52 protein-coding genes, 1 tRNA gene and 3 pseudogenes (2 of these 56 running past the window's edge) are annotated in these 56,429 nt (G+C 62.5%); 30 read left to right on the top strand and 26 right to left on the bottom strand.

Features of this window, described 5'->3' with window-relative positions:
- From J0O65_RS00745 to J0O65_RS00735, 3 genes are all read left to right on the top strand, one after another.
- Positions 1 to 1,136, top strand: partial view of an MFS transporter gene (locus J0O65_RS00745; protein WP_215403153.1) — the 3' portion only. 58 nt of this gene lie to the left of the window's left edge; the window shows 1,136 of its 1,194 coding nt (coding positions 59-1,194); the start codon falls outside the window, past its left edge; it ends in the stop codon at positions 1,134 to 1,136.
- A gap of 40 nt (positions 1,137 to 1,176) precedes the next feature.
- Entirely contained in the window at positions 1,177 to 1,770 is a 594-nt protein-coding gene (locus J0O65_RS00740; RefSeq protein WP_215403151.1) for an SMI1/KNR4 family protein, read from the top strand.
- A gap of 230 nt (positions 1,771 to 2,000) precedes the next feature.
- A complete protein-coding gene (locus tag J0O65_RS00735; RefSeq protein ID WP_251373207.1) occupies positions 2,001 to 4,319 on the top strand; it encodes an NADP-dependent malic enzyme in 2,319 nt (772 codons plus the stop codon).
- Positions 4,320 to 4,375: 56 nt separating this feature from the next.
- Here the strand turns inward: J0O65_RS00735 and J0O65_RS00730 are convergent.
- Positions 4,376 to 4,513, bottom strand: a pseudogene (locus tag J0O65_RS00730) (universal stress protein); the annotation flags it as partial.
- Positions 4,471 to 4,623, bottom strand: a complete 153-nt coding sequence (locus J0O65_RS00725; RefSeq protein ID WP_215403149.1) for a hypothetical protein — start codon at positions 4,621 to 4,623, stop codon at positions 4,471 to 4,473. The gene J0O65_RS00725 and the pseudogene J0O65_RS00730, both read right to left, overlap by 43 nt.
- A gap of 372 nt (positions 4,624 to 4,995) precedes the next feature.
- On the opposite strand from J0O65_RS00725, the gene J0O65_RS00720 reads away from it, so the two are divergent.
- Positions 4,996 to 5,301, top strand: a complete 306-nt coding sequence (locus J0O65_RS00720) for a class I SAM-dependent methyltransferase (protein WP_353056137.1) — start codon at positions 4,996 to 4,998, stop codon at positions 5,299 to 5,301.
- Here J0O65_RS00720 and J0O65_RS00715 read toward each other — a convergent pair.
- The 3 genes from J0O65_RS00715 to J0O65_RS00705 form a co-directional block, all read right to left on the bottom strand.
- Entirely contained in the window at positions 5,298 to 5,798 is a 501-nt protein-coding gene (locus J0O65_RS00715) for a hypothetical protein (protein ID WP_215403145.1), read from the bottom strand. The two genes, J0O65_RS00720 and J0O65_RS00715, sit on opposite strands and share 4 nt — an antisense overlap.
- Before the next feature lie 63 nt (positions 5,799 to 5,861).
- Positions 5,862 to 6,608 (bottom strand): M56 family metallopeptidase, encoded by a 747-nt coding sequence (locus J0O65_RS27780; RefSeq protein ID WP_215403137.1) that lies wholly within the window; start codon positions 6,606 to 6,608, stop codon positions 5,862 to 5,864.
- On the bottom strand, positions 6,608 to 7,024 hold the full coding sequence (locus tag J0O65_RS00705) for a GNAT family N-acetyltransferase (protein WP_251373206.1): 417 nt from the start codon (positions 7,022 to 7,024) through the stop codon (positions 6,608 to 6,610). The genes J0O65_RS27780 and J0O65_RS00705 overlap by 1 nt, the downstream gene beginning before the upstream one ends.
- 147 nt (positions 7,025 to 7,171) lie before the next feature.
- On the opposite strand from J0O65_RS00705, the gene J0O65_RS00700 reads away from it, so the two are divergent.
- Together J0O65_RS00700 and J0O65_RS00695 are read left to right on the top strand one after the other, a co-directional pair.
- Positions 7,172 to 7,564, top strand: coding sequence for an Imm10 family immunity protein (locus J0O65_RS00700; protein ID WP_215403135.1), 393 nt, complete (start codon positions 7,172 to 7,174; stop codon positions 7,562 to 7,564).
- 69 nt (positions 7,565 to 7,633) lie between these two features.
- On the top strand, positions 7,634 to 8,212 hold the full coding sequence (locus tag J0O65_RS00695; protein ID WP_215403133.1) for an NnrU family protein: 579 nt from the start codon (positions 7,634 to 7,636) through the stop codon (positions 8,210 to 8,212).
- Positions 8,213 to 8,372: 160 nt separating this feature from the next.
- On the opposite strand, the gene J0O65_RS00690 is transcribed toward J0O65_RS00695, so the two are convergent.
- Positions 8,373 to 8,459: transfer RNA gene (locus tag J0O65_RS00690), tRNA-Leu, on the bottom strand.
- 174 nt (positions 8,460 to 8,633) lie between these two features.
- On the opposite strand from J0O65_RS00690, the gene J0O65_RS00685 reads away from it, so the two are divergent.
- Positions 8,634 to 9,398, top strand: coding sequence for an SDR family oxidoreductase (locus J0O65_RS00685; RefSeq protein WP_215403131.1), 765 nt, complete (start codon positions 8,634 to 8,636; stop codon positions 9,396 to 9,398).
- A gap of 90 nt (positions 9,399 to 9,488) precedes the next feature.
- Here J0O65_RS00685 and J0O65_RS00680 read toward each other — a convergent pair whose 3' ends face one another.
- Together J0O65_RS00680 and J0O65_RS00675 are read right to left on the bottom strand one after the other, a co-directional pair.
- Entirely contained in the window at positions 9,489 to 10,805 is a 1,317-nt protein-coding gene (locus J0O65_RS00680) for an enoyl ACP reductase FabMG family protein (protein ID WP_215403129.1), read from the bottom strand.
- 263 nt (positions 10,806 to 11,068) lie between these two features.
- A complete protein-coding gene (locus J0O65_RS00675) occupies positions 11,069 to 13,432 on the bottom strand; it encodes a DNA polymerase II (RefSeq protein ID WP_215403127.1) in 2,364 nt (787 codons plus the stop codon).
- Between the two features lie 132 nt (positions 13,433 to 13,564).
- Between J0O65_RS00675 and J0O65_RS00670 the strand changes: the two genes are divergently transcribed.
- A complete protein-coding gene (locus J0O65_RS00670; RefSeq protein ID WP_215403125.1) occupies positions 13,565 to 15,244 on the top strand; it encodes an AMP-binding protein in 1,680 nt (559 codons plus the stop codon).
- Positions 15,245 to 15,319: 75 nt separating this feature from the next.
- On the opposite strand, the gene J0O65_RS00665 is transcribed toward J0O65_RS00670, so the two are convergent.
- The 8 genes from J0O65_RS00665 to hutC all read right to left on the bottom strand — a co-directional run bounded on the left by J0O65_RS00665 (position 15,320) and on the right by hutC (position 25,886).
- The gene (locus tag J0O65_RS00665) at positions 15,320 to 16,300 is read right to left on the bottom strand and encodes a choice-of-anchor A family protein (protein ID WP_251373205.1); all 981 of its coding nucleotides are present in this window, start codon (positions 16,298 to 16,300) and stop codon (positions 15,320 to 15,322) included.
- 198 nt (positions 16,301 to 16,498) lie between these two features.
- Positions 16,499 to 18,223 (bottom strand): ArnT family glycosyltransferase, encoded by a 1,725-nt coding sequence (locus J0O65_RS00660; RefSeq protein ID WP_215403121.1) that lies wholly within the window; start codon positions 18,221 to 18,223, stop codon positions 16,499 to 16,501.
- A gap of 152 nt (positions 18,224 to 18,375) precedes the next feature.
- Positions 18,376 to 18,645: a type B 50S ribosomal protein L31 gene (locus J0O65_RS00655; RefSeq protein WP_034746247.1), complete on the bottom strand. Its 270-nt coding sequence runs from the start codon at positions 18,643 to 18,645 to the stop codon at positions 18,376 to 18,378.
- A gap of 282 nt (positions 18,646 to 18,927) precedes the next feature.
- Entirely contained in the window at positions 18,928 to 20,190 is a 1,263-nt protein-coding gene (gene rho / locus J0O65_RS00650) for a transcription termination factor Rho (RefSeq protein WP_034746249.1), read from the bottom strand.
- A 155-nt stretch (positions 20,191 to 20,345) separates the two neighbouring features.
- Entirely contained in the window at positions 20,346 to 20,672 is a 327-nt protein-coding gene (trxA, locus tag J0O65_RS00645; RefSeq protein WP_034780502.1) for a thioredoxin TrxA, read from the bottom strand.
- A gap of 313 nt (positions 20,673 to 20,985) precedes the next feature.
- A complete protein-coding gene (locus J0O65_RS00640) occupies positions 20,986 to 21,444 on the bottom strand; it encodes a response regulator (protein ID WP_215403119.1) in 459 nt (152 codons plus the stop codon).
- A gap of 68 nt (positions 21,445 to 21,512) precedes the next feature.
- Positions 21,513 to 24,851, bottom strand: a complete 3,339-nt coding sequence (locus J0O65_RS00635; protein ID WP_251373204.1) for a PAS domain-containing hybrid sensor histidine kinase/response regulator — start codon at positions 24,849 to 24,851, stop codon at positions 21,513 to 21,515.
- Between the two features lie 315 nt (positions 24,852 to 25,166).
- On the bottom strand, positions 25,167 to 25,886 hold the full coding sequence (gene hutC, locus J0O65_RS00630; protein WP_215403117.1) for a histidine utilization transcriptional repressor HutC: 720 nt from the start codon (positions 25,884 to 25,886) through the stop codon (positions 25,167 to 25,169).
- 180 nt (positions 25,887 to 26,066) lie between these two features.
- Between hutC and ada the strand changes: the two genes are divergently transcribed.
- From ada to J0O65_RS00595, 7 genes and pseudogenes are all read left to right on the top strand, one after another.
- The gene (ada, locus tag J0O65_RS00625; protein ID WP_215403116.1) at positions 26,067 to 27,122 is read left to right on the top strand and encodes a bifunctional DNA-binding transcriptional regulator/O6-methylguanine-DNA methyltransferase Ada; all 1,056 of its coding nucleotides are present in this window, start codon (positions 26,067 to 26,069) and stop codon (positions 27,120 to 27,122) included.
- Entirely contained in the window at positions 27,119 to 27,808 is a 690-nt protein-coding gene (locus J0O65_RS00620) for a 2OG-Fe(II) oxygenase (protein WP_215403114.1), read from the top strand. Before ada ends, J0O65_RS00620 begins: the two co-directional genes overlap by 4 nt.
- A 75-nt stretch (positions 27,809 to 27,883) precedes the next feature.
- On the top strand, positions 27,884 to 29,560 hold the full coding sequence (locus J0O65_RS00615; protein WP_215403112.1) for a mechanosensitive ion channel family protein: 1,677 nt from the start codon (positions 27,884 to 27,886) through the stop codon (positions 29,558 to 29,560).
- Positions 29,561 to 29,961: 401 nt separating this feature from the next.
- Positions 29,962 to 30,129 (top strand): annotated as a pseudogene (locus J0O65_RS00610) (IS256 family transposase); the annotation flags it as partial.
- 427 nt (positions 30,130 to 30,556) lie between these two features.
- Positions 30,557 to 30,925 (top strand): SxtJ family membrane protein, encoded by a 369-nt coding sequence (locus J0O65_RS00605; RefSeq protein WP_215403110.1) that lies wholly within the window; start codon positions 30,557 to 30,559, stop codon positions 30,923 to 30,925.
- An 11-nt stretch (positions 30,926 to 30,936) separates the two neighbouring features.
- Positions 30,937 to 32,766, top strand: coding sequence for a carbamoyltransferase family protein (locus J0O65_RS00600; protein ID WP_215403107.1), 1,830 nt, complete (start codon positions 30,937 to 30,939; stop codon positions 32,764 to 32,766).
- 1 nt (position 32,767) lies between these two features.
- Entirely contained in the window at positions 32,768 to 33,862 is a 1,095-nt protein-coding gene (locus tag J0O65_RS00595) for an SGNH/GDSL hydrolase family protein (RefSeq protein ID WP_215403105.1), read from the top strand.
- Positions 33,863 to 33,909: 47 nt separating this feature from the next.
- Here J0O65_RS00595 and J0O65_RS27775 read toward each other — a convergent pair.
- Positions 33,910 to 34,494, bottom strand: a pseudogene (locus J0O65_RS27775) (transposase); the annotation flags it as partial.
- Positions 34,495 to 35,219: 725 nt separating this feature from the next.
- Here J0O65_RS27775 and J0O65_RS28225 point away from each other — a divergent pair.
- From J0O65_RS28225 to J0O65_RS00575, 3 genes are read left to right on the top strand one after another with little or no spacing between them, the layout of a single operon-like run.
- The gene (locus J0O65_RS28225) at positions 35,220 to 35,384 is read left to right on the top strand and encodes a DUF5989 family protein (RefSeq protein WP_353056143.1); all 165 of its coding nucleotides are present in this window, start codon (positions 35,220 to 35,222) and stop codon (positions 35,382 to 35,384) included.
- A 23-nt stretch (positions 35,385 to 35,407) separates the two neighbouring features.
- Positions 35,408 to 36,364: an SGNH/GDSL hydrolase family protein gene (locus J0O65_RS00580; RefSeq protein ID WP_215403100.1), complete on the top strand. Its 957-nt coding sequence runs from the start codon at positions 35,408 to 35,410 to the stop codon at positions 36,362 to 36,364.
- A gap of 6 nt (positions 36,365 to 36,370) precedes the next feature.
- On the top strand, positions 36,371 to 37,735 hold the full coding sequence (locus J0O65_RS00575; RefSeq protein ID WP_215403098.1) for an MBOAT family O-acyltransferase: 1,365 nt from the start codon (positions 36,371 to 36,373) through the stop codon (positions 37,733 to 37,735).
- Here the strand turns inward: J0O65_RS00575 and J0O65_RS00570 are convergent.
- Positions 37,665 to 37,997, bottom strand: a complete 333-nt coding sequence (locus tag J0O65_RS00570) for a hypothetical protein (protein WP_215403096.1) — start codon at positions 37,995 to 37,997, stop codon at positions 37,665 to 37,667. The genes J0O65_RS00575 and J0O65_RS00570 overlap by 71 nt on opposite strands.
- Here J0O65_RS00570 and J0O65_RS00565 point away from each other — a divergent pair.
- The 9 genes from J0O65_RS00565 to J0O65_RS00525 all read left to right on the top strand — a co-directional run bounded on the left by J0O65_RS00565 (position 37,987) and on the right by J0O65_RS00525 (position 48,922).
- On the top strand, positions 37,987 to 38,274 hold the full coding sequence (locus J0O65_RS00565; RefSeq protein ID WP_215403094.1) for a GNAT family N-acetyltransferase: 288 nt from the start codon (positions 37,987 to 37,989) through the stop codon (positions 38,272 to 38,274). The genes J0O65_RS00570 and J0O65_RS00565 overlap by 11 nt on opposite strands.
- A 66-nt stretch (positions 38,275 to 38,340) precedes the next feature.
- Positions 38,341 to 40,014 (top strand): amidohydrolase, encoded by a 1,674-nt coding sequence (locus tag J0O65_RS00560; RefSeq protein ID WP_215403092.1) that lies wholly within the window; start codon positions 38,341 to 38,343, stop codon positions 40,012 to 40,014.
- 118 nt (positions 40,015 to 40,132) lie between these two features.
- On the top strand, positions 40,133 to 41,836 hold the full coding sequence (gene hutU / locus J0O65_RS00555) for a urocanate hydratase (protein ID WP_215403090.1): 1,704 nt from the start codon (positions 40,133 to 40,135) through the stop codon (positions 41,834 to 41,836).
- Positions 41,837 to 41,855: 19 nt separating this feature from the next.
- Positions 41,856 to 43,424, top strand: coding sequence for a histidine ammonia-lyase (hutH, locus tag J0O65_RS00550; RefSeq protein ID WP_215403088.1), 1,569 nt, complete (start codon positions 41,856 to 41,858; stop codon positions 43,422 to 43,424).
- A 20-nt stretch (positions 43,425 to 43,444) separates the two neighbouring features.
- A complete protein-coding gene (gene hutG / locus J0O65_RS00545; protein WP_215403087.1) occupies positions 43,445 to 44,233 on the top strand; it encodes an N-formylglutamate deformylase in 789 nt (262 codons plus the stop codon).
- A complete protein-coding gene (locus tag J0O65_RS00540; protein ID WP_215403086.1) occupies positions 44,218 to 45,594 on the top strand; it encodes a formimidoylglutamate deiminase in 1,377 nt (458 codons plus the stop codon). Before hutG ends, J0O65_RS00540 begins: the two co-directional genes overlap by 16 nt.
- The gene (locus tag J0O65_RS00535; protein ID WP_215403085.1) at positions 45,594 to 46,169 is read left to right on the top strand and encodes a HutD/Ves family protein; all 576 of its coding nucleotides are present in this window, start codon (positions 45,594 to 45,596) and stop codon (positions 46,167 to 46,169) included. Before J0O65_RS00540 ends, J0O65_RS00535 begins: the two co-directional genes overlap by 1 nt.
- 11 nt (positions 46,170 to 46,180) lie before the next feature.
- Positions 46,181 to 47,407 (top strand): imidazolonepropionase, encoded by a 1,227-nt coding sequence (gene hutI / locus J0O65_RS00530; RefSeq protein WP_215403084.1) that lies wholly within the window; start codon positions 46,181 to 46,183, stop codon positions 47,405 to 47,407.
- Positions 47,408 to 47,428: 21 nt separating this feature from the next.
- Positions 47,429 to 48,922: a glycine betaine ABC transporter substrate-binding protein gene (locus tag J0O65_RS00525; RefSeq protein ID WP_502793526.1), complete on the top strand. Its 1,494-nt coding sequence runs from the start codon at positions 47,429 to 47,431 to the stop codon at positions 48,920 to 48,922.
- 11 nt (positions 48,923 to 48,933) lie between these two features.
- Here the strand turns inward: J0O65_RS00525 and J0O65_RS00520 are convergent, their stop codons facing one another.
- From J0O65_RS00520 to J0O65_RS00510, 3 genes are all read right to left on the bottom strand, one after another.
- The gene (locus J0O65_RS00520) at positions 48,934 to 49,113 is read right to left on the bottom strand and encodes a hypothetical protein (RefSeq protein ID WP_034746290.1); all 180 of its coding nucleotides are present in this window, start codon (positions 49,111 to 49,113) and stop codon (positions 48,934 to 48,936) included.
- A 580-nt stretch (positions 49,114 to 49,693) separates the two neighbouring features.
- A complete protein-coding gene (locus J0O65_RS00515; protein WP_215403083.1) occupies positions 49,694 to 50,200 on the bottom strand; it encodes a GNAT family N-acetyltransferase in 507 nt (168 codons plus the stop codon).
- Complete coding sequence (locus J0O65_RS00510) at positions 50,197 to 51,150, bottom strand: DMT family transporter (protein ID WP_215403082.1); 954 nt, start codon at positions 51,148 to 51,150, stop codon at positions 50,197 to 50,199. The genes J0O65_RS00515 and J0O65_RS00510 overlap by 4 nt, the downstream gene beginning before the upstream one ends.
- A 183-nt stretch (positions 51,151 to 51,333) precedes the next feature.
- Here J0O65_RS00510 and J0O65_RS28090 point away from each other — a divergent pair, with 183 nt between their 5' ends.
- Entirely contained in the window at positions 51,334 to 51,465 is a 132-nt protein-coding gene (locus J0O65_RS28090; protein WP_285896768.1) for a hypothetical protein, read from the top strand.
- Positions 51,466 to 51,486: 21 nt separating this feature from the next.
- Here J0O65_RS28090 and J0O65_RS00505 read toward each other — a convergent pair whose 3' ends face one another.
- Both J0O65_RS00505 and J0O65_RS00500 read right to left on the bottom strand, forming a co-directional pair.
- Positions 51,487 to 51,936, bottom strand: coding sequence for an outer membrane lipoprotein (locus J0O65_RS00505; protein ID WP_152250834.1), 450 nt, complete (start codon positions 51,934 to 51,936; stop codon positions 51,487 to 51,489).
- A gap of 145 nt (positions 51,937 to 52,081) precedes the next feature.
- Positions 52,082 to 52,510 (bottom strand): Mpo1 family 2-hydroxy fatty acid dioxygenase, encoded by a 429-nt coding sequence (locus tag J0O65_RS00500; RefSeq protein WP_215403080.1) that lies wholly within the window; start codon positions 52,508 to 52,510, stop codon positions 52,082 to 52,084.
- Positions 52,511 to 52,603: 93 nt separating this feature from the next.
- Here J0O65_RS00500 and J0O65_RS00495 point away from each other — a divergent pair, with 93 nt between their 5' ends.
- Positions 52,604 to 53,128 (top strand): DNA-deoxyinosine glycosylase, encoded by a 525-nt coding sequence (locus J0O65_RS00495; RefSeq protein WP_215403078.1) that lies wholly within the window; start codon positions 52,604 to 52,606, stop codon positions 53,126 to 53,128.
- 25 nt (positions 53,129 to 53,153) lie between these two features.
- Here the strand turns inward: J0O65_RS00495 and J0O65_RS00490 are convergent, their stop codons facing one another.
- Positions 53,154 to 54,362, bottom strand: coding sequence for a hypothetical protein (locus J0O65_RS00490; protein ID WP_251373203.1), 1,209 nt, complete (start codon positions 54,360 to 54,362; stop codon positions 53,154 to 53,156).
- Between the two features lie 107 nt (positions 54,363 to 54,469).
- Entirely contained in the window at positions 54,470 to 55,336 is an 867-nt protein-coding gene (locus J0O65_RS00485; RefSeq protein WP_215403076.1) for an HDOD domain-containing protein, read from the bottom strand.
- 290 nt (positions 55,337 to 55,626) lie between these two features.
- Here J0O65_RS00485 and J0O65_RS00480 point away from each other — a divergent pair, with 290 nt between their 5' ends.
- Positions 55,627 to 56,205: a DNA-3-methyladenine glycosylase gene (locus J0O65_RS00480; protein ID WP_215403074.1), complete on the top strand. Its 579-nt coding sequence runs from the start codon at positions 55,627 to 55,629 to the stop codon at positions 56,203 to 56,205.
- Here the strand turns inward: J0O65_RS00480 and J0O65_RS00475 are convergent.
- A protein-coding gene (locus tag J0O65_RS00475) for a methyl-accepting chemotaxis protein (protein WP_215403072.1) crosses the window boundary here: on the bottom strand, positions 56,202 to 56,429 show its 3' end. The gene runs 1,479 nt beyond the window's last position; the window shows 228 of its 1,707 coding nt (coding positions 1,480-1,707); its start codon lies beyond the right edge, outside the window; the stop codon is at positions 56,202 to 56,204. The two genes, J0O65_RS00480 and J0O65_RS00475, sit on opposite strands and share 4 nt — an antisense overlap.

Here is a 56,429-nt window from a genome sequence, read left to right as displayed (position 1 = left end):
TGGCTGCCATCATCCTGCTGGGCCTGAACCTGCGCCCCATCCTGGCCGCCATCGGCCCCTTGCTCGACAGCATCCAGGCCAGCACGGGCCTCGGCAACGCCGATGCGGGCTTGCTGACCACCGTGCCCGTGTTCGCCATGGGCGTGTGCGCCTTGCTGGGCGCGCAGCTGCAGCGCCGCCTGGGCGTGGCGCGCGGCATCGCTATCGGCATCGCCATCATCGCTGCCGCCTGCGCGCTGCGCTGGCCCTGGCATGGCAGCGGCGGCCTGATCGCCACGGCGGCCCTGGGCGGCCTGGGCATTGCGCTGGTGCAGGCGCTGCTGCCGGCCTTCATCAAGCGCCATTTCCCCGCACGGGCAGGCCAGCTGATGGGCTTTTATACGACCGGCATCATGGGCGGCGCGGCCATCGCCGCCGCGTCCGCCTCGCCGCTGGCGCAAAGCTGGGGTTGGCAAGCGCTGCTGGCCCTGTGGGCGCTGCCTGCCGTGGCCGCGGCCCTGCTGTGGCGCCGCGCGGCCGCCTCGCGCGCGGACGTGGCCAGCGGCGTTGGCGCCAGCCTGCCCGTGGGCAGTGGCCGCGCCTGGCTGCTGATGGTGTTTTTCGGCATCGGCACGGGCGCCTACACCCTGGTGCTGGCCTGGCTGCCGCCGTTTTATACGGAGTTGGGCTGGAGCGCGGCCGACAGCGGCTTGCTGCTGGGCGGCCTGACCCTGGTGGAAGTGCTGGCGGGACTGGTGATTTCCACCGTCATCCACCGCTTTCCCGACCGCCGCATCCTGCTGCTGTCCGTCCTGCTGGCCGTGCTGGCCGGCCTGGCTTGCCTGATCGTCGCGCCCGCGCAACTGGCGCTGCCCGCCGTGATCCTGCTGGGCTGCGGCATCGGCGCCCTGTTTCCCCTGTCGCTGATCGTCAGCATGGACCACGCGGTGGAGCCTGCCGGCGCCGGCGCGCTGCTGGGCTTCGTGCAGGGCGGCGGCTACATCATCGCCAGCAGCATGCCCTTGATTGCCGGCCTGATCCGCCAGCATTCATCCAGCCTGGCCCAGGCGTGGATGGTGATGGCCGGCGGCGTGGTGGTGCTGCTGCTGATCGCCGTGCGCTTCGCGCCCGACGCGCGCCTGGCCCGTTCGCACTAGGGTGCGCATGCCGCGTGCCGGCAACTGATATATTGCGGCCATGAACATCGTCGACCACTATTTGGCAGGATTGCGCCAGGCCATGCCGCCGGAAGCGCTGGCGGAACTGGCGCTGGCCAGCGGCGCCAGCGCGGTGCAACTGGCCAGCCTGCGCCAAACGTATCCGCTGTGCCCGGACAGCCTGCTGCGCCTGCTGGGCCAGTACAACGGCACCTATCACCAGCGTTATGCGGGCGGCACGGTGCTGGTGTACATGCTGGGCTCGGACGTGTTCGAGTATCCGTATTACCTGAGCTCCGTCGAGCAAATCCTCAAGGATGGACAGGCGAACCAGCGCAGCATCGCCGATATCTACGGCCATTACCTGGATGACGATCCCGCCATCGTCGACGCCCGCATCGACGCCGGGGTCCGGCAGGGCCGGCGCCTGTGTTTTTCGCATTGCATGAACAATGGCGGCTCGTCGCGGCTGTATATCGATTTCACGCCCACGGCGTCCGGCAAGGTGGGGCAGGTGGTGCGCTTCCTGCATGATCCCGATAGCTACCTGGTCATCGCCGACAGCTTCGACGCCTATCTGCGCATGCTGATCGATGACGAGTATGCCTTCTTGACCGATGAAAATTTCGACTAGCTGCACCATCGCCGCGCGCTGGCGGATGTTCATCATGAAAACTAATTGAAATCTAAAATTTGATAGTTTTTCCTGTTCAGGACGTTTGTGCCGCCGGACGGCCTTACAATGCTAGGTTATGCGTTTTCGTGATATCAGACTGTGGCTAGCGGAAAATACCTAGCTAATTGAAAGAATCGGTCTGATAAAATCCGGAACACCCGATCGACCAAACAGGAAGGCAGCACAGCATGGATTCGTCATCTGATAAAAAAGAAGAATTGCGTCAACAATTGCGCTTGGCCGCACTCGAGTATCACGAGTGCCCGCGCCCCGGCAAAATCAGCGTGACGCCGACCAAACAACTGACCAACCAGCGCGACCTGGCGCTGGCCTACTCGCCAGGCGTGGCCGCTCCCTGCGAAGAAATCGTCATCGATCCGGCGAATGCCTATAAATATACGGCGCGCGGCAACCTGGTGGCCGTCATCACCAATGGCACGGCCGTGCTGGGACTGGGCAATATCGGCCCGCTGGCCGCCAAGCCGGTGATGGAAGGCAAGGGCGTGCTGTTCAAGAAGTTCGCCGGCATCGACGTCTTCGACATCGAAATCAACGAATCGGACCCGGACAAGCTGGTCGACATCATCGCCTCGCTGGAACCGACCTTCGGCGGCGTGAACCTGGAAGACATCAAGGCGCCCGAGTGCTTCTACATCGAGCGCCAGCTGCGCGACCGCATGAAGATTCCCGTCTTCCATGACGACCAGCACGGCACCGCCATCATCGTCGGCGCGGCCATCCTGAACGGCTTGAAAGCCGTCGGCAAGAAAATCGAGGATTGCAAGCTGGTCGTGTCGGGCGCGGGCGCGGCGGCATTGGCCTGCCTGGACCTGATCGTCGACCTGGGCTTCCCCCTGAAAAACATCTACGTCACCGACCTGGCCGGCGTCGTCTACAAGGGCCGCACGGAACTGATGGACCCGGACAAGGAACGCTTCGCGCAAGACACGCCGCTGCGCACCCTGGCCGAGATCATCCCGGACGCCGACATCTTCCTCGGCGTCTCCGCCGGCGGCGTGCTCAAGCAAGACATGGTGCGCAAGATGGCGCCGAACCCGCTGATCCTGGCGCTGGCCAATCCGAATCCGGAAATCTTGCCGGAAGAAGTCAAGGCCGTGCGCAGCGACGCCATCATCGCCACGGGCCGTTCGGACTATCCGAACCAGGTCAACAACGTGCTGTGCTTCCCGTACATCTTCCGCGGCGCCCTCGATTGCGGCGCCACGACGATCACGCGCGAGATGGAAATCGCCGTCGTGCACGCGATCGCCGACCTGGCGCATGCCGAGCAGTCCGACATCGTCGCCACCACCTACGGCATCAGCAACCTGTCGTTCGGTCCTGAATACCTGATCCCGATGCCGTTCGATCCGCGTTTGCTGATCAAGATCGCGCCAGCCGTCGCCAAGGCGGCCGAGGATTCCGGCGTCGCCACGCGTCCGATCAAGGACTTGCAAGCGTACGCGGACAGCCTGCAGCAATTCGTCTACCGCAGCGGCACCTTCATGAAGCCGCTGTTCCTGATGGCCAAGTCCACGCCGGCCGAACTCAAACGCATCGTCTACGCCGAAGGCGAAGAAGAGCGCGTGCTGCGCGCCGTGCAAGTGGTGGTCGATGAAAAACTGGCGCGTCCCATCCTGGTGGGCCGTCCACCCGTGCTTGAAGCGCGCATCCAGAAGTTCGGCCTGCGCCTCAAGCAAGGCGTCGACTTCGACGTCATCAACCCGGACTTCGACGAGCGCTATCGCGATTACTGGAACACGTATTACGCCATGACGAGCCGCAAGGGCGTCACCGAGGAATATGCGAAGCTGGAAATGCGCCGCCGCCACACCCTGATCGGTTCGATGATGATCCACAAGGGCGACGCCGACGGCATGATCTGCGGCACCTTCGGCACCACCCAGCTGCACCTGAAATACATCGACCAGGTGCTGGGCAAGCGCGCCGGCAGCAACGTCTACGCCGCCATGAACGTCCTGATCATGCCGGAACGCCAGCTGGTGATGGTCGACACGCACGTCAATGAAAACCCGGATGCCGAGCAATTGGCCGAGATCACCATCATGGCCGCCGAAGAGATGACCCGTTTCGGCCTGTCGCCGCGCGCGGCCCTGCTGTCGCACTCGAACTTCGGTTCCAGCGACAGCGCCTCGGCGCAAAAGATGCGCGCCGCGCTGGCCATCATCAAGGACCGCGCGCCGGACCTGGAAATCGACGGCGAAATGCACGGCGACACGGCCCTCGACAGCAAGCTGCGTCAAAAACTCATGCCCAATTCGGCACTGAAGAACGACGCCAACCTGCTGGTCATGCCGAACATCGAATCGGCCAACATCGCCTACAACCTGGTCAAGACGGCGGCCGGCAACGGCATCGCCGTGGGCCCGATCCTGCTGGGCTGCGCCAAGCCCGTGCACATCCTGACGCCATCGGCCACCGTGCGCCGCATCGTCAACATGACGGCGCTGTGCGTCGTCGATGCAGTCGCTCAACGCAAAGTGTAATCGTTAGCACTTCCTGAAAGCCGCGCCATCCGCAAGGGTGGCGCGGCTTTTTGACATCAGTGCGCCATCAGCACGGGCAAGGTCATCTGGCGCAAGATCGTTTCCGTCACGCCGCCCAGCAGGATTTCGCGGAAGCGCGCGTGGCCGCCCATCACCAGCAGGTCCGCATGCACCTCGACGGGCACGCCATGGCGGCGCCGATCAGGTGCGCCTGGTGCGCGTGCGCCAGCCGCCCCGCGATGGCGATGCGCTGGGGCGCATGGCGCGGCAGGTCGGCGTGGACGAGGATGGATTTGTCAGCCATGTGCCCACTCGCTAGTCAGGATGGCAACAAGGCTGGAACGGCAACACAGGCCAGTCCAGCATTGCCGTGCTGGCCGGAGATTTTCTTATGCTGGGCTTGATGTGGGTCAAAAAAACACGGCTCACTGCCTTCTGCAAGTCCATCGCCAGAAAAGACTGATCTGCTTGATATGCATCAATATGCTCGGGGCACAGCCAGCGATAATGGCATTGAACTCCTTGCTCTTCCAGTGGTCTGCATCGGCGCCGGCGCCATCTGTCCGGCACTTCCTTGTGTGACGCAACAACGCTGGCCGTGGCGGGAGTTCACTTCTCGACGCCTTGCCTGGTGTCATGCTACATTCGCATCCTGCTTTTTTCTGAAAGGATGACGATGGCGGTAGGTCACCACTTCTTGCGGCACAATCAGCAAGCCTGGGATGCCCAGGCGGCACGCAACAGCCCCTGGTCGCAGCCCGCCGCCGGCGCCCACGTCACCGTCTTCGATCTGTCTGAACAGCAACTCGCGCAAGACCGCATGGTGGCCGAACGCGACGGCTTGCAACTGGCCGCCGTGCCGGGCGACATGCGCGACCTGGCCTGCCTTGCCGATGCCGGTTTCGACCTCATCGTCCATCCCGTGTCGCACCAGTACGTGCCCGATATCGCCGCCGTGCGGCGCGCGCGGCATAGGTCTTAGTTGTAGGGCTGCAAGTCCAGCCATACGGCATACGACAGGCGCTTGCCGTTCCATAGCCCGCCGCCGCGGATGACGGCGTCGCACGAGGTCAGCTGGCCCACCAGGTCCATGCGGCCCAGGTTGCGGCGCAGGCGCAGGGCGTCGTTGTGCGACAGGTAGCCGACCAGCTGGCCATCGATGAAGACGGCGATGGCCTTGTCCTGGAACGGGTTGGCGTCGTCGCAGACGAGCAGGGCCAGGCATTTTTCTTCCGCGTTGCCGGGACCGTGCTCGCCGGCCAGTCTGGCGATGGCGGGTTGGTACATCGATTCGTTTTCCACCTCCGACGCAAAGCGCCCCTCATCGCTCCAGTGGTGCGCGGGTGCGCCGGGAGGGATCGCCGGCACGTACTGGCGCACGGACATGAGCGGCTTGCGCAGCGGCTGGGCGGGCGTGCGGCCGCTGAAGACGTAATACAGCAGGGCGATGACGATCACGATGGCAAGCAGGTAAAGCATGGTATCTCTCTGATTTCTAAGGGGGAGCCGATGGCGCGGGCGCGCCGCGCGGCGTTGCCGCTACTATAGCAAGTTCGCCGCCTGGTTCCGGGTAAATCTGGCCATCAGATGGCGGCGCCGGCGCAGCGCGCGCGGGTCGTTCAGCACGATGGGCGTGGCGCCCGTCAGCCCCGAATAATACTGGCCATGCTGGCGCAGGACGATGGCATAGTCGCGCGGCGCGTGACCGTGCGCCAGCATGCGCGCGTCGCAATCGACTTCGATGGCAAAGCGCAGCCGGTGCACCTGCCACCACAGGGGCAGGTTCCACGGCATCAGCACGATCAATGCGTAGGCCAGGGCCAGCAGCTGCGGGTCGCGCGCGGCCAGCCGGCATTGCGCGTGCGCCAGCAGCAGCGCCTGCTGCTGGGAAGAAATCAGTCGCAGCCAGACGGGCATCACGATGCGGGGCCGCAGCAGGCCCGCCACGCAGGGGCCGATGCCGCCGCTCAGGAAGACGGGCGTGCCCAGCAAGGTGGTCTTTTGCCAGCGCAGCTGATGCGACAGCAGCCAGATGCTGCGCAGCGCCAACAGCAGCAGCATGCCGCTGGATAAGACAAACCAGCCCAGTTTCAGCTGCGCCTGTTCCGCCGGCATGGCCGCCAGCACGCCTGGCAGCCACGCCAGGGGCAGGATGGCGGACGCGGCGATGGCCGCCAGCCACGGCCAGCGCGTCGTGCGTCCGCGCCTTTGCTGCGCGCGCTCGGCGCGCCAGGCGGCGGCGCTCAGCAGCAGCGCCAACGCCATGCTGGCGGCCAGCCAGGCCGGCACTAGCGTACCAGCGCCATGCCGACGGAGACGGGCGCCGTATGCTTGAAACCGAATTGCGCATACAGGTCTTGCGCCTGGCCATCGGCGATCAGGCTGACATACGCGCTGGGCGGCACTTCCGTCTCGATGAATTGCATGATCTCGCGCATGATGCGCTTGCCCAGGCCCTTGCCCTGGTGGGCCGGCAGCACGGCGATATCGGTGACCTGGAAGAAGCAGCCGCCATCGCCGATGACGCGCCCCATGCCCACCACCTCGTCGCCCAGCAGCACTTGCACGGCAAACAGCGAGTTCGGCAAGCCCCTGGCGGCGGCCTCCATGCTTTTCGCGCTCAGGCCGGCGGCGACGCGCAGGTGCTGGTAGGTGGCGATGGCGGGAATGGCCAGGCGGATGGTGTAGGGCGATGCTGCGCTCAAGGCGGTCTCCTGTATAAATGGTTTGGAGCGGTGATTATAGGCGGCGATGGATTTTCGTGACGGCGCGCTTTTTTCGCCGCGCGCTATGTTGCCCGCCGCGCTTTTGCGCTATGGTGACGCCATCCCCATATTTGTTGAAAGCACGCCATGTCCGCAGGATTTACCGCCACCGAATTGTCCGTCATGCATGAAGACGACGCCCTGATCACCACCCTGGCCGCACCCGCCGGCAAAGGCGAGCCCGTCTACCTGATGCTTCAGCGCGCCGACGAGTATGACGAGCAGGACGTGGCCATGGGCATGGACGAACCCTACATCGAATATGGCGGCCAGGAATTCGCGTGGTATGGCCACATGCACGCCGTGATCCTGCATCCGAACCGCCTGTCCGTGCAGATGGATGCCGAGGCCGCCATGCAGATGGACGACGACGGCCAGATCGACGTGCGTTTCAACCTGACGCCGGAGCGCTACGCCCAGCTGCAGCAAGCGCTGCGCACCACCTTCGAGGGCTGCGACTACTATCGCGAAGAACGTTGATCTGCGCCGACGGCACCGCTCATGGTGTCGCGTATGCTCGATAGCGGATAGGGACAGGGAGAGATGACGATGACTGTGCTGATACTCGGTTTGCTGTTGTTCCTGGGCTTGCACTCGGTGCGCATCGTCGCCGACGACTGGCGCAGCGCCCAGCTGGCGCGCCTCGGCGAAAAGCGCTGGAAGGGCTTGTATTCGCTCGTGGCGTTCGCCGGGCTGGGCCTGATCATCTGGGGCTACGCCCTGGCGCGCCAGCAGCCGCAGCTGCTGTGGACGCCGCCCACGGGCTTGCGCCACGCCAGCGCCCTGCTGATGCTGTTCTCGCTGATTTTACTGGCGGCGGCCAACGTGCCGAACAACCGCATCAAGACCCTGCTGCACCACCCGATGCTGCTGGGCACGCAACTGTGGGCCGTCGCGCACCTGTTGTCCAACGGCAGCCTGGCCGACGTCGTGCTGTTCGGCAGTTTCCTTGCCTGGTCGTCAGTCGATCTGTATGCCGCCGTGCAGCGCGACCGCGCGGCCGGCGTGGCCTACCCGGGCGGCACCACGGCAGGCACCCTGCTCGCCATCGTCGCGGGTTGCGTGTTGTGGCTGCTGCTGGCGTTCTGGCTGCACGGCGTGCTGTTTGGCGTGCGGCCGTTTGGATAGGCGGATGGCTGCACACGCAATTTCCGCGTTTCAGCATTGTTGATACGGAGTGGGCAACGGTGAAGGCGGGGCTGGAGCGCAGGCTGGGGCGCTAATACAAAAAAACCCGCTGCATCTGGCGATGGGCGGGTTGGATCAGGTACTGCCAAAACATGTTCTGTGGTGCCGGGAGCCGGAATCGAACCGGCACGCTGTTTCCAGCGCGGGATTTTGAGTCCCGTGCGTCTACCTATTCCGCCATCCCGGCAACGCGAGACGCATTATCACTGATTTGTCACAATCTGGCAAGTTTTATGCTTGGCGCGTGTTTTGCACAAGCATGGAGAACCGTTGACGACGCCGATTCCAGCGCAAGAAGCGGAGTGCCGCGCCTGGCCAGCCGGCCTATCTTTTCCCTTTCAACCACTTGAAGGGGAATCAAATGTTGCAACTGGAAAATAAGGTCGCCATCATCACGGGCGCCAGCTCGGGCATCGGGCATGCGGCGGCGCGGCTGTTTGCCCGCCATGGCGCGCGGCTGGTGCTGGTGGCGCGGCGGCAGACGGAACTCGATGCGCTGGTGGCGCAGCTGGCGGAGGGCGGCGCGCAAGCCGTGGCCTGCGCCGGCGACGTGGGCGATGCCGCGTGTGCGCAAGCGGCCGTGGCGCTGGCGCTGCAACGTTTTGGCGGCCTCGATATCGCCTTCAATAATGCGGGCACCCTGGGGCCGATGGGGCCCACGCCGGAAGTTGCCCTGGAAGATTGGCAGGCGGCGCTCGACACCAATCTCACCAGCGCCTTCCTGGCGGCCAAGTACCAGTTGCCCGCCATGGCGGCGCGCGGCGGCGGCTCGCTGATCTTCACCTCGACCTTCGTCGGCCATACCTTGGGCATGTCCGGCATGGCCGCGTATGCGGCCAGCAAGGCGGGCGTGATCGGCTTGATGCAGGCCCTGGCGGCCGAATATGGCGCGGCGGGCGTGCGCGTGAATGCCTTGTTGCCGGGTGGTACCGATACGCCGATGGGGCGGCAAGTGGCCAGTACGCCCGAGGCGCTGGCCTTCGTGGCGGGACTGCATGCCTTGAAGCGCCTGGCCACGCCGGACGAGATTGCCCGCTCGGCGCTGTACCTGGCGTCCGATGCGTCGAGTTTTACCACCGGCACGGCGCTGCTGGCCGACGGCGGCGTGTCCATCGTGCGCGCGTAAAGGACCGGTCACGCAAAGCGGCCATCAAAACGCCGACGGCCCGGGGATGAGCCGGGCCGTCGGTGTCTTGCAGCTTGCGCTACCTCAAGCTCAGTTGTGAACCGAGTTCAGCTGGCGCGCGATGATGTCGTGGTTGAGCCAGACGACGGGCGCTTGCGGCTCCGACATGGCGTGGAACATCAGCGGGCCCGTGCCTTCCAGTACCAGGGAACTCAGGTGGTCGGTGATGAGTTCCTTGCGGTCCTTGTGCAGCTTGGTGATGTCGTCCGAGGTACCGATCATGACTTCGGCCAGCTCCGGCGTATTGTCCATCGGCCAGGCGGCGAAGTTGCGGAACTGCACGCTGGTGGCGTCGCCGTTGTAGGCGGCGATACGGTCGAGCAAGTCTTGCAGCGAGACGCCGTCTTCCAGCAAGCCTTGGCAGATTTTCCATTGCTCTTCGGCCCAGGCGCCGCCGCCTTCTTTTTTCAGCGCGTCGAGCAGGGGGAACAGCGACAGTTCCACGCCGACGAAAATGTCGGACGAATTCGTGCGGATTTCCGGGCAGTTGAAGACGGTGGCCTTGATGCCTTTTTCCCACGCGGCCTTGGCCACGTTTTCCAGGCGCATCTTCGCCAGGCCTTGCGTGTAGTTGCTGTACGTTTGCCACTGGTATTTGCCGTCGATCAAGATCTCGGTGCCGTGGTAGCCGTAGGCGCTGTAGCGCACCTGGCCGCCCGTTTGCTCGATGCGGGCGCGGATGGCGGCGCTGCCGTCGATCAGGTGCTGCAGGGTATTGGCCGTGACTTCGTCGAAGTTCATCAGGATCAACTTGCCCAGGTCGCTGTCGAGCAGGGCGCGCGAGGACATGAAGCGCTCGCCGCGGCCTTTATAGATGCGGTTGGCGATGGCCAGGAAGACTTTGACCTTCGGAATGCCGCCGGCCATGGTGTGGGCGAAATAAACGTTGCTGCCGTCAGGAATCAATGTGTCCAGCTCGGCCATGGCTTTCGCCACGGAAGCGCTGAAGCGGGCGATGCCGGCTTCGCGGCAGCGTTCGATCTGCGCCCAGTCCAGCTTGTCTTCCTGCCAGCTTTTCAGGGTCATGTCGGCCAGCAGGGCCGTCGGCGTCGGTTCGCCGGCCGGTGCGTCGAGGTCGAAACCGGCCATCAGCGGCACATTGATGATGCGGCCGCCCAGGTTGGCTTCCGCTTCGGCCAGCTCTTCCGCGTTCAGCGGGCGCAGCGCCATGTTTTCATCGCGGCGGCCGACCGTCATGCCGACGATATGCATGCCCGCCTTGCGCGCTTCGTCCAGCAAGCCATTCACATAGCCGCGGCCGAACAGCTCGCCGAACAGCACAAAGGTGTCGCCCTTGCGGAAGATATTTTTTTGCGGGATGTCTCTTAAGGACGTGATCTCGGTCATGGTGTCAATTCATTCAAAAATTAGCAGGGCAGACGACTGGTGCGACGGCCCGCTGGTTCAACATAGTTGTAAATTATGCGCCATTTCAGAGTGGAAAATCCTGTTGCGAACGATTCCCGTCTGGAATGGCATCTTCTTCTGCGTGCAGCTCTTATTCTTTCGCCATGGCGTATTTTACGCTGCCGCGGCGCACAGCGCCCACGGACTGGTCCGGCAGGCGCCGATATTACCTCAGCTTGGCCGTACAGGTCAGCAAAATTGATTTAAAACAAATCCTGCTGGCCCGATACGAGGCGCGAAAAATCGTCGCCCAGAAACGGCAGTATCGCGTCGGCCACCGGCTGCAGCTGGCGCGTCAGGTAGTGGTGGTAATCGATGGGCGAGCGCTGGGTTTCCAGCGGCTCCGGCCCGGCCACCGTGATCACATAGCTGATCCATCCGCCATTCTGGTATTGCAATGGCCGTCCCTGCGCCAGGTTGTAGGCGTCGGCCGTGCGCGCCGCGCGCACGTGGGGCGGCACGTTGCGCTGGTAGTCGTCGAGGGGACGGCGCAAGCGCTTGCGATAGACCAGCAAGGCGTCGAATTCCCCGCGCACCGTGCGCGCCACGTAGTCGCGCACATAGTCCTGGTAGGCGGCGCGCTGGAAGATGCGCAGGTACAAGGCTTGCTGGAATTGCTGCGCCAGCGGCGTCCAGTCGCTGCGCACGGTTTCCAGGCCCTTGTAGACCATCTGTTCGCTGCCGTCGGGCTTGCCCACCAGGCCCGCGTAACGCTTTTTGCTGCCTTCTTCCGAGCCGCGGATGGTGGGCATCAGGAAACGCCGGTAATGCGTTTCAAATTCCAGTTCCAGCGCATTTTTCAGGCCGAACTCGTCGCGCAGGTGCCGTTCCCACCAGGCATTCACGTGCGCCACCAGGGCGCGGCCGATCTTGCCCGCCTCTTCGTCGCCATGCGCCGTTTTCAGCCACACGAAGGTGGAGTCCGTGTCGCCATAGATCACCTGATAGCCCTGCCCTGTGATCAGTTCGCGCGTGCGGTGCATGATGTCGTGGCCGCGCAGGGTGATCGACGAAGCCAGGCGCGGATCGAAAAAGCGGCAGCCGCTCGATCCCAGCACGCCGTAAAACGCGTTCATGATGATTTTGAGCGCTTGCGACAGCGGCGCGTTGCGTTCGCGCTTGGCCGTCTCGCGCCCCTGCCACACCTGTTTCACGATGGCGGGCAGGCAATGTTTGACGCGCGAAAACTGCGCGCCCCGGTAGCCGGGCACGGTATCGACCTCGTCGCCGCTGGTACCCACCACCAGGCCCACCGGGTCGATGAGGAAGGTACGGATGATGGACGGGTACAGGCTTTTGTAGTCGAGCACCAGCACGGAGTCGTACAGTCCCGACTGCGAATCCATGACGAAGCCGCCGGGGCTGTTGTCGCCGGATACGTCGCCCAGGTTGGGCGCCACGTAGCCCTGCCGGTGCATCAGCGGCAAGTACAGGTGCTCGAAGGCGGCCACGGAGCCGCCGCTGCGGTCGGCCGCCAGGCCCGTCACGCTGGCCCGTTCCAAGAGAAAAGTCAGCAGCTCGGTCTTGGCGAAGATGCGCGTGACCAGTTCGCAATCCTTGAGGTTGTAGCGGGCCAGCGCCGGCTTGTCTTCGCGGAAACGGCGGTCGATCTCGGCCATGCGCTGGTACGGGTTGTCGATGGACTTGCCTTCGCCCAGCAAGGTCTGCGCCACGTTTTCCAGGCTGAACGAGGAGAAATTCCACGTCGCCGATTTTAATGCTTCGATGCCGTCGATGATCAGCCGGCCCGCCGCGGCGGCAAAATAGTGTTCCTGCTTGCCGCCATGTTCGCGCCATTCCATCACGGCGCCGCCCCGTCCCAGCTTCAACGGTGTGTTGTAGCGCTCCGCATGTTCCTTGAGCACGCGCAAGTCGAACTGCACCAGGTTCCAGCCGATGATGGCGTCCGGGTCGTGCTGCGCCATCCACGTGTTCAGCCGTTCGAGGATCTGGGCGCGCGTATCGCAGTATTCGAGGTCGAAGTCGCGTTCCCCGTCGACGCCGTTTGGCGGCCCCAGCATGTACACCTGGCGCTGGCCGCAGCCTTCCAGCGCCAGCGAATACAGCTCGCCATGGGCCGTCGTCTCGATATCGAGCGACACCAGTTTTAATGTGGGACGGTAGCCGGGCGCCGGCCTCAGCTGCACTTCCTGCCCTGTTTCCCCGCTGAACGATACGGGCGCCGTGATGAAACGCTCCATCAGATAGCGCTCGGGCGGGCGGACGTCGGCTTCGTACACGTCGACGCCGTGCGCGCGCAACTGCTTTTCCAGCTTCAGCAAATGCCGGTATTGCTTGCAGTACAGCCCCAGCACGGGGCGATGGTGAAAATCGCACAGCGACAGGGGCCGCAGCTCGGCATGGCGCTCGCCGCGCAGCAATTGTTGCGCTTGTTCCTGCTGCTCCATGGGCAGGAAGGCGACGGCCGTCTGCACGGGCAGGCGCACGTGGCGGGGGCCGCTATCCGTTGCCAGCCAGAAATCGACTTCCGTGCCGGCGGGCGTGTCGCGCCAGTGGCGGGTCAGGATGAAGCCCTGTTCGGGCGGGTGCTGCGTATTGCCTGTCATGGTGCCGAGAGTGTCTGGTGTACTGGCCTGCACATTACAGCAAGCTGCGCAGGGCGGGGGCGGTTGCGGCTATAATTTTCTGCATCGAAGACGATAACAAGAGCGCATCGCGCCACATACCCTGGAGACAGCATGCAAGCAATGAGTTATGTACACGGCGCCCACGAGACGCCGTTGATCGGCGAAACGATAGGCGCTTACCTCGACGGCATCGCCGAGCGCTACGGCCAGCACGACGCCTTGATCGTGGCGCACCAGAACGTGCGCTGGACGTATCGGCAATTCCAGCAGCGCGTGCACCGCCTGGCGGCCGGCTTGCTGAAACTGGGCTTGCAACCGGGCGACCGGGTCGGCATCTGGTCGCAAAACTGCGCCGAATGGGTGTTGACGCAGTTTGCCACGGCGAAAGCCGGCTTGATCATGGTCAACATCAACCCCGCCTACCGCCGTTCGGAGCTCGAATACGTGCTCGACAAGGTGCAATGCAGCGCGCTGATCCTGTCACCGAGCTTCAGGTCCAGCGACTACCTGGTCATCGTGCAGGACGTGGTGCCGGAAATCGCCCGTTCGCGCGCCGGCGCCCTGCAGTCGCCGCGCCTGCCGCAATTGCGCCACGTGATCCGCCTGGGCGCGGCCGCCACGCCCGGCATGCACAACTTCGACGCCCTGATGGAGGACATTGCCGACGCCGACCTGGCGCACCTGGAAGAAGTCAGCGCCACCTTGCAGTTTGACGACGCCGTCAACATTCAGTTCACCTCCGGCACCACGGGCGCGCCGAAAGGCGCCACCCTGACGCACCACAATATCCTCAACAACGGTTTCTTCATCGGCGAAGCCATGCGCCTCACCGAGCAGGACCGCTTGTGCATTCCCGTGCCCCTGTATCACTGTTTCGGCATGGTGCTGGGCAACCTGGCCTGCGTCACGCATGGCGCGGCCATGGTGTTTCCCGGCGAAGGCTTCGACCCGAAAGCCGTGCTGGACACCGTGCAGGCCGAGCGCTGCACGGGCTTGCACGGCGTGCCGACCATGTTCATCGCCATCCTCGACCATCCTGACTTCAAGCAATACGATTTATCCAACTTGCGTACCGGCATCATGGCCGGCTCGCCGTGTCCGATGGAAGTCATGACGCGAGTCATCGAATTGATGCACCTGGCGGAAATCACGATCGCGTATGGCATGACGGAAACATCGCCCGTCAGCTTCCAGACGGCCATCGAAGACCCGCGCGAAATGCGCGTGTCGTCCATCGGCCGCGTCCATCCGCACCTGGAAGTGAAAATCATCGATGCGGAAGGGCGCATCGTGCCGCGCGGCGAAAAGGGCGAATTGCTCACGCGCGGCTATTCCGTGATGCAGGGCTACTGGGGCGACCCGGAAAAAACGGCCGAGGCCATCGACGCGGCGCGCTGGATGCACACGGGCGACCTGGCCGTCATCGACGCCAACGGCTTTTGCAGCATCGTCGGCCGCTCGAAGGATATGGTGATACGCGGCGGCGAAAACATCTATCCGCGCGAAGTCGAGGAATTCCTGTACCGCCACCCCAGCGTGCTCGACGTGCAATGCGTGGGCGTGCCCGACGCCAAGTATGGCGAAGAACTGTGTGCCTGCATCATCTTGCGTCCGGGCACGCAGGCCACCAGCGAGGACATCCGCGCCTTTTGCGATGGGCAGATCGCGTATTACAAGATTCCCCGCTATGTGCGCTTCGTCGAGGAATTCCCCATGACGGTGACGGGCAAGATCCAGAAATACCTGTTGCGCCAGCAGGTGGCCAACGACCTGGGCCTGGGTACGCAATAAGCTTTTCGCCAGCACATAAAAAAACACCGGGACGCTCGCGCGGCCCGGTGTTTTTTTATTGCTTCAGCGTAAAGCTTATGCCAGTTGTGCTTGCGGTGCGCGCGCCGGCGTGCGGCGGCGCAGGAATGCCAGCACGCCCAGGCCGGCCAGCAGCATGGCGTAGGTGCCTGGTTCCGGCACGGCCGACACGTTGACGGTGTTGAAGCCGGAACCGTTCATCGCGACATGGCCATAATTGATCGAGCTGACCGAATTGGCGATCAGGGTGCCGTTCATGTCGCCCGAACCGGAGAACGCGGCGTTCGGCGCCAGGATGCTGCCGTTGATGCCGACGTTCTGCAGGCTGGTGGTGGTGGCGTTGGCGAAGTTGAACAGCGTGCGGTTGGCGAAGCTGGCGAAATTGTCGAAGCCGCCGCTCATGGTGATGTTGGTGGCGGTGCCGTTGATGATGATGCTGGCCGTGCTTTTCAGCGAGGACAGGTCCAGGGTCAGGTTATGCAGGTTCGACGCATCGATGTTGAAAATGTTGACGTCGGCATTGATGTTGCCCACCAGGGTCATGTTGCCGTATTGCGAAACCACGGTGCCGTTCGATTGCAGCTTGGCCACGTCGCCCGACAGGGTCGTCAGTTGCTGCTTGGCGCCCGCGAAGTCCAGGGTGGACGCGTTGCCCTTGCTGATGTTGTTCGTTGGGAACCATTGTGGCGCCGTCAGGGTGGCGTTGGGGTTGCTGACGCCGTACACGGCCGAACCGCTGAGCGTGCCCCAGCCCGTGTTCAGGTTGCCGCCAGCAACGACCGAATTGACGGCGCTGCCCGGTTTTTTGTTCGTGCCGACGTTGTAGTTGTCCAGGTAGATATTGCCGCCAGCGGCAATGCTGCCGCCGACGCTGGTGAAGCCGCTGCTGCCGCTGCTGCCGATGTTGCCGAAGATAAAGGCCGAGTAGCCATTGGCGACGCCGAGGTCGATCACGGTGGCCTGGGCCGAGGCGCTGAAGGAGAAGGCGAACAGGGCGGCGCTGATGAGCGGCAAGGTGCGGGTGCTAAATAATGTCATGGACGATCTCATGGTGAATTGGGGGACGAATAGGGCGGGAAAGCAAGACACCGCCATCGCGCAGCCGACTATTATAATCTAAAAAGCAATTCTAGTTCAATTTAGGTAATTAACTATATTTTAAGACAACTTTTTTCCTGTCGTCAATGATTGTTTGGTGGACATAAAAAAACCGGGGCGGGCCCGGTTTTTTGTTGCTTACCTGACGCGCTGGTACAGGCGGAAACGTTCCACGTCATCCGTGGGGCGGCGCCCCTCCCACAGCTTGATCCAGTCCGCGCCATGGTGTTCGGGCAGTTGTTCCTTGCTGTCGGGAACCTTGATGCTGTCTTGCAACAAGAACACGTCGCATTGCTGCTGCCCCACGGCGGCAAACGGCAGGTGGCCGAAGTAGGCGAACGAGGCGCGCTGGGCGGCGCCCACGTTGCTGTTGATGCACTTGCTGCCTGGCGGCAGGTGGACGGAAATCTGGTGCGCCACGCTGGCGTAGCTCTTGCTGTAGTTCAGCGGCGGCAGGAACAAGGTCATGATCAGCACCCAGATCAGGATCAGGCCGCCGGACGACAGGACCACGGCGCGCCACAGCACGGCCGGCTGGCGCGAGATGCGCCAGTGCACCAGTGCCACCCAGCCCGCGCTGGCGCAGGCGGCCACGAAAAAGGCCAGCAAGTCCAGCTCGGGCTTGAAGCCTGGCATGAGTTTCAGGGCGTTATGCGCCAGTTTTGGCGGCCAGCCGGTCAGAATGGCGAACCAGAACAGCCACAGCGCGAGGGCGCAGATGGTCAGCACCATCACCGAGAACCAGTCGATGGCGTTGATGGCGCCCCGTTTCATGGTCAGCAAGCCGAACGCGGCCATTACGGCCAGCGGCGGCAGCAGCGGCAGCAACTGGCTCGGGTCGGGATCGGGATGGCACAGGCCCAGGATGGCCAGCATGGCCACGAAGGTCAGCGGCACGACGATGTGCAGCACGTGGTGCTGGCGGCGCCAGGCATACACGGCCCAGGCGGCGAAGGGCCACGCGGGCCAGAAGAACCAGATGCCGACACGCAAGAAATACTGCACGCTTTTCAGGCTCGGGGCGCTGAACTGGCGGCAATTCCATTCCATCCACGCTTGCAGCGGCGAATGGCCATACGGTTGCAGCAGTTCGCCCGGCAGCAGCCAGACGAGGGTCAGCGCGGCGCCGATCAGGATGGCCAGCGCCAGGTGGCGCACGCTGCGCAGCAGCGGCAGGCGCAGGAAGACGGTGCACAGCAGCAGCGCGATGCTCAGCGCCGCCGGCGTGATCCAGCCGCGCGCCAGGGTCAGGCCGCCCAGCGCCAGGCCCAGCAGGGCAGCATTGCGCACGGACGGACCTTCCACGTAGCGCACGGCGCGGTACAGCAAATACGCCATCAGGGATACGTACAGCGCTTCGGCCGTGATGTCGTGGCTGTGCTGCAGCAGGCCCAGGCAACCCAGATAGATGAGCACGGCGGCATCGGCCAGGGTGCGGCCGAAGTCGTCCGGCTCGGGCTGGCCGCCGAAGGCCAGGCGCAGCGGCTGGGCGTCGTTGCGGCGGCCCAGGTTGAAGGCGGTGTACCAGACGGACAGGGTGCTGACGACGAAGATGCCGATGGTCGACATGCGCGCGCCGAAGACGTCGCCGTCGATCCAGCCGAACAGCTTGATGAAAATGGCGCCCAGCCAGAAGGCCAGCGGGCCCTCGTCGGGCAGCGACAAGCCGGCCACGTTGGGCCACAGCCAGTCGTTCAGGCCGCCATGCGCCATGGTCCACATGAGGCCGAAACTGGCGGCGTCATCGTTCTTCCACGGTTCGCGGCCGATCAGGCCGGGCAGGATGTACAGCAGGCCGAGCGCAAACAAGGCCCATCGTGGCAGCGCGAGTGTGGCAGCGGCGGGAAGGCGGACTGGCTTCATCGATAATCGGTATCAGAATGGTGGCAAGACGCGACGAATGGCGTCGGGTATGCGCGAGTATAAAGTAAAGCGGCCAAAGACAAAAAAGGCAGCCGTGGCTGCCTTTTCTCTGGTAGCCGAAGCTGCCCTTTTTTGCCGCAATGCGGCAAAAATCAGCCTGCTGCGACTGCGGTTTTCGAACCAACCGAACCGAACTTCTGACGGAACTTCTCGACGCGACCGGCGGTATCGACGATTTTGTGCTTGCCCGTGAAGAATGGGTGCGATTCAGCCGAAACCTCGATCTTCACCAGTGGGTATTCTTTACCGTCGTGGGTGATTTTTTCGCGGGTTTGGATGGTCGAGCGGGTAACGAATTTGAAATCGCACGACAGATCGTGGAAAACAACTTCGCGGTATTCTGGATGGGTATCGACTTTCATGGTCTTCTCTCTAGTTTGGTAGCCAAACAGCACTTCGTCGGTCGTCCTGCTTCTTGACCCGATTGCCGATCACTTGCCAGGGTTTAAAATAATGCAACCGTCGATTATATAGCGCTTTCGGGCCGGCGGCAATAAAAAAGCCGCTTGATGAGCGGCTTGCACTACGATCCTGCACCGGGGAGGGAGAAACCGTAGCGAGCAGGCCGCAGTTGCGATCGAGTAGCGCAACCGTACAAAAGTACGGTGAGCAACGGAAATCGCAAATGCGGCCGCGCAGTAGGTTTATCCCCCCCGGCGCATCATATCGAAAAACTCTGCGTTGTTCTTCGTCGCTTTCATCTTGTCGAGGATGAACTCCATCGCCTCGATCTCGTCCATCGAGTACAGCAACTTGCGCAGGATCCAGATTTTTTGCAGCTCGTTCGGCTTGATCAGCAGTTCTTCGCGACGCGTACCCGATTTGTTCAGGTTGATGGCCGGGTAGACGCGTTTTTCGGCCAAACGGCGTTCCAGATGCACTTCCATGTTGCCGGTACCCTTGAATTCTTCAAAGATCACGTCATCCATGCGCGAACCCGTTTCGATCAGCGCCGTGGCGATGATGGTCAGCGAGCCGCCTTCTTCGATATTGCGCGCGGCGCCGAAGAAGCGTTTTGGACGTTGCAGCGCGTTCGCGTCGACACCACCGGTCAGGACCTTGCCCGAGGCAGGGATGACGGTGTTGTAGGCGCGCGCCAGGCGGGTGATCGAGTCGAGCAGGATCACCACGTCTTTTTTCATTTCGACCAGGCGCTTGGCTTTTTCCAGCACCATCTCGGCCACTTGCACGTGGCGCGTGGCCGGCTCGTCGAAGGTCGAGGCGACGACTTCGCCGCGCACGGAGCGTTGCATTTCTGTCACTTCTTCCGGACGTTCGTCGATCAGCAGCACGATCAGGGTGATGTCGGGATGGTTTGCCGTGATCGCATGGGCGATGTGCTGCAGGATCACGGATTTACCGGATTTCGGCGACGCCACCAGCAAGCCGCGCTGGCCTTTGCCGATCGGAGCGATCAGGTCGATGATGCGGCCGGTGATGTTTTCCTGGCCATTCATTTCACGTTCCAGGCGCAGCGGCTCGTTCGGGTGCAGCGGCGTCAGGTTTTCAAACAGGATGCGGTGTTTCGACATCTCCGGCGATTCGCCGTTGACCTTGTCGACTTTGACCAATGCGAAATAGCGTTCGCCATCTTTCGGGGTCCGTACCTCGCCCTCGATCGAATCGCCGGTGTGCAGATTGAAGCGGCGGATTTGCGAAGGGGAGATGTAAATGTCGTCGGTGGACGCCATGTAGCTGGCGTCAGGCGAGCGCAGGAAGCCGAAGCCGTCAGGCAGCACTTCCAGGGCGCCGTCGCCAAAAATCTGTTCGCCGGACTTGGCGCGTTTTTTCAGGATAGCGAACATCAGCTCCTGTTTGCGCAAGCGGGCTGCGTTGTCAATGTCAAGACCGATCGCCATCTCAAGCAGGGCGGATACGTGTAGGGCCTTTAGTTCGGATAAATGCATATGTGTTGAGTGTCCCGAGACGGGATGTAAAGGTAGGGGAGGGGACTGCGTGGCGTTGATTAATTATGGGGAGGGCTGTGCACGAATGAGGGCAAAGCCGCTTCCCGGTCGTTCCAGTCAGGCGGCGCTGCGGGCGCAGCGCTGCCCATCATACATTAAATGTTGCTGTCGACGAAAGCGGTCAACTGGCCCTTGGCCATGGCGCCCACTTTTTGAGCAGCTGCGACACCATCCTTGAACAGGATCAGGGTCGGGATGCCGCGGATGCCGAACTTGGCAGGCACCGCCTGGTTGGCGTCCACGTCCATCTTGGCGATCTGGATGCGGCCGGCGTATTCCTTGGCCACTTCTTCCAGGATCGGGGCGATGGCCTTGCAGGGACCGCACCATTCCGCCCAGAAGTCGACCAGTACTGGCAACTCGGATTTCAGGACGTCTGCTTCAAAAGATGCATCGCTAATGTGTTTGATATTTTCGCTCATATTTTCCTCAAATGAGGGTGGGATCAATAATGCCTGGAATTCACCATACGCTGGTTCGCCATCCATGCTTCCTGGAATGCAGTGAGAAGATGGGGACAATGGGCACGACTTCAATGTCTTGGAAGGTGCGACCAGAGGTATGCAGGCGGGGATGGCTGAAATAATAACCCATTTTTTCAAAGCGTGGCGATTATTGCAGAAAAACTTGCGGCAGATCGCCAGCAGATCGCTCCCGCGCGTGCCGGCAGGGCGGTAAAGCCGCATGTCTGCTGGCCCGCGGGGCCGTGCCTACCCTGCCGGCCAGCCTCCGCGCTCAGGCTTGCGCGCCGGCCAGACGTGCCGTGTGCTGCAGTTGCAAGTTCACCATCAGCTGCAATTCCGCGCTTTCCATCGGCTTGCGGAAGGTGCCCAGGATATGCAGGCCATTGGCCATGGCCAGGCGTTCGGCCGCCAGGCGCACGGCCGAATGCAGGCCCGACAGCAGGACCACGCCGCCGCGGAAGCCGTTTTCCGCCGCCATGCGCAAGAATTCGATGCCGTCGATGTCGGGCATGGACAGGTCGCAGATCAGCAGGTCGGGCTGGTGCTGCTTCAGGGTGGCCAGCGCCTGTTCGCTGTGCGACTCGCAGCGGATGTCGAACGGGCCCATCTGCTCAAGCATGTCGCTGAGCACGTCGAGCATGAAAACGTCGTCGTCCAGCAGCAGCACGCGCAACGGCGCCAGGCCTGCTTCATTGTGTTCCCGGTTTGCTTGGTTTGATACAGTGTTCATCGTCATGTCCTTCTGTTGATATGCATCGCTGTCGATGCCGATACCTTGCCTCAACGCACTGGCGGTAGCTAATCGTCGTTGGCAAAGCTGGTGTTATTCATGATTTGTTCGGTAATCTGTTCGAGCAGGGGCCACAGGCGCGCGACGATGCGCTGTGCCCGCTCCGCCTCGTCGGCCGGTTCGCCCGGCGCCAGGGTTTCCAGGTTGTGGCACAGCTCGGCGAGGCCCAGGGCGCCCACGGTGCGCGCCGACGACTTGATGCGGTGCCCCAGTTCGCGCACCTGGTGCACGTCGCCGCGCGCCAGGGCCGCGTCGATGTCGCCAAAGCCATCCTGCGTCGTCTGCAGGAACTTGAAGGCGAATTTGCGCACCTTTTCCGGGTTATAGCCCAGCAACTTGGCCAGGATGGACAGGTCGATCACCTGCGGGTCGCCCGCCAGGGTGGTCTTGAAGGCCGGCGCGGCGCGGCTGCGCGCCGGTGGCGGCGGCGTTTCGTGCGCCGGCAGCCAGCTGGCGATGGTCTGGTACATCATGGCCGGCTGGATGGGCTTGGAAATGAAATCGTCCATGCCCGCTTCCAGGCAGCGCACGCGGTCTTCGCTGGTGGCCGTGGCCGTCATGGCCAGCACGCGCAGGTGCGCCAGCTGCGGGTCGGCGCGGATGTGGCGCGTCGCCTGCAAGCCATCCATCAGCGGCATCTGCACGTCCATCAGCACGCAGTCGAACTGCGTCTGGCGCAGCAGATCGAGCGCCTCTTCGCCATTGTTGGCCAGGCAGACGGAGGCGCCCGCTTCCTCCAGCAATTCCAGCGCCACCTGCTGGTTGAACGTATTGTCTTCCACCAGCAGGATGCGCGCATGCTTGAGCGTGCGCATCACCAGGGCCGCGTCGGCGCTGGCGCGCATGGCGGCCGCCGTCTGCACCATGCTGTCGAGCATGGCGGGCGCGGCCTGGTCGGAAATGCCCAGGTTGGCCGTGAACCAGAAGGTGCTGCCGGCACCGGGACGGCTGTCGACGCCCACGTCGCCGCCCATCAGCTGCGCCAGCTGCTTGCAGATGGCCAGGCCCAGGCCCGTGCCGCCATATTCGCGCGTGGTGGAGGTGTCGGCTTGCTGGAAGGACTGGAACAATTTACTCATTTCATCCTGCGACAGGCCGATGCCGTGGTCGCACACTTCGAAGCGCACCAGGCAGTGTTTCGCGTCCGCCACCACCCGGCGCACTTTCACGGTAATGCTGCCCTGTTCGCTGAACTTGATGGCGTTATTGGCGTAGTTGATCAGCACTTGCCCCAGGCGCAGCGGGTCGCCCACGAGCACGGCGGGCAATTGCGGGTCGATCTCGAACAGCAATTCCAGGTTCTTGCCGGCGGCGCGCGGCGCCACCACCGTCATCAGCGTTTGCACCACGTGGTCGAAGCTGAAGTTGACGCGTTCGATTTCCAGCTTGCCCGCCTCGATTTTCGAGATGTCGAGGATGTCGTCGATGATGCCCAGCAAGTGCTCGCCGGCGAAGCGGATTTTTTCCAGGTAGTCGCGCTGGCGCGGTTCCAGGTCCGTCTTCAAGGCCAGATACGCCATGCCGATCACGCCATTCATCGGCGTGCGGATTTCATGGCTCATGTTGGCCAGGAATTGTCCCTTCGCCAGGCTCGCTTCTTCGGCCACCTGCTTGGCCTGGTCGAGCTGCTCCGTGCGCTGCGCCACGCGCTCTTCCAGATGTTCATTGAGTTCGCGCAAGGCGCTCTCGCTGCGCTTGTGATACGTGATGTCCGTCAGGCTGGCCACCACCATGCCCACCTTGCCATACTCATCGCGGATGGCCTCGGTATTCACGGACAGCCACGACAGGCTGCCGTCGGGCTGCTGCACGCCCATCAGCACGTCGCGCATGGCGACACCCGTCGACAGGGTGATGTGCACGGGATGGCTGCGCTGGTCGAAGGCGGAACCGTCCTCGCGGATGGCTTGCCACAAACTGTTGCCGGCCGGACTGGCCGCCAGCATGCGTTCGGCGGCGGCATTGCTTTCCAGGATGTGGCCGTGGCTGTCCTGCACCACCAGGCCATTCGTCACGGCGCCGAAGACGGAGGCCATGCGCTGGCTCGAGTTCGACAGGGCGATCGACGCCTGGCGCCGCTCGGTGATGTCGGTGATCATCGCCAGGGTGCCGCCCGACTCGCCATTGTCCGACTGGATGCTGGTGCTCGACAGCAAGCCCCACAGGCTGGACTGATCCTTGCGGAAGAAGCGGAAATCGACCTGGTCCGGCTGGCTGGCGGCACTGCCGTGGCTGGCCAGGCGCCGCTGCATCAGCAGCTGGCTGTCGCGGTCCATGAAGTCGAGCAGGGGACGGCCCAGCATTTCCTGCACCGTGTAGCCCAGCATGTGGGCCATCTTCGGGTTGACGAACGTGGTCTTGCCGTGCGCGTCCGTCATCCAGATGCCTTCGGCGGCCGTCTGCACGATCAGGCGGTAGCGTTCCGAACTGGCGTGCAGCGCTTCCTCGGCGCGTTGCCGCTGCGTCATGTCGCGCAGCGAGACGATGGAAAACACCTGGCCGGCCATGCGCAACGGCGACAGGCTGACCTTGGCGGGGAAGTGCGTGCCGTCGCGGCGGCGCGCCATCATCACCCTGCCTGGCAGGCTGTGCCGCGCTTGCGGGTCGCCCACGGACTGGCTGGCCGTGCTTTCCGGAACCAATTGCTCCAGCGACATGCCCGTCAATTCGGCCAGCGGATAGCCGAAGCAGCGCGCGCCGATCTGGTTGGCGTAATGCACCTTGCCTTCCACGTCGGCCACCAGCATGGCTTCGGGCGCCGCTTCCAGCATCGAGCGCATGCGCGATTGTTCGTCCTGCTTGCGCTCGCTGATATCGCAGACGATGCCGCTGGCCTGCGTGGCGGCGCCATCCGAGGCGCGCGACAGGACGGCGCCGCGCGCCAGCAGCCAGCGCCAGTGGCCGTCGCTGTGCCGCAAACGGAATTCGCAATTGAAGGTGCCGGGCGCCTGGCCGTCCAGGTGCTGGCGAAAGACCAGGCTCAGGCGTGCCCGGTCATCGCGGTGGACTTCGGCCAGCCAGTCGGCCAGTGCATGCTCGAGTTTGGCATTCTTGTCGCCCAACACGTCCTGGTACTGGGGCGCGAACTGCAGGCGCCCGGACTGGCGCCGCCAGGTCCAGCCAGCCAATGCCGCGCCGCGCAAGGCTTGCACGGCGTCCTGTTCGGCCTGGGCGTGCGCCGGCTGGGGCTGGCGGTGCAACTGCCGGCGCAGGCGCCAGGCTTGCCAGCAAGCCAGTCCCGCCAGGGCGGTGGCGCTGGCGGCGGCATACGGCCACAGCAGTGTTGGCGCCATGCCGTGCACCGCTGCCTGCACCGGCAGCGCCAGCGCCATGCCTGCCGCCAGCATCGTACGCGCGAGCCGGCGCAGCGCAGGGCGCCGGGGGCGAGGTGCGCTGAAACTCGTGTGGCTGCAATACGACAAATGCATCCCTTTCTGGGGCGTGATTGAACTAGGCTGGCAGTACATGAGGCGCGCTCAAATAAGCGCCTGCGGCGCTTTCTGGCGGCAACTATAGCATCGAATATTTACTCGGAGTATTTAAGTTCAGAAACGGCCAAAACGGGATTTTTTTCACCCCGAAATGGCTGTTTTTTTCGCGATTTGGTGAGAATCCGTGACAAAGTTGGCGCGAAATCGTGCTACTGAATCGAGGCGATAGCCTTAGCTAAAGCTGCCGGCGAACTGATAGCGGTGTCCCGGATGCCACATGGTGGCGATCGAGGCGATCTTGCCGCCCGAGCGCGTCTGGCGGCGCAGCACCAGGCATGGCTGTTTGGTGTCGATGGCCAGCATTTCGGCGATGTCGCGCGGCGCCGACAGCGCTTCGATGCTGTACGTCGCTCCCTGCAGGGGCGCGGCGGCCATCAGGTATTCGTTCGGCGTGATGCTGGAAAAATCCTGCGTCATGTAGTCGGGCGCGCACTCGGGATTGACCCAGCGGTCTTCCACCTGGATCGGCACGCCGTTCTCAAAATGTACGATCAGCGAATGGAACAGCGGGTGTTCCGGCGGCAGGCCGAATTGCTTGGCCAGCAAGTCGGAAGTCTTGGTGCGTTCCAGCAATTGCAAGCTGCTGCGGTGGATATGTCCGCGCGCCCGCACTTCATCGGCGATACTCTTGATTTCCAACAAGGTCGCCTGGTATTTTTGCTGCGCCACATAGGTGCCGGATCCCTGGCGCCGCGTCAGCACTTGTTCGCTGGTCAGTTCGCGCACGGCGCGGTTGACCGTCATGCGCGAGACGCCGAATTGTTTGACCAGAGCTTGCTCGGAGGGAATCACGTCGCCTTCCTTCCAGCGTCCGGCGGCGATGCCGGCCAGCAGAAAATCCTTGATGCGCTGGAAAATGGGCGTATTTTCCTGGGTATTGTGGTCGTCCAATGCGGTTTCTCCGGGGCGCGGGCAGGGCGCGCCGCCGGCTGGAGGCGCGATGGCCGATTTTAGCACCGAGCACGATGCCTGCCGCCAGCCTTTTTTGAATTCAAAAGCAAGCGCCGGAGTGTGGCGCGCGTGGGCGCTGGCTATGCTGGAGACTGATTGTTGACTTGCACGGAGTTCGCCATGGAACACGCTTACCTGACTGACGATGAACGCTGGGACGCCCTGCAACGGCGCGCGCCCGACGCCGACGGCGTCTTTTACTATTCGGTGCGCACGACGGGCGTGTATTGCCGGCCATCCTGCGCCGCGCGTCCCGCCTTGCGCCGCAACGTGGCTTTCCACGCCACGTGCGAGCAGGCGGAGGCGGCCGGTTTTCGTCCCTGCCTGCGCTGCCAACCCAACTTGCCGCCGCTGGCCCAGCGCCAGGCGGCCATCGTGGCCGATATCTGCCGCCTGATCGACGCCAACGACGCGCTGCCCGACCTGGACAGCCTGGCGAAGGCGGCCGGCATGAGCCGCTTTCACTTTCACCGCGTCTTCAAGGCGCATACGGGCATCACGCCGAAAGCGTACGCGGCGGCGCGGCGCGGCGAGCGCCTGAAGGCCGGCTTGCAGGGCGCCGGCAACGTCACGGAAACGTTGTACGCGGCCGGCTTCAATTCCAGCGGCCGCCTGTATGCGGCCACGCCGGGCTTGCTGGGCATGACGCCGGGCGCTTTCCGCGCCGGCGGCAACGGCGCCGTGATCCGCTTTGCCATCGGCGCCTGCTCGCTGGGCGCCATCCTCGTGGCCAGCACGGACAAGGGCATTTGCGCGATCTTGATCGATGACGACCCGGAAGTGCTGTTGCGCGACTTGCAGGACCGTTTTCCCCGCGCCGAGCTGCGCGGCGCCGAGCCCGAGTACGAACGGACGGTGGCGCAGGTGGTCGGCCTGGTCGAGGCGCCGGGCCTGGGACTGGACTTGCCGCTCGACGTGCGCGGCACGGTGTTCCAGCAGCGCGTGTGGCAAGCCTTGCGCGAGATTCCCGCCGGCAGCACGGTCAGCTATGCCGAGCTGGCGCGGCGCATCGGCGCCCCGCGAGGCGCGCGTGCCGTGGCGGGCGCCTGCGCGGCCAATGCGCTGGCCGTCGCCATCCCCTGCCACCGGGTGGTGCGCAACGATGGCGCGCTGTCCGGCTACCGCTGGGGCGTGGAGCGCAAGCAGGCGCTGCTGGAACGCGAGGGCGAACGGTGAAGGCGCTGGACTGGCGCCAGATCGAGGATGCGCTGAATCGATACGGTTGCGCCGTCGTGCCGGGCTTGCTCGATGCCGACACCTGCGCCGCGCTGGCGGCGCAGTATGACGACGCGTCGCGCTTTCGCAGCAAGGTGCTGATGCAGCGTCATGGTTTTGGGCAAGGCGAGTACCAGTATTTCGCCTATCCCTTGCCTGATCTCGTGGCTGCCTTGCGCGCACAGCTGTACGGGCCGCTGGCCGCCATCGCCAACCGCTGGCACGCCAGCATGGGCCTGGAGACGCGCTTTCCGGCCAGCCACGCCGATTTCCTCGCGCGCTGCCATGCGGCCGGGCAAACCCGGCCCACGCCCCTGCTGCTGCGCTACCGCGAGGGCGATTACAACTGCCTGCACCAGGACCTGTATGGCGAGCACGTGTTTCCGCTGCAACTGGCCGTGCTGCTGTCGCGCCCGCAAGACGACTTCACGGGCGGCGAGTTCGTGCTGACGGAGCAGCGCCCGCGCATGCAGTCGCGCGCCGAGGTCGTCCCGCTGGCGCAGGGCGACGCCGTGCTCTTTCCCGTCGCGCAGCGGCCCGTGCATGGCACGCGCGGCAGTTACCGCGTGAACATGCGCCACGGCGTGTCGCGCCTGCGCTCGGGCTTGCGCCACACCTTGGGCGTCATTTTCCATGATGCGAGCTGAAGCGGATGCGTGGCGCTTGAGTTTCCAGGATTACATGGCATGATGGCTACTCCCAGTCACTCTTTCATTTCTGCCATGTCCGCGTTGCTCCGTCTGTTGTGCCTGTTGACCATGTTCCTGCTGCCCGCCGCCCACGCGGACGATGGCGCGCCCGCGCTCGTTGCGGAAGCCGCGACCGCCATCGCGCCGTCACAGGCCGCGGCGGTCAAAACGGCGCCCTTGATGTTCGCCAACCGCAAGGTGTTCGTCTTCCGCGCCGCGCTGGCCGGCTATCCGCCCGAGGAGCGCGCCATCGGCGCGCAGCGCCGCCTGGACGGCGTGCTGGCGAAGAATGGCCCCTTGCAGGCGAGCACGCGCATGATTCCCGAAGGCACGCAAGTGCTGCTCGACGGCGTGCAGCTGTTCGTCGTCGTGCCTGGCGACGTCAACCTGCTGGCCGGCGACACCACGGAAAGCGTGGCGAAAACGGCGGCCGGCGAGCTGAGCAAGGCTGTGCTCGACTATCGCGAGCAGAGCAGCTGGCGCTACCTGGCGATCGCCGCCGCCGTGTGCGCCGTCGCCACCCTCGTGTTCTGGCTCGTGTGGATGGGCCTGACGCGCTTTTACCGCTGGGCCAAGCGCCGCAGCGGCATCCTGCTGGCCTCGCGCCTGCGCGACGTGCGCCTGAAAAACGTGCGTGTGCTCGACGCCGAGCACTACATCGCCTTTGCGTATCAACTGCTGAGCGCCGTGCTGTGGGGCTTGCGCCTGATGGCCACGTATCTGTGGGCCGCCTTCGTGTTGGGCCGTTTGCCCTACACGCGCTCGTGGGGCGAAAGCCTGAGCGGCTATCTGTTCGACGTGGCCGCCGACGTCTTCCACGCCATCATCGGCGCCTTGCCGGGGCTGGTGCTGGTGTGCGTGATCTTCGCCATCGCGCGCCTGATCGCCGCCACGGCCGCCTCGCTGTTCAAGCGCGTGGAAAGCGGCGAATTGCAGATCGGCTGGCTGGACAAGGACACGGCCCTGCCCACGCGTCGCATCGCCAGCGTGGTGATCTGGCTGTTCGCGCTGGCCATGGCGTATCCGTACCTGCCCGGCTCGCACACGGCCGCCTTCCAGGGCCTGTCCGTGCTGGTCGGTCTGATGGTGTCGATCGGCGCGTCGAGCATCGTGGGCCAGGGCGCGAGCGGCCTGATCCTGATGTACACGCGCGCCCTGCGCAAGGGCGAATATGTGCGCGTGGGGGACAGCGAGGGCACGGTGGTCGACGTGGGCATGTTCGAAACGCGCCTGCGCACGGGCCTGGGCGAAGAGGTGGCCTTGCCGAACGCGTGGGTGATGTCGCAAACGACAAAAAACTATTCGCGCGCCCAGCCCGGCGGCGGTTTCGTGCTCGATTCCACCGTCACCATCGGCTACGCGACACCGTGGCGGCAGGTGCACGCCATGCTGGAACTGGCCGCGTCGCGCACGACGGAACTGTCGACCTCGCCGAAACCGTACGTGATGCAGCTGGCCCTGCAGGATTACTACGTGCAATACCGGCTCGTCGCCTACGCCAGCGCCGAAGTCCCCCGCCAGCGCGCCGAAGTGCTGAACCGCTTGCACCAGAACATCATCGACGTCTTCAACGAGTTCGACGTGCAGATCACCTCGCCGCACTACATCGACGACCCGAAAGAGTCGCATGTGGTGCCGCCGGATGAGTGGTTCAGGGCGCCGGCGAAGCGGGGGGAGGAATCGGGTCAAGTGGTTCCACCCAAGCCTTGAGTGTTTTGGCCAATTTCTTGATGCTGCATGCCTTATCGCGACTGTTCTTCGGGAGCACAGGTATCAATCTTGAAGCAGGGAAGGCCCGCTTCCGTGATGACGGCAGCGGGGCCCATGCGCGACCACGCCGAGGCATCGATACTCGTCAGCGTGGCAAGCAGAAATAGCAGGGGGTGACGATAGAGCATGGAGATCCTTGCACTATCTGACGAGCGAATGTTCTGGACAGCTATCCTGTCTCCACGCTGGCGTTTCGCTGCCAATGGCGATCATTTTCGCTCGCCAGCTTTTTGTCGAGAGCGGTATTTCCTTCCACCAGTCATATTTAAAAATCCACACGCCAACGGCGGGCTTTTCTGACATGTCTGAAATGCTGAGTGCTCCCAAGCCTTCGGTAGATCGTTAAGAATCGCGGCCATTTCCCGAGCAGCGAAGCGGCCACCAAGCTGGTATTGCTGGCCTTGCGCAATATTGAAAAATATTGGAAGATGCTGCAGCGCACGTGGACGCTGGCGGCCAACCAGTTTGCCATCATGTTCGGCGAACGCTTCATAAACGCGATTAACTAACCCCCGGCCCTGCACACACAGAATTGCTTATACCTTCGTTGGTTCGCTTTTTATAATCAGCGAAGTTTGCATCGATAGTGGAATACCCCAACCCGATGCGGTATAACCAACTCTGTAATGACGTATTGCGCGCATAGACAGTTTGCACGGTGCGCTAAGTGCCTCACGCTGCAAGGGCAAGGTCTGCACAGGAGTTCTAAGTAATCGCCAGGAAATTATTGTGAATTCATGATAAACAGAACCGGGTGCCATACAAGGCGCCGGCTGCGACGCAGTAGAGCGCCGCTTATGGAAGTCAGAAATCACAAGAATTCATCGGGGGTTACCTAGTCGCCTGAAAGGCTCCTGGTGACTCCGATCTAAATTGCAATGCCTGCAACATCAGCCTTTACCGGCTGAGATATGCAAACCGTAAAGAGGAATAAGCGTGAGCAACAGAGTTTTTGGTTTAGTGTGGTGCCTCATCATCGGTTTTCTCTCTCTCCTGCCTTTGCTGCACGGAGAAACAGTGCATGTGCCGCCAGCGGTTGTTGCAGTGCTGCTTGCACTGATCGCCGTTTCTGCGCCGGGTCTTCTTGAACGACCAAACAGATTATGGACATTTTTTGGCAAAAAATCACATGCAGTAACCAGCAACGTTGCGCTTTTCCTGGTTTATTTTTTCTTTCTTACCCCGGGGGCAGCACTGTTGCGCCTGTGTGGTCGCACGCAATTAGAACTGCAATTTGATCCAAAAACGCACACGTACTGGACCGAGCGCACTTCGGACGACACGAACTTCAACCATCCATATTAATCATACACGTAATGCAAATTCTCGGAATTTCCGCCTACTATCACGATAGCGCGGCCGCCTTGATACGTGATGGTATCGTTGTGGCAGCCGCGCAGGAAGAACGTTTCACTCGAAAAAAGCAGGATTCAGATTTCCCTCGCAGCGCCACTCGTTTCTGCCTTGAAGCGGCACAAGGTTCTGCGATCGATCATGTCGTCTTTTATGACAAGCCCCTCCTCAAGTTCGAGCGCCTTCTGGAAACATATCTCAGTTTTGCCCCGAAGGGATTCGCCTCCTTCCGTGCCGGCTTACCGGTCTGGGCGAAGGAGAAACTGTTTCAGCGATCATTGCTCGCAAAGGAACTGAACGCCCTCGCACCCGGTCAATTTTCTTCCGATGAGTTGCTATTTTCGGAACATCATCTAAGCCATGCAGCCTCGGCCTTTTATCCTTCACCCTTTGACGAGGCAGTGGTGCTGACCATGGACGGGGTGGGAGAATGGGCGACCACATCGGTGGCAATCGGTCGTGGCTCGGAACTAAAAATCATCCGCGATCTGGTTTTTCCCCATTCGCTTGGGCTGCTGTATTCCGCATTTACTAGCTATTCAGGTTTTCGAGTAAATTCTGGTGAGTACAAGCTCATGGGCCTCGCCCCCTACGGAAAACCACGATTTGCCAGCATCATTCGCGAACACCTAATTGATGTAAAGGAAGATGGCAGCTTCCGATTGAATCAGAAATACTTCAACTACTGCACCGGGTTGAGCATGATAAATTCCCGCTTCCATAAGCTATTCGGTCGGACACCGCGACTACCGGAGAGCCCACTCGAAGACTTTCATGCCGATATAGCAGCTTCGATCCAGGAGGTAACGGAAGACATCATTCTTCGCATGACCAGGGCACTGGCACAAGAAACCGGCCAGAAGAATCTCTGTCTGGCTGGAGGAGTGGCGCTTAATTGCGTAGCCAATGGCAAGATCGCCGCTGATGGTGCGTTCGAGAATATCTGGATTCAACCCGCTGCGGGTGATGCTGGTGGAGCACTTGGTGCCGCACTCGCTGCCTATCATCTCCATCTCAAATCGCCGCGTCAGGTGAGTTATCCAGATGCGATGAACGCCAGCGCATTGGGGCCTGAATTCTCGTCCAGTCAGATCGAAGCTACGCTATCGGCAGCCGGGGCGCGTTTCAGTATTGTTCCGAATGAAGTATTATTTGATGAAACTGCTCAGGCGCTGGCGGCAGGCGAAGTGGTTGGCTGGTTTCAAGGACGCATGGAGTTTGGTCCTCGTGCCCTCGGCAATCGCTCCATCCTGGGGGATCCACGCAGAGCCGATATGCAGAAGAAACTCAATCTCAAGATTAAATTCCGAGAGAGCTTTCGGCCATTCGCGCCATCAGTTTTAGCCGAGGCCGCCACAGACTGGTTCGATATGAGCGCACCGGCCTCTCCCTATATGCTGACGGTTTCCACGGTAGCGGAAAAACACCGGAAAATATCGGCGCAGCATGCAGCGGAATATCACACATTAAAAGACCAACATCTCGTACGCTCCGTTATTCCTGCAGTGACGCACACAGATTTTTCCGCCCGTGTGCAGACCGTTCACGCCGAGCAGAGCCCCCGTTATCACGCACTTCTAAAGGCATTCGAAACACTGACTGGCTGCCCTGTGCTGATCAACACCAGCTTCAATGTACGGAATGAACCGATTGTATGTACGCCGACAGATGCATTCAAATGTTTTATGGCTACTGATATGGATCGTTTAGTCGTTGGGAACTTCGTGATGCTCAAAGCAGAACAGGATCACACCTTAGCTACGAATTATGCCTCAAGTTTTGAAATGGACTAACATGAGTGAGAAATCAAATTCTTCGCAACTCCAGTCAAAATTCCGCCCGTATCTAATTAAACTATTTCAAGTCTTTATCGTTATCTGTCTAATAGACGGATTTCTCGACATTGCCTACCCGCTAGCAATATTCACCAAAAAAAAAATTAAGACCGTAACTTCCGAGATCAAAAATTCTGCACCAATGGAATTTAATGAATCCCGGAAAGTTATAATTCCTGCGGCGGGCCTCCCACTTCGGAATGAGCCAGGAATTCGGAACATTGTTTCCGAATATAAGTCAAAAACCACTAATGTAAATGCAGATGGTCTGCGCTACAATGGCCAAGGCGCCCCAGCGAAGGTGAGTTACGCTGGCTTTTTGCTCGGATCATCAACTGCATTCGGCTACGGTGTCTCCGATAATCAAACTATTGCCGCACATCTAGAACGAGAATTTAATCATGCTCGAATTTATAATTATGCAGGGCTAGGCCAACCTCTTCCTGACAACATATTGCGCTGGTACGATTTGCAGAAGAAAAACGGAAAGCCAGATTTTGTCATCCTCGCTGGCATAAACTATCAATTATTTAATGACTGCAGGCCAACTTCGAAGGTGAACCTGCCGGGAAATACCCATCAAAACATTTTATCATATCTATCTGGGCAACTTATCGACAGGATATCAAACGAGAGAATCATGCCTTGTGCTTCCAGTGAAGGCTTAGAGCTGGCTGTTCGAAGTGCCATTCTTTCCATAGAGAATGCGGTTGCATTCGCTCGTAAAAGCGGGACCACTTTTTATATGGTAAATCTTCCAAGTCCTTATGACGCCAATGTCAATGTCAGCAATCTTTTAAATACAATGAATGAAAAAAATTACATATCGGCAATGCAAAGAGTAATTAATCATTACCATCGAGAACTGACTAAACTCGACATTCCGGAGTTAATCGATCTGTCCAATTCACTACCAACTGATAAACCTTACTTTCTAGATGTGGGAGGACATCTCTCAAAGGAAGGAAACAGGCTTATTTCAGAAAAAATTTTTGACCATATCGCGGGCAACAAGAGCCACGTGACTGCACGCTTACCCCAGCACACTCATTAGCCCATGTCGTTACCGTGAAAGCTGATTGTCGTCGGCGCACGTGTACCCATTGCCTCGACATAAGCGTTGCGGCGGCCGTCGAGCTTGCCTCGCACCACGCCGGCCAGGCGCTCCTTGAGCGTGTGGGACTGACGTTTGAATGGCGCCAGGTGGCAGCGGCGCGCCCAGGAAATCCAGCCCCAGCAGAACTTGCTCGGCCTTGACGGCGCAGTTGGCGGCCACCGCTTCGCGGTAGACCTCGCGCAGTGCCTGCTTCAAGCGCCAGGCCTGCGCGCTTTTCAGGTTCGCGCGCTGCAGCCAGTGCATCGAGGTGATTTGATGGTAGGTATCATCGCCCAGCGCCGAGTGACGGCTTTGGGCTCAGTGCGCATTTCCTCGCGCCGCATCTCGTCCATGGCGGCGTTGGCCAGAGCGATCACATGAAAGCGGTCGTAGTTGATTTGGGCCATTGGCAGGCTTTCGCCCACGCCTTTGGCATAAGCGGCGCGCATGTCCATTAAGACATGCTTGATGTGGTCGGCATCGCCGCCATGCACCACCAGTTCTTGCTTGAAGGCCGCTACCGTTTCGTGGTCCCGGCCAGGCGTCATGAACAGCAACCGCCTCGCTTCCAGATCGTGCATCACGGTGAGGTCATGGACGCCTGGTCCATCCACGCCACAGGCCGGACACGGCAATTTATTGGCATCGCACTTCACCTCGAAATCAATCCGCGTCTAAGTAATCCTTGGGAAATTAGTGTGAATTTATGACGAACTGGACCGGATGCTATGCAAGGCGCTCACTGCTAGCAGTGAGCAAGCCTCGTTGGCCACCTTGCAGAGCGCCGGTTATGCAAGTCAGGAATCACAATAATTTATTGGGGTCACTCAGACCGTATTGAGGTCAAGATTGGACACGACCCACGGCGCTTGCAGGCCCAGCCCGGTGGTGTCGACGGCGATACTCATCAGGGACTCTTGGACTCAGGAAAAGGAATTAGCCGACATGGTACTCGATGTCAAATTCCACGGGAAACGGCATAGAGCCCTTTAATTCCCGCATCAATCCGTGGTGGATTACATGTCAGCGTTGCATGATTAGGCCGCGTCCGATAATATTCATGTTGTGAGCGTTGTGATGCTGTCTTCAGAACCAAGATCATGACAGAAATGGCCGCCCACGCCCCTCCGTCTTGCCGAGTCCGGCTATTAAATTCAGGCACACGACCGATCCCGATCGACAGCGGATAATATGAATAGTTACGATAAACTCAGAAGCTGATGGCAGATTTTCAGCCTATATAATGATTTTTTCCTGCGATTTTAAATAGATTTAATATAAATCAATCGCTTTCTCATTGAAAATTTACTACCTGGTGGAGTATTCTTTGAAATTTTTAAATGACATTTTTGGATTTCTTTTTAGTCGAAAATCCAGATTGGTATTAATTCCATTCTTTGCGGTAATAATGCTTTTCGCTGTCCTTTTTGTCGTCTTGGCTAATTCGTCTTGGGCGCCATTCGTATACGCGGTGTTTTAAGCGTGAGCAGTCGAAAATCTCTCATGAAGAGGTTCCTTTCGGGAACTGGCCTCGTGCTTTTTGGTCTGCTGCTGGCTTGCGCGGCGGTGGAGGGCTTGGTGCGCGTGGCAACCTCCTCGCAGCAGAATTATCTAATCGAGATGTGGCGTTATGCAACGCTGCTAAAGCGAAATAGTGCCGACCCCGTCATTGGCCATGAACACATTCCTGGCGCATCCGCTGTGCTGCAAGGGGTCGAGGTCTCCATTAATTCTCTCGGCATGCGCGGGCCTGAGCCTGACTTATCAACTGTCGGCAGGCATAAGGTTGTCATTGCTGGTGACTCTACCGCCATGGGGTGGGGCCTTCCGGAGGATGCAACGTTGCGCGGCCAACTCGCCAGGCGGCTCGGCTCGGGGACCGAGGTAATGACTACAGGTGTCGGCAACATGAACATGACGCAGATTGTTGCCAACTGGCTACGGTACGCTGACACAGTACGCCCGGATACGGTCATCGTGCTGGCGACTGCGCGTGCGCCAGCTGTGCAGGATACTGGCCAGGCCGGATGGCTGGTGCGTCACAGCCAAGCCTATGCTTTGCTCGTTTCCTTTGTCGAAATTGCTTTGAATAATACTCCTGGCCAAGCTGGCTTGATCGCATCCTATGAAAAAATGTGGGCTGGAGGCTCAGGCCGCGCTGCCATGGATGCGGCGCTGGATCGGCTGAAGGCGGACCAAGCGAAGCATGGTTACCGAGTGCTGGTAATGATGATTCCGGAACCACACAGTTTCGAGCCTTACAAGTTCGACTTCGCCACCAATATCATGCGCGCGGAAAGTGAAAAGCGGGGTTGGACTTTCCTCGATCCACTGCCAACTCTTCGGAACGAACCTGCCGAAAGCTATTGGGTTGCCAACAATGATGTCCACCCTAACGCAAAGGCATTCCAGGTTATGACGGATGTACTTAAGCCGTATTTCCCAAGTCTTCAGGAGTAACAGTCGATGTTGTTTCAGTTGCCTTCGTTCCTCTTGTTCTTCCTGATTTTTTGCACTATTTTCGCCGTTTGTCCCAAGCGTTTTCAACTCAGCTACGTCACCATCGCTAGCCTGGTCTTCTACGCTTGGTGGTATCCACCCGCTGTTCTGTTGATGATCGCGATGATTGTTGCTTGTTGGTGGATGCTGCGGCTCGTTTGGCATGATCGGAGCAAGCTGGCGCTTTGCGTGTTCGTCTCCCTGATTCCGCTTGTACTTTACAAGTACGCCGACTTCTTATTTGAGACCATTGAGAGCATTTCAGGTATCGAGACTCCGCGACTCGGCTGGGCGCTACCGCTCGGCGTGTCGTTTGTTACTTTCACCATCATTGGTTATCTCGTCGATACGGCACGCCAGCCTGAGAAGAAGCCACCAGGCTTCTGGTCAACCGCGGTGTATCTGACATTTTTTCCTCACCTCATCGCAGGCCCGATCCTCCGTGCGCGCCACATCCTGCCGCAACTGCAGCAGATGAGGATTGCAAGCGCCAATCTCATGCCCAATTTAGCCCTGTTTACGGTCGGCATACTGAAAAAGGTGCTGGTGGCCGATCCTGTCGGCGCCTATGTCGACCAGGCTTACGCGGCCCATACTACCCTGTCGGGCTGGGAGGGCGTGGCGGCGATATTCGGTTTCTCGATACAAATCTATTGCGATTTTAGTGCCTATTCCGACATGGCGATCGCTCTGGCCGGCATGCTGGGGATCGCATTCCCTGAAAACTTTCACTCGCCCTATGGTTCGGTCTCGATGAGCGAGGTTTGGCGGCGTTGGCACATGACCCTGAGTTTCTGGTTGCGCGATTACGTGTTCAAGCCGCTGCACGGCTATCTGCACAAGTATGCTCGCCACCTCTCCATCGTTCTCACCATGGGGGTTTCCGGATTGTGGCATGGCGCCGCATGGACCTTTGTCCTTTGGGGACTAGCCCACGGACTGGTGATGGTCGCAGAAACCGTCAGCGGCTATGGGCGTTTTGCCGCCGCCGCATCGGGATGGAAGCGGTGGCTTTGCATACTCTGTACTTTCCTGATCTGGAGTTTGCTTGCGGTAATCTTTAGGTCTCCCTCTCTATCCGTGGCGTATGACGTTGTCGCCGGCAGCTTTTCCAGAGGCAACTTTGGCAATTGGCCTGCTGCGGCTACCATGCCTGTTCTTCTCGGTATAGGGTTGTTGTTGCTGCATCCATTTGATCAGGTAGACAAGATTCGCTCCATGGCCTCGTTTGTGCCGGCGACTGTCTTAGCTCCGGTGCTTCTCATGTTATGCCTCGGATGCGCGGCAGTTGCTTCGATGCAGCCAGCAAATTTCTATTATTTTGATTTTTAGCTGTGGTCGGCAAGGTGGCCCGCTCATCGGCGTGCGCCAGCGGCACCTCGTTTTGCGAGACGAATTCCAGCTGCTCGTCATAGCCGCAGCACCAGCATTCGTCGGGCTGGCCGGCCAGGCGGTGCAGTTCGCAGCCACTTTTTGCCTCGCGCAGGACCGCGCCGCGTACCGGCTGGCCGTCGGCGCTGAAGGTGACGATCATGTTGTCGAAGTGCGCGCCCAGGCTGCTCTTCTTCTGGTGCGCCACGAGCTTGAAGAACACGTCGCACGCGCTGGCGCCGCATGGTCTGCAAGACGCGTGGTATCTGTCGATCGCCGGCATCGCTCCCGCCGCGCAAGGGCAGGGGCTGGGCGCGTCCGTGCTGGCGCCGGGACTGGCGGCCATCGATGCAGCGCGTGCCGCATGCTTCCTGGAGACGTACAACGAGCGCAGCCTGCCGTTCTATGCCCGCCTGGGTTTCGTGGCGGCGGGACGCTACGCGGAAGCCGTGACGGGCTGCGACTACTGGCTGATGGTAAGACCACCTTCCGCTGCCTGATTGACCATTGTGCCAATTTCTATACACTCGTCTTTTTGCTAACGCCTAAAAGACCTGGAGATGGAAATGCCGACCTTGCACTTGCCCCGCACCCTGCTCGTTCTCGCTTGCCTGGGCACTTTCGCCCACGCCCGTGCCGACACCGTCATCGACAACGCCAACGGCTACACGCTCGACGCAAACGGCAAGGTGCTGCGCTTCACGGCGCTGGCCTTTGACGACGCGGGCAAGCTGCTCGCCGTTGGCAGCGCCGCGCAGGTGAAACGCAAGGCGGCCAAGGGCGCCACGCACGTCGATGTGCAGGGAAAAACCGTGTTGCCGGGCCTGATCGACGCGCACGGCCACGTCTTCGGCCTGGGGACGATCGCCAGCGGCGTGATGCTGTACGGTTCGTCGTCGCTGCAAGCCGCCGTGCAGGCTGTGGGCGACTTCGCGCGTGCGCATCCCGAGCGCAGCTGGATCGTCGGCAATGGCTGGAACCAGGAAATCTGGAAGCTGGGCCGCTTTCCCACGGCGGCGGAACTCGATGCGGCGGAAAGCGCGCGGCCCGTGTGGCTGCGCCGGGTCGACGGTCACGCGGGCTGGGCCAACAGCCGCGCGCTGGCGCTGGCCGGCATCACGCGCACCACGCCGGATCCGGCCGGCGGCAAGATCGTCCGCGACGCGGACGGCAACGCCACCGGCGTGCTGGTCGACAGCGCCATGGACTTGATGGATGCCGTGCTGCCCAAGCCGGGCGACGTGGAAAATCGCGCCGCCCTCGATGGCGCGCTGGCGCAGCTGTCGCAAGTGGGGCTGACCAGCGTGCACGATGCGGGCATCGGCCAGATGCAGGACCGCTTGTTCCGCGATTACGCGGACCACGGCAAGCTGACGGTGCGCGTATACGGCATGATCGCGGATACCACGGAAGACTTCGACGCGTTGTCGAAAAACGGCCCCGTCAATAGCTATGCGCGCGACATGTACGCCTTGCGGGCCGTCAAACTGCTGTCCGATGGCGCCCTGGGCAGCCGCGGCGCGGCCCTGCTGGCGCCGTACAGCGACGACCCTTCCACCAGCGGCCTGCTGTTCTACCCGGACGGCGCGATGCGCGCGAAGATGGAAAAAGCCATGCGCGCCGGCTATCAGGTCAATGTGCACGCCATCGGCGACGCGGGCAACCATCAGATCCTCGACGGCTATGCGGCCCTGATCGGGAAGTACCGCGGCGCTGGCCTGCGCCACCGCATGGAACATGCGCAGGTGGTGCAATTATCCGACATCCCCCGCTTCAAGACGCTGGGCATCGTGCCGTCGATGCAACCCACGCACGCCACATCCGACCAGAACATGGCGGAGCAGCGCGTGGGCCACGAGCGCATCAAGGGCGCGTATGCGTGGCGCACCTTCCTTGCGCAAGGTTCGCGCATCGCCTGCGGTTCCGATTTCCCCATCGAGTCGCCGAACCCGTTCGAAGGCATCCACGCGGCCGTCACGCGGCAAAACAGCGACGGATTCCCGGCCGGCGGCTGGTATCCGCAGCAAGCCATGACGGTGACGCAGGCGCTGCGCTGCTTCACGCTCGACGCGGCCTGGGCGGCGCACCAGGAAAAGGTCATCGGCACCCTGGAAGCGGGCAAATGGGCGGACTTCATCGTCGTCGACCAGGACTTGTTCACCGTGGCACCACAGGCCATCGGCAAGACGCAGGTGCTGCAGACGTGGGTGGCGGGCCAGCGCGTGTTCGAGAAAAAATAGGCGGTTTACGCTTGCAAAAACCTGTTGACTTGGTTGTATAGACAACCTATGCTGGGAGTACCAGAGCGGGCCAGGTATCGGGCTAGATACGCCCGCTCGCACCCTACGAGGAGACAGCATGAACAGCACAATGGACACCGATCCACGCTTTGATGCCAGCCGTACCATCCGCGCGCCGCGCGGCACGGTCATGGCTTGCAAGAGTTGGCAGGCCGAGGCGGCCTACCGCATGTTGCAAAACAATCTGGACCCGGAAGTGGCGGAAAATCCGCAGCACCTGGTCGTCTACGGCGGCATCGGCCGCGCCGCCCGCAACTGGGCCTGTTTCGACCAGATCCTCGCCTCCTTGCGCGAGCTGGAGGACGACCAGACCCTCCTGATCCAGTCCGGCAAGCCGGTGGGCGTGTTCCGGACCCACGCGGACGCGCCGCGCGTATTGATCGCCAACTCCAACCTGGTGCCGAAATGGGCCAACTGGGAACACTTCAACGAACTCGATCGCCAGGGCCTGTTCATGTACGGCCAGATGACGGCCGGCAGCTGGATCTACATCGGCACGCAGGGCATCGTGCAAGGCACGTATGAAACCTTCGCCGAGGCGGGCCGCCAGCATTTCGGCGGCGACTGGGGCGGGCGCTGGATTTTGACGGCGGGCCTGGGCGGCATGGGCGGCGCGCAGCCGCTGGCCGCCACCATGGCGGGCGCCGTCTCGCTCAATATCGAATGCCAGCAAAGCAGCATCGACTTCCGCCTGCGCACGCGCTATCTGGACAAGCAGGCGGCCAGCCTGGACGAAGCCCTGGAGCTGGTCAAATATCACACGCAGCGCAAGGAAGCCATTTCCATCGGCTTGCTGGGCAACGCGGCCGAAGTGCTGCCGGAGCTGGTGCGCCGCGCGAAAGCGGGCGGCCTGGTGCCAGACCTGGTGACGGACCAGACCTCCGCGCATGACCTGGTCAACGGCTATCTGCCGCGCGGCTGGAGCGTGTCGGACTGGAAGGCGGCGCAGCAGGATCCGCAGCGCCACGCGCGCCTGACGGTGGCGGCCGCCGATTCCTGCGCCGCCCACGTGCAAGCCATGCTCGATTTCCACGCCATGGGCGTGCATACCGTCGATTACGGCAACAACATCCGCCAGGTGGCGTTCGACCAGGGCGTGCAAAACGCCTTCGACTTCCCCGGCTTCGTGCCTGCCTATATCCGCCCGCAATTTTGCGAAGGACGCGGTCCGTTCCGCTGGGTGGCCCTGTCGGGCGACCCGGAAGACATCTATAAAACGGATGCGAAGATCAAGCAGCTGTTCCCGCACCACCGTCAGGTGCACCACTGGCTGGACATGGCGCGCGAGCGCATCGCCTTCCAGGGCCTGCCGGCGCGCATCTGCTGGCTGGGACTGGGCGAGCGCCACATCGCCGGCCTGGCCTTCAACGAGATGGTGCGCACGGGCGAGCTGAAGGCGCCCATCGTCATCGGCCGCGACCACCTGGACACGGGTTCCGTCGCCAGTCCGAACCGTGAGACGGAAAGCATGAAGGACGGCACCGACGCCGTTTCCGACTGGCCGCTGCTCAACGCCATGCTGAACACGGCCGGCGGCGCCACCTGGGTTTCGCTACACCATGGCGGCGGCGTGGGAATGGGGTATTCTCAGCATGCGGGCATGGTCATCGTGGCCGACGGCAGCGAAGCGGCGGCGAAACGCCTGGCGCGCGTGCTGGTCAACGACAGCGGTTCCGGCGTGATGCGCCATGCCGATGCCGGCTATGAAACAGCGGCCGCCTGCGCCAAGCGCAACGGCCTGATTCTTCCCATGATTCCTTGAGACCTAGATGCGAATGACTATGACACAGCATGCCAAAAGTTGGACCCTGAAACCGGGCGCGATGACCCTGGCCGACCTGCGCGCCGTCTGGGCCGCACCCGCGAAACTGATCCTCGCCGCCGAGGCTTATCCCGTCATCGAAGCGTCGGCCGCCGCCGTGCAAGCCATCGTCGCCAAGGGCGATGCGGCCTACGGCATCAACACGGGTTTCGGCCTGCTCGCCAAGACGCGCATCCCCGATGAAAAGCTGGAGCAATTGCAGCGCAACCTGATCCTGTCGCACTCGGTCGGCACGGGGGAATTGCTGTCGGACGCCGTCGTGCGCCTGATCATGCTGATGAAGATCGGCAGCCTGGCGCGCGGCTTTTCCGGCGTGCGTCCGCTGATCGTCGACACCCTGATCGCCCTGTACAACGCGGGCATCATGCCGGCCATCCCCGCCAAGGGTTCCGTGGGCGCCTCGGGCGACCTGGCGCCGCTGTCGCACATGACGCTGGCCATGCTGGGCGTGGGCGACGTGCGCGTCAACGGCGAATTGATGGCGGCCCCGGAGGCGCTGGCGCAGGCGGGCATCGCCCCCGTGGTGCTGGCGGCGAAAGAGGGACTGGCGCTGATCAACGGCACGCAAGTGTCGAACGCGCTGGCGCTGCATGGCCTGTTCATGGCCGAGCGCCTGCTGGAAGCGGCCATGGTCACGGGCGCGCTGTCGCTCGACGCGGCCAAGGGCAGCGACGCGCCGTTCGACGCGCGCGTGCACGCCGTGCGCGGACAGCCGGGGCAGATCCTGGCGGCGCAGATGTACCGCCAGCTGGTGGCGCACAGCGCCATCCGCGCTTCGCACCTGGAAGGCGACGAGCGCGTGCAGGACCCGTACAGCCTGCGCTGCCAGCCGCAAGTCATGGGCGCCTGCCTCGATTTGATCGGCAATGCCGGCCGCACCCTGCTGATCGAAGCCAATGCCGTCACGGACAATCCGCTGATCTTCCAGGATGGCCAGGATGGAAAGCACGGCCAGGCGGAAATCGTCTCGGGCGGGAATTTTCATGCGGAACCGGTCGCTTTTGCGGCAGACACACTGGCGCTGGCGATTTCTGAAATCGGCGCGCTGGCCGAGCGCCGCATCGCGCTGCTGATCGACGCCACCTTGTCCGGCCTGCCGCCCTTCCTCGTGCGCGACCCGGGCGTCAATTCCGGCTTCATGATCGCCCACGTGACGGCCGCTGCGCTGGCGTCGGAAAACAAGTCGCTCGCCCATCCGGCCAGCGTCGACAGCCTGCCCACGTCCGCCAACCAGGAAGACCACGTGAGCATGGCCACGTTCGCCGGGCGCCGCCTGGACGACATGGCGCACAACACGGCCGTCATCGTCGGCATCGAGCTGCTGGCTGCCGCGCAGGGTATCGATTTCCACCGTCCGTTGAAAACCTCGCCGCACCTCGAGCACGTGCATCACCAGCTGCGCCAGAAAGTGCCGTTCTTCGACGCCGACCGCTTCTTCGCGCCCGACATCGAGGCGGCCAAACAGATGGTGTTGCAGGGTGAATTGAGCAGCACGTGCAAGAATTTGTTCGCCCCGCTGTACGCCTGAGCGGGCGCAAGGAGACAAGCATGGATTTCCGCTTCAACGAGGGCAGCATCCCGCTGCTCGTGTCGATGCCCCACGTGGGCACCGACATACCGGACGATATCGCCGCGCGCATGACGCCGCAGGCCCTGGTCAAGGCCGACACGGACTGGCATCTGCGCGAGCTGTACGGTTTTTTGCACGAGATGGACGCGTCGGTGCTGTCGGCGCGCTGGTCGCGCTACACCATCGACTTGAACCGGCCGCAGGAAGACACGAATCTGTATCCTGGCCAGGACACGACGGGCTTGCTGCCCAGCGATACTTTTCACCGCGAGCCGCTGTACCTGGTCGGCAAGGAGCCCGATGCGCAGGACGTGCGGCAGCGCCTGCAGCGCTACTGGGCGCCGTACCATGCGCAGCTGCGCGCGGAACTGGACCGCCTGCTGCGCGTGCACGGCGCCGTGGTGCTGTGGGATGCCCATTCCATCGCCTCGCACGTGCCGCGCTTCTTTGACGGCAAGCTGCCCGACCTGAATTTCGGCACGGCCGATGGCGCCAGCTGCGATGCGGGCCTGACGTCCGCCGTGGTCGATGTCGCGCGCGCGCAGGATGCCTTTACCGTGGCGCTGAACGGCCGCTTCAAGGGCGGGCATATCACGCGCCATTACGGCCAGCCGCACAAGCGCGTGCATGCGATCCAGCTGGAGATGTGCCAGTGCCTGTACATGGATGAAGCGGCGCCGTTCGGCTACCGGCCCGACCTGGCGGCCCAGGTGCAGCCGCTGCTGCGCCGGATGATGGAAGCGGCCGTGGCATGGGTGGCGCGTTGAGCGGCTGTCTGTTTGCGCGCCATGCGCTGCTGCCGCAGGGTTGGCGCCGCGACGTGCTGCTGGCATGGGACGCGGCAGGTGATTTGACGCGCATCCAGGAAGACGCCGCGCCGCCTGCCGGGGCGGAAGTGGCCGAGTATGTCTTGCCCGGCATGGTCAACCTGCATTCGCATGCCTTCCAGCGGGCGCTGGGCGGCATGACGGAAGTCGCCGGCGACGGGCCTGACAGCTTCTGGACCTGGCGCGAGCTGATGTACCGCTTCGCGCGCCACATCACGCCGGAACAGATGGAAGCCATCGCCGCGCAGCTGTTTGCCGAATGCCTGCGCCATGGCTACACGGCCGTGTGCGAATTCCACTACCTGCAGCGCGATGCGGCCGGCGCGCTGTATGCGCGCCCCGCCGACACGGCGGAGCGGGTGCTGGCCGCGGCGCGCGTCAGCGGCATCGGCGTGACCATGCTGCCCGTGCTGTACAGCCATGCGGGTTTCGGCGAGCAAGCCCTGAAGCCGGAGCAGGCGCGCTTCCTTACCGGTGCGGACGATGTCTTGCGCATCGTCGAGGCGCTGGCGCCGCAGCGCGGCGGGCAGGTCGAGGTGGGCTTTGCGCCGCACTCGCTGCGCGCCGCCGGCGTGGCGCAGATCCGCGAAGTGGCGCAGGCGCTGCCGGCGGATCGCCCCATCCACATCCACATCGCCGAGCAGCAGGGCGAAGTGCGCCAGAGTCTCGATTACAGCGGCCGCCGCCCGGTGCAGTACCTGTACGACCAGGTCGACGTCGACGCGCGCTGGTGCCTCGTGCATGCCACGCATGTGCAGCCCGACGAGGTGGCGCTGATGGCTGCCAGCGGCGCCGTGGCGGGCCTGTGTCCGACGACGGAGGCGAACCTGGGCGACGGCCTGTTCCCGCTGGCCGAATTCATCGCCGCCGGCGGGCGCTTCGGCGTCGGCAGCGACAGCCACGTGTCGCAGTCGCCCGTCGAGGAATTGCGCTGGCTCGAATATGGCCAGCGCCTGCAGCGCCAACAGCGCAACGTGGCCGCCACGTCGGATGAACGCCGCGTGGGCGACTATCTGTGGCAGGCGGCCTTGCGGGGCGGCGCGCAGGCGTCCGGGCGCAAGCTCGGCGCCCTGGCGCCGGGCTGCCGCGCCGACCTGCTGGTGCTCGACGAGACGCATGTGAACCTGTGCGGCGTGGCCATCGAGAATGTGCTGGGCAGCGTACTTTTCTGCGGCAACGACAAGCTGGTGCGCGACGTGCTGTGCGGCGGCCAGTGGCAGGTGCGCGGCGGGCGCCACGTGGCGCAGGACGCCATCGCCAGCGCCTACAAGCGCACCCTGGCGCAACTGAGGGCGCTCTGATGGCGACCTTCATCCCGCAGGAATGCCTGCGCGCCGCGCCGTGGAAAAATGGCGGCGGCAGCACGATGGAGATCGCCATTGCTCCGCCCGGCGCCGGCCTGATGGACTTCGACTGGCGTATCAGCCTGGCGACGATCACGGCCAGCGGGCCGTTTTCCAGCTTTCCCGGCATCGACCGCAGCCTGATGCTGGTCGATGGCGACGGCGTGCAGCTGACGCTGGACGGCGCGCGCAAGGTGACCTTGAGCGCGGCGCAACCGATGCTGTGGTTCCCCGGCGAGGCGGCCGTGGAGGCGCAAGTCAAGGGGACGACGACGGATTTCAACGTGATGACGCGGCGCGACCGCTGCCGCCACCAGCTGGAAAAAATCACGGCGCCGGGCAAGCTGGCGCGCCGCAGCGCGACGACCTTGCTGTTCGTCGCCGGCGACGGCCACGTGCTGGCGCGCGGTGGCGAGCAGCAGTTCGCGCTGGGCCGCCATGACGCGCTGCTGCTGGACGCCGACGATGCGCAGGAATGGCGGCTCGACGCCTTGCAGCGTTCGGCCGTCTTGTGCGTCGACCTGTTTACCTAGGAGAGAAAGCCATGCAAGACTGGGACCTGGTCATCCACAACGTCCACCTGGCCACCATGGAGCATGGCTATGGCGAGCTGCTGGACGCGGCCATCGCCGTCAAGGATGGCCGCATCGCCTGGTTCGGTCCCGGCGACGAGCTGCCGGCCAGCGGCGCCGTGCTGATTGATGGCCAGGGCTGCTGGCTCACGCCCGGCCTGATCGACTGCCATACGCACATCGTCCACGCGGGCAACCGCAGCAACGAATTCGAGGCGCGCCTGAATGGCGCCAGTTATGAAGACATCAGCCGCGCCGGCGGCGGCATCATGTCCACCGTGCGCGCCACGCGCGCGGCCAGCGACGACGAATTGCTGCGGCAAAGCCTGCCCCGCGTGCTGGCGCTGCTGGCCGAGGGCGTGACCACCCTGGAGATCAAGTCCGGCTATGGCCTGGCTGCGGACAGTGAAGCGAAGATGCTGCGCGTGGCGCGCCGCATCGGGCAAGAGCTGCCCGTGTCCGTGCGCACCACCTTCCTCGGCGCGCACGCGCTGCCGCCCGAGTATGCGGGCCGGGCCGACGCCTATATCGACCTGCTGTGCGCGCAGATGCTGCCCCAGCTGGCTGGCGAAGGCCTGGTCGACGCCGTCGACGCTTTTTGCGAGCGCATCGGCTTTACGCCGGCGCAAACGCAGCGCATGTTTGAGGCGGCGACGGCGCTGGGCCTGCCCGTCAAACTGCATGCGGAGCAGCTGTCGGACCTGGGCGGCGCGGCGCTGGTGGCGCGCCATGGCGGCCTGTCGGCCGACCACCTGGAATTCTTGTCGGAAGCGGGCGTCGCCGCCATGGCGCGCCACGGCACGGTGGCCGTGCTGCTGCCGGGCGCGTATTATTTTTTGCGCGAAGTACAGCAACCTCCCGTCTCAGCTTTGCGCGCGGCCGGCGTGCCGATGGCCGTGTCCACCGATTGCAACCCGGGCACGTCGCCGATGACGTCCCTGCTGCTGGCGATGAACATGGCGTGCACCCTGTGGCGCCTGACGCCGCAGGAAGCGCTGGCCGGTGCTACGTGCCACGCGGCGCGCGCGCTGGGCTTGCAGGATCAGACGGGCAGCCTGGCGGTAGGCAAGCGCGCCGATTTCGCCCTGTGGCGCATCGCGCGCCCGGCCGACCTGGCGTATGCGCTGGGCTTGAACCCGTGCGCGGGCGTGGTGCATGGCGGTGTCTGGCGCGCGCCGGTGGTAAGCTTGCCGGATTGATCATCCGTCCCGGAGCGCCGCGTGCGTGTTGTTTACCTGTCGTTGTTGCTGTTCTTCGCTGCCGCGCCCATCTCCTCCCTTGCCCTGGATGGCGGCACCCTGAAGGTGGGCTCGAAGCGCTTCACGGAATCGTATATTCTCGGCGAAATCCTGCAGCAGAGCGCCGCGCCGCACGTCAAGGCGCAGCACCGCCAGGGCCTGGGCAACACGGCCATCGTGCTGGCCGCGCTGCAGGCCGGCAGCATCGACGTGTATGCCGAATACATGGGCACGATCGGCAGCGAAATCCTCAAGCACGACAAGGCCATCGACCTGGCGCAGATGCGGCGCGAACTGGCGGCGCTGGGCCTGGGCGTGGCCGTGCCGCTGGGCTTTAACAATACCTATGCGCTGGCCATGCGCGGCGATGAAACGGGCATCGCCAGCCTGGCGCAGCTGGCGCAACATCCGGCCCTGAAACTCGGCCTGTCGCATGAATTCATCGGCCGCGTCGACGGCTGGCCGGGCCTGGCCGCGCGCTATGGCTTGCCGCAGCGCCCGCGCGGCCTCGATCATGGCATCGCCTATGAAGCGCTGGCGCAGCACCAGGTGGACGTGATTGACATTTATTCGACGGATGCGAAGATACGCCAGTATGGCTTGCGCTTGCTGGCCGACACGCAGCAGTATTTCCCCCGCTACGACGCCATGCTCTTGTACCGGCTCGACGTGCCGCAGCGCTTTCCCGCGGCCTGGCTGGCGCTGGAAGGTCTGCAGGGACGCATCAGCGAGGGCGACATGATCGCCATGAATGCAGCCGTGGAAATCGATGGCAAGACGTTTTCCGAGGTGGCGCGGCAATGGCTGGCCTCCGGCACGCAAGTCGATAAACCAGGCGCCGCGCGTAGCAAGCTGCTCGATAAAATCATCGGCGACGATTTGTGGGCCCTGACGCGCCAGCATCTGACGCTGGTGCTGCTGTCGGTGGCATTGGCCTGCCTGATCGGCATTCCGCTGGGCGTGCTGGCGGCGTTTTCGGCGCCGCTGCGGCAAACGGTGCTGGCTTTCGTCGGCGTGCTGCAGACGGTGCCGTCGCTGGCCCTGCTGGCGATATTGATCCCCGTGCTGGGCATGATCGGCACCGTGCCGGCCCTGGTGGCCTTATTCGTGTACGCGCTGCTGCCCATCGTGCGCAACACGTGCACGGGCATCCTGCAGGTGCCGCAAGGCTTGCGCATGGCGGCGCTGGCGCTGGGCTTGAGCCGGCGCGACCGCCTGCTGCACGTCGACTTGCCGCTGGCCTTGCCGGTCATGCTGGCGGGCGTGAAAACGGCGGCCGTGATGAGCGTGGGCACGGCCACCATCGCCGCCTTCATCGGCGCGGGCGGCTACGGCGAACGCATCACCATCGGCCTGGCGCTGAATGACAACGACATGCTGCTGGCCGGCGCGATCCCCGCAGCCGTGCTGGCGCTGCTGACGCAAGGCTTGTTCGAACTGGTGGAGCGCTGGGCCGTGGCCGGCCGGCAGCGCTGACGGCATCACGGTTACAGCGAGTGCAGTTTGGAGCGTACCGAGACGACGGCCTGGTGCAGGATGCGTTCGGCCTGGAAGTCGTTCTCGCGCTGTTCGGCGATGGCTTGCAAGTCGCGCGTATAGCGTTCCAGGCGGGAACGCAGGTAGGCGCGGTAGATTTTCATGACGAGCGGTTTGGCAGAGACATTCATGATGTGGCTCCCAGGTGCGTAATGATGCGTTCATTTTGTGTGAGCGGAATGCCGCCACTTTGTGCGAGATCAAACGCCATGGCCCCGTCAAATTGACGCGTTTGACATCGCGCAATGCCCCTCCGGCCGAAGATGCCACACTGAATCTTCCCTGCCTGGCCAACATCAGCCGCAGGCTCTGGTCCCCCTGATACCTCAAGCACATTCAAGGAGCGTCGCATGGTCATTTTTGCCGTGGTTGCTGGCTGCATCGCCTGTTTCACAGTGTACCAAATCTATAAAAATGCGCAGGGTGGCAGTGGGCTTACTCAACAACATATCGGTTTGCACGGCACATTGATTGAACCACGGAAATAAACTGTGGTGAAGGATGCACAGTCAGCTGACGGATTTAAGGAAAATGTAAGGCCCGGTAAGCAAATGTAAAGGTCGGCGCGTTGACCAGTCGTAGCGTTTATATTGATAACCGTTGATTGCATTCTCCCCCTCCCACTTGACAATGGGTTCACCCCGCGGTGCCGCTAGCCCGCGGGGATTTTTTTTGGAGCTGGCGTTTGCGGTTCCCGCGATGCGGTGCGAATCACAGTGGTCGTGGCGTACCGGCCGACAATTGCGTCAAGGCATCGCCAGCGACCCGGCAGATGCGCCAGTCCGGCATCACGTCCGCGCCCATGCCCTTGTAGAAGCTGATCGCGTTTTCATTCCAGTCCAGCACCGACCATTCGAAGCGGCCGCAATCGCGTTCGACGGCCAGTTGCGCCAGCGCCACCAGCATCTGCTTGCCATAGCCCTTGCCGCGCACCGATTGCTTCACATACAGGTCTTCCAGGTACAGGCCCTTGCGGCACAGGAAGGTGGAAAAGTTGTGGAAGAACAGGGCGAACGTCACCACCTCGCCATTTTCCTCGCCCACCAGCGCTTCGCACGCGGGATGGGGACCGAACAGGCTGTCGTGCAGCATGGATTCCCGGGCGATCATCATGTGTTCGAGTTTTTCAAACACGGCCAGTTCATGGATCATGCCAAAGATGGCGGCCACGTCGGATGCGGTCGCGGGACGGATGGCGAGGGAGGAAGAGGTGCTCATGTTGCCTTTGTGGATGGAGTGGTGGAAAGGGAGGCGATGCTGCCCGTCTTGCGCGCGCCCGACGTCAGGGCCCAGGCCACGCTGGACAGGCACAGCACCATGCCCACCCATTCGATGGGGGCGGGCCGGTAGTGTTCGAGCTGCACCGACAGCAGCACGGAAATGACGGGCGTGACGACGCCGATATACACGGTTTTTTGCGTGCCGATGCGCGCGATTAGGGTGAAATACGCGCTGAAGGCGATCACCGAGCCGAAGATGGCCAGATAAACTAATCCCATCCAGTAACTGGGGCGCGTGGGCAATTGCCAGGACTGGCCCGTGGCGATGGCCCAGGCGGCCACCATCAGGGTGCCCCACAGCATGGTCCAGGCCATGGTCAGCATCACGTTGCCGGAATGTTCGCGCACTTTCATGACGAGGGCATTGCCCACCGTGCTGGACACGGTGGCCACCAGGGCCAGCATGAAACCGAGCAGGAAATGTACATTGCGGCCATTGCCGCCGCCCAGGATGTCTTGCAGCGCCGCGCCGATCGACTGGTAAAACAGCAGCACGATGCCGCAGATGGCGACAAAGGCCGCGCAGCAGGTACTCCAGGTGATGGGCGTGCCGAAGGCGATGCGGTTGAGCAACGGCGTCCAGAACACCATCAGCGCGAACAGCACGCTGACGAGGGCCGAGACGAGGTACTGTTCCGAACTGTAGGTGCACACATAGCTGAGGGCAAACGATGCCAGGCCCTGCAGAAGCATCCATTTTTGCGCGCGCCAGGGCAGGCGCAAGGTGTCGCCGCGCAAGGCGCACCAGGCAAACAGGGTGGCGGACGCGAGGCCGAAGCGGTAGACCACGGAAACGGCGGGGGCGACGTCGCCCAGCTGCAAGGTGATGGCCCAGAAGGTGGAGCCCCAGATGAGGCAGGCAATGATGAACAGGAGAGGGGAGGACATCGCGCAAGTATACGGGCATCGCGCGGGGATGGCGAGTCTTGGTCGAGCTTGCTTAAAGTGTGCTCAGGAAACACCCGGGCATTGAGCCAGCGCAGTGCTTCTGGAAAATGTTGAATTTATGAAAATATTTACTTTATCATCAAGTAAATATTTTCTGAATTGCATCTTTGAAGGGAGACCGCCATGCCAGCCTCACTGCAAATCAAAGTATGGAGCGTGCTTGTATATGTGGTAGTGGCAACCTTGGTTGCCATCTGGTTGCATGAGGGCATGTCGCCCTCGGCCTTGCTGATGACAGCCGGCGCATTCGGCTAAGCGCATGCGCCGGCAAGCAGATCAGTGGGTGACGCGGGTCTTGCGGCCATCGGACAGCAGGCGCACGCGCTCGCCCGGACGGAACAGTTCGTCCGCGTCTTGCACGATGGCGCGCATGTCGCCATTGTCCAGGCGTACGGTGATTTCCAGGCCGGGCTTGTTGGAAGCGTTCGCTTCGATGCTTTTGCCCGCCATGCCGCCGGCGACGGCGCCAAGGATGCTGGCCGCGATGGCGCCCTTGCCGCCACCGACTGTCGAGCCGGCCACGCCGCCCAGCGCCGCGCCAGCCAGCACGCCCGTGCCCGTCTCACCCTTGTCGATGGTGACCTGGCGCACGGATTCAACCGTGCCCATGCGAACCGATTGTTCATTCTGCGCCTGGCGCGCGTTGTACACATTCGCCGAGTTCGGTTGTACGGCGCAGCCGGTCAGGGCGGCGAGCAATGCCACTGCAATAATTGGTGCTTTCATGTGGGACTCCCTTGGACAAAAGTTGGTTGCCGATTGCGTCGACCGGCAGATGATGACTTATCATAAGGACACTTGCATCAGATAACTAGTTGCGAATAGTAAAAATCTGTTACTGGTCCCGCGTGACCACGCGACCGCTTGCCGCTCAATACGCCAACCGCAGGCGCCGGTACAAAAATCCCAGCACGAATAGCGGCCCCACCAGTAAAAAGCGCACATCGTCCAGGAACGATGGTTTCTTGCCTTCGATCTGGTGGCCGATGAACTGTCCTATCCAGGCCAGCACGAACAGCGCCAGCGCCACGGGCAGGATGGTCATCGGGGGCATCAGCAGCAGCAGGCCCAGCATGGCGGCCAGCATGAGCAGCATCCCCGCCGCGAACGGCCGCGACAGCTTGTAGTAATAGTATAAGGCCAGAATACTGCCGAGCAGCGCCACGCTGGGATGCACGCTCCACAGCAGCCCCAGCAAGCTGAAAACGATCAGCGGCACGCACACGATGTGCACCCATTCATTGACGTGGTTGCGGTGGCTTTCGCCATACTGGGCCAGCAGGGTGTCGATGGTGCGCATGGGCGGTCTCTTGTGTAGGGATGGTGTCCGGGAATTCTACACCGTCGCGTGGCCGGGTAAAATGCTCCTTCACTCCTCTTCCGGACCGCGCATGTGAATCACCCCGCCCTCTTGCCAGACCATGCCGCCGAGCCGCGCAAGCGCTGTTTCGATCCCGTCGTCGATGCGCAGACGCGCCTGCTGATACTGGGCAGCCTGCCCGGCGAGAAATCGCTGGCGCACGGCCAGTACTACGCGCATCCGCAAAACAAGTTCTGGCTGCTGCTGGGCGAAGTGCTGGGCGTGGACTTGAGCAGCCTGCCCTATGAGACACGCTTGAGCACCTTGCTGGCGCACGGCGTGGGCCTGTGGGACGTGGTGGCGCAGGCGCAGCGCACGGGCAGCCTGGACAGCAACATCCGCGCCCGCGACGACAACGACCTGGTGGCCCTGGCCGCCAGCTTGCCGCAGCTGCAGACGATCGCCTTCAACGGCGGCACGGCGGCGAAGCTGGGCATCAAGGTGCTGGGCGAACACGCGCGGCGTTACCGCATCGTCAGCTTGCCGTCGAGCAGTCCGGCTTACACGCTCGCGTATGGCGCCAAGTTGCTGCAATGGAAAACATTGCAGCCGTTTTGATACAGGCGCCGCCCGCGCCAGCGTCTTACACCGGCGCGTACGCCTGCGCTTCGACCGGTTGTCCCTGGGCGTCGAACTTCAGCGCCACGGACAATTGCGTCACGCCGATGGTGGCCAGCGCGTCGCAGATGTCGTCGACCTCGTCCTGCAGGTCGGCGGCCAGGTCCAGCGGTTTGTCGGCGCTGTGCAGCAGTTGGCCGGCCGCCGTGCTGACGTTGACGCGCAACAGCATTTCGCCGTGCTCATCGGCCGGGCCGACGACCACCGCAACGTCGCCGGCGTCCACCTTGTTTTCCGCCAATGCATGGTTGATGCCGGACATCATCTGCAGCATCGCGTACTCGCTCATGCCTTGCTCCTTGCCTCCGTGGAACAGATCCTGGTAGAGGAAGCTCACTTCCAGTGCATTGCCGGCCGGCGCCAGGCAGCGTTTCACCAGATCGCCGACCTGCGTCGTCCACTGCTGGTAGCGGGCCATGCGCGCGTCGAACCAGGCGTCGAGCGCCGCTTCGTCCTTCGGTTCCGCATAGAAGGGGTCGTCCACGCGCTTGAGGGCAAAGCCCAGCAGGAAGCGCAGTTCGACGGCCGTGTCCTGCGGGCCGAAAGCCGTCTCGCTCCAGCCGACGATGCTGCTTTCCAGGCCCGGCGTGGCGACGATTTTCTTGTCCGTCATCGATGCGTACGCATCGCGCACCATCTCGTGCAGGTGGCTGTAGGTGATGCGGTCGATTTCATCGAGGTCGTAGGCATGGCTCATCAAGACCACCTTGGCCTTGGCGCTTTCCAGCTCGGATTGTTGAAAACTCTTCACCAGCGCTTCGAACGCGTCCTGGTCCTGGAAACTGTCCGCTTCCTTCAGGCCACCCGTGCTTTGCACCAGCAGGGGCACGACGAAGGCGTTGATTTCCATGGCGGGGGCATTCTCGCGGCGGATCACGGAATTGGAAGCGGCTTCCTCGATATGGCTGCGCAAATACTGGTAGGCGCCCACGTCTTCGTATTTGGAGCGCTCGATGGCGTCGTACAGGATTTCATCTTTCTTTTGATTCAAGGCCTTGCGGATCAGGCGGCCGAACTCGACGGCTTGCTCGGCCAGCACCGTGCCCTGCGATTCGCTGTCTTCCTGCTCCGCCAGGTTCAGGGCCATCGTGCACAGCATGCGTGTGACGGCTTCATCCTTGTCTTCGGGCGTGTTGGCGGATTTACGGGGGACAGGGCGCTTATTTTTGGGCATGGCGATCAACAGGTTAAGAAATTCGGGTCAGGCAAACGGAAAAAGGCGCCAAGGCTGATGCCAGGCGCCGGGACGGATCATACAGGCGGACGCGGCCGCTTGATACCTCAATGGTCGGTATCGAACATCTCGTGCAATTCGTCGAGCAGGTCGGCGGCTTCTTCCTGCGACAGGCCGAGATGCTGGCAAGCAAGTTCGCCGCCCTTGTCCCACTCCAGCGAGGTACTGTTGCCATGGTAGCGCTGAATGCCTTTTTCGGCCAGCAGCGACAGGGCGACGAGCGAGCGGATGGCGTCGTCCGTGGACGGGTCCGCCAACACCGTGTAGTCGTGGTGGTGCAAGATCGCCCACGAGACGTCGGAAGACAGGCCCCAGTTGCGCGCCAGCAGGCAGCCGATGGCCGCATGGTTGGTCTGGTGGCGCGCATCCTCCAGGGTCGTGAAACAATTGTGCGCATCGTTGGCCGCCGCCGCATACGTGTTGACGTAGTCGGGGAAACGGTTCATCAGCAGGGGCACGCCGATGTCGCAGAACAGGCCGAAGGTGTGGGCGATGTCGGGCGGGGCGATGCGCAGCTTGCGCGAGGTAAACACCAGGGCGCGCGCGCGCTTGGCCGACACATCCCAGAAATTGCTCAGTTCCACGCCTTCCGCTTCCAGCGCCTGGCGCGCCAGCAAGCCCGTCATCATCGCGCTGCACTGGTTGATGCCGAGAAAGTTGATGCCTTGCTCGACGGACTTGGCCTTGCGCGCGGCGCCATAGAACGGCGAGTTGGCCAGTTTCAGCAGGGCGCCCGACATGCCGACGTCGTCGGCGATGATGCGCGCGATGCGGCGCGGCGACGGGTCGTCTTCGGCCAGTTCGCGCTGCAGGTCGACCAGCAGGCTGGGACGCGGCGGGATACGGATGGAACGCATCAAGGCGTCAACCGGATCTTCCTGCACTACCTGCTTTTGCGCTGCCACTCTCATCATCACGCTTTCATCATCATTTTTGTGCCCGGTGCTTATTCTGTCGTGCGCTGACGCTGCCCGCTTCATGAGCGTCTGGCGCAGTGCCCGACGATTATCGCTGTTTATGGATGGCAATAGTTCATCTCTGCAATATATTGTCGCAAAAATTCCCGTTTCGGCCAGGTCCAGCCGCCATTTTCGTCATTCCACGACGCTGGCGATCCTGAAATTCATGATGAAAAGATTAAGTTTTATTTGTTTTCAAGGCGCGGCCAGGCGTGCGGCGGGATGCGCGGCGGTACAATTGCCGGATGAAAAAAATCCTCGCGGGTATCGATTTTGCGGACGATTCCAGCAGCGTGGCGCGCCAGTTGATCGGCGTGACCGTGCTGGTCGACGGCGTGGGCGGGCGCATCGTGGAAACGGAAGCGTATGACCGGCTGGACCCGGCTTCGCACACGTATGGCGGCATGACGCCGCGCAATGCGGCCATGTTCGGCCCGCCCGCGCACGCCTATGTCTACCGCTCGTACGGCATCCACTGGTGCCTGAACTTTGTATGCCGCGAAGCGGGCCATGGCGCTGGCGTGCTGATCCGCGCCATCGAGCCGCTGGCGGGACTCGATGCGATGCGTGAGCGGCGCGGCGTCGACGATATGCGCCTGCTGTGCTCGGGGCCGGGCAAGGTGTGCCAGGCGCTCGGCGTGAGCCATCTGCAAAACCGCCTGGCGCTCGACGCGCCGCCATTCACCCTGCTGGCGCGCGAGGAAGAGGTGACGGTGCAGGCTGGCGCGCGCATCGGCATTTCCAAAGCGATGGACACGCCGTGGCGCTTCGTGCTGGCCGGCTCGCCCTATCTGAGTAAACCGCTGCGCGCGCCAGCCGTCTAGCTGCGCTGGCGCCGCGATGCATCGTTGGCGCCAGGCCGGCTGGACATGCCGCGCAGCGGGCTGTGCAGCGCGCGGCGGTCCTTGCCTTCTCCGTTGGCGGGGCTGGCCGGATGCTGGAATGCCTCCTCATCGGTGTGGCCGGCCGGGGTGGCGGGCTGTTCGTCCAGGGTAAACACGGCCACGGCCGCCGACAGTTTGACGGCCTGGTCCTGCAAACTGGCCGC

Source organism: Janthinobacterium sp. JC611, from assembly GCF_018682595.1.
Classification (GTDB): Bacteria; Pseudomonadota; Gammaproteobacteria; order Burkholderiales; family Burkholderiaceae_D; genus Janthinobacterium.
The sequence above is the reverse complement of the archived record's forward strand: the minus strand, read 5'-3'. Positions and strand labels throughout refer to the sequence as shown.

What these genes read in the sequence shown, in the direction of transcription:
- J0O65_RS00500 (WP_215403080.1), bottom strand. Translation starts at nt 52,510, where the DNA reads ATGCGCACCATCGACACCCTGCTGGCCCAGTATGGCGAAAGCCACCGC.
- J0O65_RS00520 (WP_034746290.1), bottom strand. Translation starts at nt 49,113, where the DNA reads ATGAATGTCTCTGCCAAACCGCTCGTCATGAAAATCTACCGCGCCTAC.
- hutG (WP_215403087.1), top strand. Translation starts at nt 43,445, where the DNA reads ATGGATTTCCGCTTCAACGAGGGCAGCATCCCGCTGCTCGTGTCGATG.
- J0O65_RS00655 (WP_034746247.1), bottom strand. Translation starts at nt 18,645, where the DNA reads ATGAAAGTCGATACCCATCCAGAATACCGCGAAGTTGTTTTCCACGAT.
- J0O65_RS00595 (WP_215403105.1), top strand. Translation starts at nt 32,768, where the DNA reads ATGAGTGAGAAATCAAATTCTTCGCAACTCCAGTCAAAATTCCGCCCG.
- J0O65_RS00535 (WP_215403085.1), top strand. Translation starts at nt 45,594, where the DNA reads ATGGCGACCTTCATCCCGCAGGAATGCCTGCGCGCCGCGCCGTGGAAA.
- J0O65_RS00560 (WP_215403092.1), top strand. Translation starts at nt 38,341, where the DNA reads ATGCCGACCTTGCACTTGCCCCGCACCCTGCTCGTTCTCGCTTGCCTG.
- trxA (WP_034780502.1), bottom strand. Translation starts at nt 20,672, where the DNA reads ATGAGCGAAAATATCAAACACATTAGCGATGCATCTTTTGAAGCAGAC.
- J0O65_RS00615 (WP_215403112.1), top strand. Translation starts at nt 27,884, where the DNA reads ATGTCCGCGTTGCTCCGTCTGTTGTGCCTGTTGACCATGTTCCTGCTG.
- J0O65_RS00480 (WP_215403074.1), top strand. Translation starts at nt 55,627, where the DNA reads ATGAAAAAAATCCTCGCGGGTATCGATTTTGCGGACGATTCCAGCAGC.
- J0O65_RS00635 (WP_251373204.1), bottom strand. Translation starts at nt 24,851, where the DNA reads ATGCTGGCGGCAGGCATGGCGCTGGCGCTGCCGGTGCAGGCAGCGGTG.
- hutH (WP_215403088.1), top strand. Translation starts at nt 41,856, where the DNA reads ATGACACAGCATGCCAAAAGTTGGACCCTGAAACCGGGCGCGATGACC.
- J0O65_RS00695 (WP_215403133.1), top strand. Translation starts at nt 7,634, where the DNA reads ATGACTGTGCTGATACTCGGTTTGCTGTTGTTCCTGGGCTTGCACTCG.
- J0O65_RS00725 (WP_215403149.1), bottom strand. Translation starts at nt 4,623, where the DNA reads ATGGCTGACAAATCCATCCTCGTCCACGCCGACCTGCCGCGCCATGCG.
- J0O65_RS00490 (WP_251373203.1), bottom strand. Translation starts at nt 54,362, where the DNA reads ATGCCCAAAAATAAGCGCCCTGTCCCCCGTAAATCCGCCAACACGCCC.
- J0O65_RS00735 (WP_251373207.1), top strand. Translation starts at nt 2,001, where the DNA reads ATGGATTCGTCATCTGATAAAAAAGAAGAATTGCGTCAACAATTGCGC.
- hutI (WP_215403084.1), top strand. Translation starts at nt 46,181, where the DNA reads ATGCAAGACTGGGACCTGGTCATCCACAACGTCCACCTGGCCACCATG.
- J0O65_RS00670 (WP_215403125.1), top strand. Translation starts at nt 13,565, where the DNA reads ATGCAAGCAATGAGTTATGTACACGGCGCCCACGAGACGCCGTTGATC.
- J0O65_RS00515 (WP_215403083.1), bottom strand. Translation starts at nt 50,200, where the DNA reads ATGAGCACCTCTTCCTCCCTCGCCATCCGTCCCGCGACCGCATCCGAC.
- J0O65_RS00640 (WP_215403119.1), bottom strand. Translation starts at nt 21,444, where the DNA reads ATGAACACTGTATCAAACCAAGCAAACCGGGAACACAATGAAGCAGGC.
- ada (WP_215403116.1), top strand. Translation starts at nt 26,067, where the DNA reads ATGGAACACGCTTACCTGACTGACGATGAACGCTGGGACGCCCTGCAA.
- J0O65_RS00665 (WP_251373205.1), bottom strand. Translation starts at nt 16,300, where the DNA reads ATGACATTATTTAGCACCCGCACCTTGCCGCTCATCAGCGCCGCCCTG.
- J0O65_RS00720 (WP_353056137.1), top strand. Translation starts at nt 4,996, where the DNA reads ATGGCGGTAGGTCACCACTTCTTGCGGCACAATCAGCAAGCCTGGGAT.
- J0O65_RS28090 (WP_285896768.1), top strand. Translation starts at nt 51,334, where the DNA reads ATGCCAGCCTCACTGCAAATCAAAGTATGGAGCGTGCTTGTATATGTG.
- J0O65_RS00580 (WP_215403100.1), top strand. Translation starts at nt 35,408, where the DNA reads ATGAAGAGGTTCCTTTCGGGAACTGGCCTCGTGCTTTTTGGTCTGCTG.
- J0O65_RS00715 (WP_215403145.1), bottom strand. Translation starts at nt 5,798, where the DNA reads ATGCTTTACCTGCTTGCCATCGTGATCGTCATCGCCCTGCTGTATTAC.
- J0O65_RS00600 (WP_215403107.1), top strand. Translation starts at nt 30,937, where the DNA reads ATGCAAATTCTCGGAATTTCCGCCTACTATCACGATAGCGCGGCCGCC.
- J0O65_RS00575 (WP_215403098.1), top strand. Translation starts at nt 36,371, where the DNA reads ATGTTGTTTCAGTTGCCTTCGTTCCTCTTGTTCTTCCTGATTTTTTGC.
- J0O65_RS00680 (WP_215403129.1), bottom strand. Translation starts at nt 10,805, where the DNA reads ATGACCGAGATCACGTCCTTAAGAGACATCCCGCAAAAAAATATCTTC.
- J0O65_RS00740 (WP_215403151.1), top strand. Translation starts at nt 1,177, where the DNA reads ATGAACATCGTCGACCACTATTTGGCAGGATTGCGCCAGGCCATGCCG.
- J0O65_RS00485 (WP_215403076.1), bottom strand. Translation starts at nt 55,336, where the DNA reads ATGATGAGAGTGGCAGCGCAAAAGCAGGTAGTGCAGGAAGATCCGGTT.
- J0O65_RS00675 (WP_215403127.1), bottom strand. Translation starts at nt 13,432, where the DNA reads ATGACAGGCAATACGCAGCACCCGCCCGAACAGGGCTTCATCCTGACC.
- J0O65_RS00700 (WP_215403135.1), top strand. Translation starts at nt 7,172, where the DNA reads ATGTCCGCAGGATTTACCGCCACCGAATTGTCCGTCATGCATGAAGAC.
- J0O65_RS00505 (WP_152250834.1), bottom strand. Translation starts at nt 51,936, where the DNA reads ATGAAAGCACCAATTATTGCAGTGGCATTGCTCGCCGCCCTGACCGGC.
- J0O65_RS00685 (WP_215403131.1), top strand. Translation starts at nt 8,634, where the DNA reads ATGTTGCAACTGGAAAATAAGGTCGCCATCATCACGGGCGCCAGCTCG.
- J0O65_RS00510 (WP_215403082.1), bottom strand. Translation starts at nt 51,150, where the DNA reads ATGTCCTCCCCTCTCCTGTTCATCATTGCCTGCCTCATCTGGGGCTCC.
- J0O65_RS00540 (WP_215403086.1), top strand. Translation starts at nt 44,218, where the DNA reads ATGGGTGGCGCGTTGAGCGGCTGTCTGTTTGCGCGCCATGCGCTGCTG.
- J0O65_RS00660 (WP_215403121.1), bottom strand. Translation starts at nt 18,223, where the DNA reads ATGAAGCCAGTCCGCCTTCCCGCCGCTGCCACACTCGCGCTGCCACGA.
- hutU (WP_215403090.1), top strand. Translation starts at nt 40,133, where the DNA reads ATGAACAGCACAATGGACACCGATCCACGCTTTGATGCCAGCCGTACC.
- rho (WP_034746249.1), bottom strand. Translation starts at nt 20,190, where the DNA reads ATGCATTTATCCGAACTAAAGGCCCTACACGTATCCGCCCTGCTTGAG.